56 protein-coding genes and 1 rRNA gene (1 of these 57 cut by a window edge) are annotated in these 56,656 nt (G+C 61.9%); 30 read left to right on the forward strand and 27 right to left on the reverse strand.

Annotated elements, in window-relative coordinates; all coding sequences use genetic code 11:
* The 12 genes from DVK00_RS19775 to DVK00_RS19830 form a co-directional block, all read right to left on the reverse strand.
* Positions 1–125, reverse strand: a 16S ribosomal RNA gene (locus tag DVK00_RS19775); the annotation flags it as partial.
* A 633-nt stretch (positions 126–758) separates the two neighbouring features.
* Complete coding sequence (locus DVK00_RS19780) at positions 759–1,055, reverse strand: translation initiation factor eIF-1A (protein WP_049919665.1); 297 nt, start codon at positions 1,053–1,055, stop codon at positions 759–761.
* A gap of 140 nt (positions 1,056–1,195) precedes the next feature.
* Entirely contained in the window at positions 1,196–1,432 is a 237-nt protein-coding gene (locus DVK00_RS19785) for a UPF0058 family protein (RefSeq protein ID WP_101350317.1), read from the reverse strand.
* Between the two features lie 517 nt (positions 1,433–1,949).
* A complete protein-coding gene (locus DVK00_RS19790) occupies positions 1,950–2,699 on the reverse strand; it encodes a hypothetical protein (RefSeq protein WP_101350318.1) in 750 nt (249 codons plus the stop codon).
* Positions 2,696–3,160 (reverse strand): hypothetical protein, encoded by a 465-nt coding sequence (locus DVK00_RS19795; RefSeq protein ID WP_121538574.1) that lies wholly within the window; start codon positions 3,158–3,160, stop codon positions 2,696–2,698. Before DVK00_RS19795 ends, DVK00_RS19790 begins: the two co-directional genes overlap by 4 nt.
* Positions 3,157–4,047 carry a hypothetical protein gene (locus DVK00_RS19800; RefSeq protein ID WP_101350320.1) on the reverse strand — a complete coding sequence of 297 codons (891 nt, stop codon included), beginning with the start codon at positions 4,045–4,047 and terminating at the stop codon, positions 3,157–3,159. The genes DVK00_RS19795 and DVK00_RS19800 overlap by 4 nt, the downstream gene beginning before the upstream one ends.
* Positions 4,041–4,613, reverse strand: coding sequence for a hypothetical protein (locus tag DVK00_RS19805; RefSeq protein WP_101350321.1), 573 nt, complete (start codon positions 4,611–4,613; stop codon positions 4,041–4,043). The genes DVK00_RS19800 and DVK00_RS19805 overlap by 7 nt, the downstream gene beginning before the upstream one ends.
* A gap of 2 nt (positions 4,614–4,615) precedes the next feature.
* Entirely contained in the window at positions 4,616–5,140 is a 525-nt protein-coding gene (locus tag DVK00_RS19810) for a hypothetical protein (RefSeq protein WP_101350322.1), read from the reverse strand.
* Between the two features lie 56 nt (positions 5,141–5,196).
* Entirely contained in the window at positions 5,197–7,233 is a 2,037-nt protein-coding gene (locus DVK00_RS19815; protein ID WP_101350323.1) for a type II secretion system F family protein, read from the reverse strand.
* A complete protein-coding gene (locus tag DVK00_RS19820; RefSeq protein ID WP_101350324.1) occupies positions 7,230–9,722 on the reverse strand; it encodes a type II/IV secretion system ATPase subunit in 2,493 nt (830 codons plus the stop codon). The genes DVK00_RS19815 and DVK00_RS19820 overlap by 4 nt, the downstream gene beginning before the upstream one ends.
* Positions 9,723–9,859: 137 nt before the next feature.
* Positions 9,860–11,005 carry a pyridoxal phosphate-dependent aminotransferase gene (locus tag DVK00_RS19825; protein ID WP_101350325.1) on the reverse strand — a complete coding sequence of 382 codons (1,146 nt, stop codon included), beginning with the start codon at positions 11,003–11,005 and terminating at the stop codon, positions 9,860–9,862.
* A complete protein-coding gene (locus tag DVK00_RS19830; RefSeq protein ID WP_053969292.1) occupies positions 11,002–11,496 on the reverse strand; it encodes an Lrp/AsnC family transcriptional regulator in 495 nt (164 codons plus the stop codon). The genes DVK00_RS19825 and DVK00_RS19830 overlap by 4 nt, the downstream gene beginning before the upstream one ends.
* Before the next feature lie 117 nt (positions 11,497–11,613).
* On the opposite strand from DVK00_RS19830, the gene DVK00_RS19835 reads away from it, so the two are divergent.
* The 5 genes from DVK00_RS19835 to dhaM all read left to right on the forward strand — a co-directional run bounded on the left by DVK00_RS19835 (position 11,614) and on the right by dhaM (position 14,828).
* Positions 11,614–11,946 (forward strand): hypothetical protein, encoded by a 333-nt coding sequence (locus DVK00_RS19835; protein ID WP_101350326.1) that lies wholly within the window; start codon positions 11,614–11,616, stop codon positions 11,944–11,946.
* A 71-nt stretch (positions 11,947–12,017) separates the two neighbouring features.
* Complete coding sequence (locus DVK00_RS19840; protein WP_121538570.1) at positions 12,018–12,608, forward strand: thioredoxin family protein; 591 nt, start codon at positions 12,018–12,020, stop codon at positions 12,606–12,608.
* 134 nt (positions 12,609–12,742) lie between these two features.
* Entirely contained in the window at positions 12,743–13,741 is a 999-nt protein-coding gene (dhaK, locus tag DVK00_RS19845) for a dihydroxyacetone kinase subunit DhaK (RefSeq protein ID WP_101350328.1), read from the forward strand.
* Positions 13,738–14,448: a dihydroxyacetone kinase subunit DhaL gene (dhaL, locus tag DVK00_RS19850; RefSeq protein ID WP_121578425.1), complete on the forward strand. Its 711-nt coding sequence runs from the start codon at positions 13,738–13,740 to the stop codon at positions 14,446–14,448. Before dhaK ends, dhaL begins: the two co-directional genes overlap by 4 nt.
* Positions 14,448–14,828, forward strand: a complete 381-nt coding sequence (dhaM, locus tag DVK00_RS19855) for a dihydroxyacetone kinase phosphoryl donor subunit DhaM (RefSeq protein ID WP_121578426.1) — start codon at positions 14,448–14,450, stop codon at positions 14,826–14,828. Before dhaL ends, dhaM begins: the two co-directional genes overlap by 1 nt.
* A 109-nt stretch (positions 14,829–14,937) precedes the next feature.
* Here dhaM and DVK00_RS21890 read toward each other — a convergent pair whose 3' ends face one another.
* On the reverse strand, positions 14,938–15,096 hold the full coding sequence (locus DVK00_RS21890) for a hypothetical protein (RefSeq protein ID WP_014040640.1): 159 nt from the start codon (positions 15,094–15,096) through the stop codon (positions 14,938–14,940).
* A gap of 193 nt (positions 15,097–15,289) precedes the next feature.
* On the opposite strand from DVK00_RS21890, the gene DVK00_RS19860 reads away from it, so the two are divergent.
* From DVK00_RS19860 to DVK00_RS19875, 4 genes are all read left to right on the forward strand, one after another.
* Positions 15,290–16,327: a hypothetical protein gene (locus DVK00_RS19860; protein ID WP_101350331.1), complete on the forward strand. Its 1,038-nt coding sequence runs from the start codon at positions 15,290–15,292 to the stop codon at positions 16,325–16,327.
* Positions 16,328–16,377: 50 nt separating this feature from the next.
* Positions 16,378–17,046 (forward strand): O-methyltransferase, encoded by a 669-nt coding sequence (locus DVK00_RS19865; protein WP_121578427.1) that lies wholly within the window; start codon positions 16,378–16,380, stop codon positions 17,044–17,046.
* A gap of 101 nt (positions 17,047–17,147) precedes the next feature.
* Positions 17,148–17,750 carry a chemotaxis protein CheC gene (locus tag DVK00_RS19870; RefSeq protein WP_049944153.1) on the forward strand — a complete coding sequence of 201 codons (603 nt, stop codon included), beginning with the start codon at positions 17,148–17,150 and terminating at the stop codon, positions 17,748–17,750.
* A gap of 102 nt (positions 17,751–17,852) precedes the next feature.
* Complete coding sequence (locus tag DVK00_RS19875; RefSeq protein ID WP_121578428.1) at positions 17,853–19,505, forward strand: long-chain fatty acid--CoA ligase; 1,653 nt, start codon at positions 17,853–17,855, stop codon at positions 19,503–19,505.
* Between the two features lie 15 nt (positions 19,506–19,520).
* On the opposite strand, the gene DVK00_RS19880 is transcribed toward DVK00_RS19875, so the two are convergent.
* Positions 19,521–20,294: a DUF6517 family protein gene (locus DVK00_RS19880; protein ID WP_101350334.1), complete on the reverse strand. Its 774-nt coding sequence runs from the start codon at positions 20,292–20,294 to the stop codon at positions 19,521–19,523.
* A 126-nt stretch (positions 20,295–20,420) separates the two neighbouring features.
* Between DVK00_RS19880 and DVK00_RS19885 the strand changes: the two genes are divergently transcribed.
* Entirely contained in the window at positions 20,421–21,575 is a 1,155-nt protein-coding gene (locus tag DVK00_RS19885; protein WP_101350335.1) for an acyl-CoA dehydrogenase family protein, read from the forward strand.
* 834 nt (positions 21,576–22,409) lie between these two features.
* On the opposite strand, the gene DVK00_RS19890 is transcribed toward DVK00_RS19885, so the two are convergent.
* Positions 22,410–23,738, reverse strand: a complete 1,329-nt coding sequence (locus DVK00_RS19890; RefSeq protein WP_101350336.1) for a Cdc6/Cdc18 family protein — start codon at positions 23,736–23,738, stop codon at positions 22,410–22,412.
* 609 nt (positions 23,739–24,347) lie between these two features.
* Here DVK00_RS19890 and DVK00_RS19895 point away from each other — a divergent pair.
* Entirely contained in the window at positions 24,348–25,145 is a 798-nt protein-coding gene (locus DVK00_RS19895; protein ID WP_101350337.1) for an N-acyl homoserine lactonase family protein, read from the forward strand.
* 18 nt (positions 25,146–25,163) lie between these two features.
* On the opposite strand, the gene DVK00_RS19900 is transcribed toward DVK00_RS19895, so the two are convergent.
* Complete coding sequence (locus tag DVK00_RS19900; protein ID WP_121538563.1) at positions 25,164–25,343, reverse strand: hypothetical protein; 180 nt, start codon at positions 25,341–25,343, stop codon at positions 25,164–25,166.
* A gap of 66 nt (positions 25,344–25,409) precedes the next feature.
* Positions 25,410–26,129 (reverse strand): DICT sensory domain-containing protein, encoded by a 720-nt coding sequence (locus tag DVK00_RS19905; protein WP_053969434.1) that lies wholly within the window; start codon positions 26,127–26,129, stop codon positions 25,410–25,412.
* Positions 26,130–26,395: 266 nt separating this feature from the next.
* On the opposite strand from DVK00_RS19905, the gene DVK00_RS19910 reads away from it, so the two are divergent.
* From DVK00_RS19910 to DVK00_RS19935, 6 genes are all read left to right on the forward strand, one after another.
* Positions 26,396–28,294, forward strand: coding sequence for a 2-oxoacid:acceptor oxidoreductase subunit alpha (locus DVK00_RS19910; protein ID WP_101350339.1), 1,899 nt, complete (start codon positions 26,396–26,398; stop codon positions 28,292–28,294).
* Between the two features lie 3 nt (positions 28,295–28,297).
* Entirely contained in the window at positions 28,298–29,236 is a 939-nt protein-coding gene (locus tag DVK00_RS19915; RefSeq protein WP_101350340.1) for a thiamine pyrophosphate-dependent enzyme, read from the forward strand.
* Between the two features lie 85 nt (positions 29,237–29,321).
* Positions 29,322–29,750: an HTH-type transcriptional regulator LrpA1 gene (gene lrpA1, locus DVK00_RS19920; protein ID WP_004591923.1), complete on the forward strand. Its 429-nt coding sequence runs from the start codon at positions 29,322–29,324 to the stop codon at positions 29,748–29,750.
* Positions 29,751–29,785: 35 nt separating this feature from the next.
* Entirely contained in the window at positions 29,786–31,501 is a 1,716-nt protein-coding gene (locus DVK00_RS19925; RefSeq protein WP_121578429.1) for a DHH family phosphoesterase, read from the forward strand.
* 38 nt (positions 31,502–31,539) lie between these two features.
* The gene (locus DVK00_RS19930) at positions 31,540–32,331 is read left to right on the forward strand and encodes a CBS domain-containing protein (protein ID WP_101350342.1); all 792 of its coding nucleotides are present in this window, start codon (positions 31,540–31,542) and stop codon (positions 32,329–32,331) included.
* A 75-nt stretch (positions 32,332–32,406) separates the two neighbouring features.
* Positions 32,407–34,110, forward strand: coding sequence for a methylmalonyl-CoA mutase family protein (locus DVK00_RS19935; RefSeq protein WP_101350343.1), 1,704 nt, complete (start codon positions 32,407–32,409; stop codon positions 34,108–34,110).
* Between the two features lie 56 nt (positions 34,111–34,166).
* Here DVK00_RS19935 and DVK00_RS19940 read toward each other — a convergent pair whose 3' ends face one another.
* The 5 genes from DVK00_RS19940 to DVK00_RS19960 all read right to left on the reverse strand — a co-directional run bounded on the left by DVK00_RS19940 (position 34,167) and on the right by DVK00_RS19960 (position 38,870).
* The gene (locus tag DVK00_RS19940) at positions 34,167–35,573 is read right to left on the reverse strand and encodes an HTTM domain-containing protein (RefSeq protein ID WP_233560853.1); all 1,407 of its coding nucleotides are present in this window, start codon (positions 35,571–35,573) and stop codon (positions 34,167–34,169) included.
* A 152-nt stretch (positions 35,574–35,725) separates the two neighbouring features.
* Entirely contained in the window at positions 35,726–35,992 is a 267-nt protein-coding gene (locus DVK00_RS19945; RefSeq protein WP_004516272.1) for a hypothetical protein, read from the reverse strand.
* A 213-nt stretch (positions 35,993–36,205) separates the two neighbouring features.
* Complete coding sequence (ctaD, locus tag DVK00_RS19950) at positions 36,206–37,990, reverse strand: cytochrome c oxidase subunit I (protein WP_101350344.1); 1,785 nt, start codon at positions 37,988–37,990, stop codon at positions 36,206–36,208.
* A 169-nt stretch (positions 37,991–38,159) separates the two neighbouring features.
* Positions 38,160–38,411, reverse strand: coding sequence for a DUF6684 family protein (locus DVK00_RS19955; protein ID WP_053969440.1), 252 nt, complete (start codon positions 38,409–38,411; stop codon positions 38,160–38,162).
* A 63-nt stretch (positions 38,412–38,474) separates the two neighbouring features.
* Positions 38,475–38,870: a hypothetical protein gene (locus DVK00_RS19960; RefSeq protein ID WP_101350345.1), complete on the reverse strand. Its 396-nt coding sequence runs from the start codon at positions 38,868–38,870 to the stop codon at positions 38,475–38,477.
* Between the two features lie 89 nt (positions 38,871–38,959).
* Here DVK00_RS19960 and DVK00_RS19965 point away from each other — a divergent pair, with 89 nt between their 5' ends.
* Complete coding sequence (locus tag DVK00_RS19965; protein ID WP_121578430.1) at positions 38,960–41,491, forward strand: hypothetical protein; 2,532 nt, start codon at positions 38,960–38,962, stop codon at positions 41,489–41,491.
* 9 nt (positions 41,492–41,500) lie between these two features.
* Here the strand turns inward: DVK00_RS19965 and DVK00_RS19970 are convergent, their stop codons facing one another.
* On the reverse strand, positions 41,501–41,806 hold the full coding sequence (locus DVK00_RS19970) for a hypothetical protein (protein WP_004516266.1): 306 nt from the start codon (positions 41,804–41,806) through the stop codon (positions 41,501–41,503).
* Positions 41,807–41,984: 178 nt separating this feature from the next.
* Between DVK00_RS19970 and DVK00_RS19975 the strand changes: the two genes are divergently transcribed.
* The 3 genes from DVK00_RS19975 (at position 41,985) to DVK00_RS19985 (ending at position 44,264) form a co-directional block, all read left to right on the forward strand.
* Positions 41,985–43,361 (forward strand): adenylosuccinate synthase, encoded by a 1,377-nt coding sequence (locus DVK00_RS19975; protein WP_101350347.1) that lies wholly within the window; start codon positions 41,985–41,987, stop codon positions 43,359–43,361.
* Between the two features lie 111 nt (positions 43,362–43,472).
* On the forward strand, positions 43,473–43,667 hold the full coding sequence (locus DVK00_RS19980; RefSeq protein ID WP_004516264.1) for a methytransferase partner Trm112: 195 nt from the start codon (positions 43,473–43,475) through the stop codon (positions 43,665–43,667).
* Between the two features lie 51 nt (positions 43,668–43,718).
* Positions 43,719–44,264: a hypothetical protein gene (locus DVK00_RS19985; protein WP_121578440.1), complete on the forward strand. Its 546-nt coding sequence runs from the start codon at positions 43,719–43,721 to the stop codon at positions 44,262–44,264.
* Between the two features lie 7 nt (positions 44,265–44,271).
* Here the strand turns inward: DVK00_RS19985 and DVK00_RS19990 are convergent, their stop codons facing one another.
* The 3 genes from DVK00_RS19990 to DVK00_RS21895 all read right to left on the reverse strand — a co-directional run bounded on the left by DVK00_RS19990 (position 44,272) and on the right by DVK00_RS21895 (position 46,603).
* Positions 44,272–45,348 (reverse strand): DR2241 family protein, encoded by a 1,077-nt coding sequence (locus DVK00_RS19990; RefSeq protein WP_121578431.1) that lies wholly within the window; start codon positions 45,346–45,348, stop codon positions 44,272–44,274.
* A 101-nt stretch (positions 45,349–45,449) separates the two neighbouring features.
* Positions 45,450–46,331 (reverse strand): CbiX/SirB N-terminal domain-containing protein, encoded by an 882-nt coding sequence (locus tag DVK00_RS19995; RefSeq protein ID WP_121578432.1) that lies wholly within the window; start codon positions 46,329–46,331, stop codon positions 45,450–45,452.
* A 113-nt stretch (positions 46,332–46,444) separates the two neighbouring features.
* Positions 46,445–46,603: a hypothetical protein gene (locus DVK00_RS21895; protein WP_198560173.1), complete on the reverse strand. Its 159-nt coding sequence runs from the start codon at positions 46,601–46,603 to the stop codon at positions 46,445–46,447.
* 199 nt (positions 46,604–46,802) lie between these two features.
* Here DVK00_RS21895 and DVK00_RS20000 point away from each other — a divergent pair, with 199 nt between their 5' ends.
* The 6 genes from DVK00_RS20000 to corA all read left to right on the forward strand — a co-directional run bounded on the left by DVK00_RS20000 (position 46,803) and on the right by corA (position 51,347).
* On the forward strand, positions 46,803–47,288 hold the full coding sequence (locus DVK00_RS20000) for a hypothetical protein (RefSeq protein WP_121538553.1): 486 nt from the start codon (positions 46,803–46,805) through the stop codon (positions 47,286–47,288).
* Between the two features lie 47 nt (positions 47,289–47,335).
* Entirely contained in the window at positions 47,336–48,814 is a 1,479-nt protein-coding gene (cysS, locus tag DVK00_RS20005; RefSeq protein ID WP_121578433.1) for a cysteine--tRNA ligase, read from the forward strand.
* A gap of 86 nt (positions 48,815–48,900) precedes the next feature.
* Positions 48,901–49,422 carry a hypothetical protein gene (locus DVK00_RS20010; RefSeq protein WP_121578434.1) on the forward strand — a complete coding sequence of 174 codons (522 nt, stop codon included), beginning with the start codon at positions 48,901–48,903 and terminating at the stop codon, positions 49,420–49,422.
* 60 nt (positions 49,423–49,482) lie between these two features.
* A complete protein-coding gene (locus tag DVK00_RS20015; RefSeq protein WP_121513422.1) occupies positions 49,483–50,118 on the forward strand; it encodes a DUF6517 family protein in 636 nt (211 codons plus the stop codon).
* An 84-nt stretch (positions 50,119–50,202) separates the two neighbouring features.
* Positions 50,203–50,373: a hypothetical protein gene (locus tag DVK00_RS21900; RefSeq protein ID WP_199722503.1), complete on the forward strand. Its 171-nt coding sequence runs from the start codon at positions 50,203–50,205 to the stop codon at positions 50,371–50,373.
* Positions 50,370–51,347: a magnesium/cobalt transporter CorA gene (gene corA, locus DVK00_RS20020; protein WP_121578435.1), complete on the forward strand. Its 978-nt coding sequence runs from the start codon at positions 50,370–50,372 to the stop codon at positions 51,345–51,347. The genes DVK00_RS21900 and corA overlap by 4 nt, the downstream gene beginning before the upstream one ends.
* Here the strand turns inward: corA and DVK00_RS20025 are convergent.
* On the reverse strand, positions 51,342–52,559 hold the full coding sequence (locus DVK00_RS20025) for a tripartite tricarboxylate transporter permease (protein ID WP_199722504.1): 1,218 nt from the start codon (positions 52,557–52,559) through the stop codon (positions 51,342–51,344). The genes corA and DVK00_RS20025 overlap by 6 nt on opposite strands.
* A gap of 288 nt (positions 52,560–52,847) precedes the next feature.
* Between DVK00_RS20025 and glp the strand changes: the two genes are divergently transcribed.
* The 3 genes from glp to DVK00_RS20045 form a co-directional block, all read left to right on the forward strand.
* Positions 52,848–54,068 carry a gephyrin-like molybdotransferase Glp gene (gene glp / locus DVK00_RS20035; RefSeq protein ID WP_121578437.1) on the forward strand — a complete coding sequence of 407 codons (1,221 nt, stop codon included), beginning with the start codon at positions 52,848–52,850 and terminating at the stop codon, positions 54,066–54,068.
* The gene (locus DVK00_RS20040) at positions 54,065–55,945 is read left to right on the forward strand and encodes a molybdopterin biosynthesis protein (RefSeq protein WP_121578438.1); all 1,881 of its coding nucleotides are present in this window, start codon (positions 54,065–54,067) and stop codon (positions 55,943–55,945) included. Before glp ends, DVK00_RS20040 begins: the two co-directional genes overlap by 4 nt.
* A gap of 148 nt (positions 55,946–56,093) precedes the next feature.
* Positions 56,094–56,656 carry the start of an iron-containing alcohol dehydrogenase family protein gene (locus tag DVK00_RS20045; RefSeq protein ID WP_101350359.1) on the forward strand. It continues 661 nt past the right edge of the window, so 563 of the gene's 1,224 nt are visible here — the first part of the coding sequence; the start codon lies at positions 56,094–56,096; its stop codon lies off the right edge, out of view.

A 56,656-nucleotide genomic window follows, 5' to 3' on the forward strand; every position in this document is an offset into this window, starting at 1 on the left:
ATCGCGGTCTGTAGGGTAGTTTGGCCACGTGTTACTGAGCTATATGCCACGAGTCTGAACTCGTGCGACTAGCATGGCTAAATCGGACTCCGATAGCAATGGCCTCCGGCAGGATCAACCGGAATGTGCTGATATACATCAGCGGCGGAAGTGGTTGCACTCCGTCGGAAGCAAACACACTGGTTCCTACGCCAGTGTTGACTACTGCATGGGTCCGTGGGCTCACATCAGATTCCATCTTGACGGCGGACCGCAGGGGTGGAATCCTCATAGTGTGGATCTCGCCGACCCCAGAAGGGAAGACGAGTTCCGCTCGTGGCTCGGGCCGACCCAGGTGGCCGACCGAGCATGTCGACCCGGGCTCGCTGCCCGGTGCGACCTTCGCATTAGTTCAGAAGACGGGGGAACATATAAATGAATCGTCTCGGACCTGCCCTGTGCAGGACACACACGACGCATACGTAACGTGATGCCGTGACACGAATAACCGCAAGACAGCGACAGGATGTCTATGATCCAAGGTGTCTTTATATTTGGACTCTGACACAGGGCCCAGCAGCCAAGGGCCAGCAATCCATTATATATCAATCGGGAGGGTTACGAACCTGACGGTAGACAGTTGTAGTGTACTAAACGGTGTGACAAAACAAGTGTCGGGACGCCGGGGAAGCTATCGCTCAGAACAGGGGCCAGCGCTGATCGCGACAGAGAAATATCTTACCGTCATCGTGAACCAGGACGCGCGTATAGTGGTAAAATCAGGCGGTCAGCGAGTCAATGTGGCCTTCCGAACGGAGCTGGTCAGCGTCTTGTCCCTTGTAGCGCCATTCGATGTTGGCCTTCTCGTCTTGCCAGTCCCACGGTTCAGCGAGAACGATGTCGTCCTCGTTGATCCAGGTCCGGAACTTCATTCGGCCCGGAATCCGACCGAGTCGAGTTTCACCGTCCTCGCAGCGAATACGGACGTGATTCCCGCCAAGGTGCTCTGTTACCACTGCGAACATCTCGTCACTTGTAGGCATGCGGAGATTCCGCCGCCCTGAATCGTCGCTCACAGTATAAATACGGTCGCCGTCCGTATAAGTTGTTTGAGAGGCGAGATAGCGTGTACCATGCCGCCGTGCCATGACAGGAATTGACCAGTGACTATCGGAAACAGTGAAATCCAAAAACGGACTGACGACAAGACGTAGATTCAGTCGGCAGTCAGCGCCTGCGGTTCGTCAGCTTCCTCGGACATCGCATCCGTCAGTCCGGATGCGAGCGCAAACACCGCTTCCTTATGATCTGTCTTTGATTTGTGGATCGATGTCGGTTTCACACCAAGGTCGGCGTACAGATCATGCTGGACGCTTGTGTCCGCCTCGTGCTCGTAGTGGTGTTGTACCTGCGCGAGAAGGCTGTGAAGGTGAATGAGTTCTTGTTTCTTCATTAGTGTCCAATCTTATGGTGTGGAGGGTAATAGTACTACCTTGCCAACGACCCACACGTGGTGCCCATTCAGATACAGTCCTCATCAGTCTCAGGTACAAATATCGGATGGAATACCAGCGCAATAACTCCGACAACCCGGGTTTCGGCTTCAGTTGGTACTATTCATATACTTATTGCCGATGTTAAATGAAGGGTGCAAACGCAATTATGACAGTTCTCTGTCGCTACTGTTCCAAGGGAGTAACGGACTATTGACCTGCGAAGCGCTCTCAATCATGAAAGACCACGAAATATATTAGATATCGAACACTTAATACCTGGTGAGCACGTACCTATGGCCGTGATGAACTGGAAACACCCACGAGACAAAACTGCGGCTATGGCGAAACAAGAAGAAGCAGACAGCGGGACAGAGTGGTCATTCATTGCAGCGCTGGTTGCTGCTGCATAACGACTTTTTCCCGTTCAGGGTCGGGTTCTGTAGCAGCAGGTGTATGTACCGCAGACAGGGATCATCAAGTGACGGTCCTGACACCGACCGACGTATTGTGGACAACAGCGCGGTTGATGCCAGTACACTGGTATGTATGCGGTTCCGAATGGTCCGACCAGTGCGACAGTTCCTCCTCGAACAGCCGGTGCCACGCATCCGGGTACGCAGTCTTCGAGACGTTGACTGAGACGGTTGTCGCGGAAGGTGACTTGCCAGCCCGTGGCGAAACAAGCGTCCTGTTCTGGATAGTGGTCTCGATGGTAATGCGGCTCGACGACGAGAAATCCGTCTGTCCATCAAGCGAAAGGACAGAAAGGTAGACGCTGCCGCTTTCGGGAGTACACCGAAAGCCAGGTTTCCGTGAGACAACCAGTCCCTCCTCCTGAACCCGGTACACTGCACCGCTGGTGTAGACGATATCAGTCCCCGAATCGGTTTCCCGGATGAACGCTCCAGTGGAAATATTCGCGGACCGTCCGTCAACAGTCACGTTCAGGGTTGACGACCGGATGGAGAGTCCGTGGCCCTGTAGTTTCATACTCGTGGTTCGTCGTGGGGCTTCGCTCTGGATGTGGTCGTCCGTCGTCTCTGCGAACCCAATCATCGACGTTTCGGCGACATCAGTTGTCGCTCCCTGTTGAATGGCGTCGAAGGCACCAAGCCCACCAAGCGTTACCAGCGCAATGCCGGTGATGATGATACTGAACGTGAGCGTAAACGCGAGCAGGTCGGACACACCGCGGTCGTGACCGTTTGACAGTTGTGCGATCATCCGCGTGTCACCTCCATACAGTTGGCTGTCGCATTATACGAAACCGCCAGCGGCCCGCTAGAGACGACAGACGAGCAGACACTAGTTTCATTCTCGAATCGGACGACAGCGTACCGATTCAACCCTGATGCGTTCACGTACACGCGCGTTCGTGACGGGTCCCCAGTGACCTCGACATTATACGACTGATCCGCGATCCGTTCCGGGTATGTCGCTCGAAACGACACTGACGAATTGAGGGTCTCGGTATCGAATGCATCCAAGCGAATGAGGTCGCGCGCGATACCATCGCCGATGTTCTCTAGAGCTTCTTCCGTCACTCGCTCACGCTGTGACTCGACCATCTGGCTCCCTCCGATGAGGAGACCGGTCACCAGCAGCGACGTGATGCCGATAGTGAGCGCCTGCGTGACCGCGGGCGAGACGCCGCGACTGTCAGACAGGAAACGGTCGAAGGTCATCCGCCGTCCACCTCCACCAGAACTGTTCGGTTGTAGCTCGCAGATGGTCTGTCGTAGGTCACATCTATAGCAGGGACGACGGGATAGTTGACACGCGAAACTGGAGATGCATAGTTCGAGGACGGGAACGTCCCGACTGCCGCAAACCGGTATTTCCCTTCGGCCTTATTTCCGTTCTTTATTTTCACTGAGTACGGTGGGTCGAGACTGTGGTAGCTATCGAAGGAACTGCTGTTGCTTCCGACAGTGCATGACCCGGCAACCAAGTCGACGGTGACATCACCGCTGCCGTGACATTGCGTCTTGCCGTCGACTGTGACATTGTTCCCACTCCCAACAGTGCTCGGCTCGATTGACAGTGTTAGATCCGTGGAGCTGTTTCGAACACTAACAGTGAAGGTATTCATCGAACCGCCAACGACATCAGCAGTGAGGTTGAACACCGCGATACGAGAGATATCATTGGCAACTAGCCAGTCGTTCTGTGGACCACCCGATGGGTCTGGTCGCTGGAACTTGGAGGACGTGCCCGTCTGGTTTACTTCAGTGCCGAGCGACGCGGACTCGTTCAGCGTCGCGTTGAGATAGGTGCCGCCGCTGCTTGCGACAACCCGGTTGTGTGTCCGCGTGTAGTTCTGGAGCGCGTGTTCATATCGCCCCTCGAATCCGTCGAGATCGTCGCCGCGTGCCTTAATTGCAAGCACACCGAGGTCCCGCTCGACGGAGGCTTCGCGGTCAGCCGAACGCTCAATAGTATCTGCACTTCCGGTGGTCGTGATACCGTCAGTGACAGCGAGACTGTGGGCAAACAGTATCGTGCTGAACACGACAATAGCGATGGCGACGCCACCGATCAACAACAGTTGTCCACGCTCGTTGGCTACCATACGACCAGACGCACCTCCACGACATTGTAGACAATAGAGTCGGGCTCCGCGTCGGGGGCGAAATACCCGTCGACAGCCGAGAGGGACGGGCCGGTACCGCTGCAGTCGCCGATCCGGGCGGGCATATTGTCGGTCAGTGTCACTGTTTCGGTTGCGACGGCTGCATCTGCCGGCCTCTCAACGACGTTCTCGTCTGATTCCTGCGAGACGAGCGCGGTCTGTCGTGCACTCGAATCCGAGTCCCAGTAACTGAAGTAGAGGTTGTACTGTTCTCCCTGCCGGTCAAAGCTCCGATTCAACATCGACTCGAAGGCTGTGGAGCTACCCGTCTGGTTGCCGTTGAGTGTCGGTGTGCCGACGCTGTAACACGCCGTCGCGTTGTGCAGCGCTCCGGTTTCTGCCGCCAGTGATAGCGTGTCGCTCGCGCGTGTTTCCAGTGCCGCCGTCCGCTGCTGAGCGCCTGTCTGGAACGGGCCGGTGTCGACTGCTGACAGGCCGTAGACGGTCGCCGTCACAACGACGATAGCCGCGAGAACGCCTTCCAGCGTGTAGGCTTGGCCGCGCATCGTTACCACACCCTCACGACGAGCCAGCAGACCGGGTCACACTGGCCGGTTGCGTTGGTCAGTTTCACGACACGGGTCGTCGACGCAACGTTGTCTCGACCGGCGGCATCAGGCCCCCAAGCGAGCCGCTGTCCGTGGCTATCGACTGCCGGGTCCCGTGTTCCTGCTTTGAGCGCTGACGCGTTGACCACCGTTACGTTCACGCGTGGATTCACGCGGCGTTCCGTCGCGACATCGAGTCCGGCGTTGGTCTTGAGGTTATCGAGTTCGGAACTGTCCTCGTTGAGGGACTCGTTGATCCCACCGCTCGTGTTGTATCGAATGAAGTTCCGTGTCCCCTCAACCGAGTGGTTTTCAACAAGGTACGTCGCCGCCCTGTCTGCAATTGGTTGGTTACGCTGTACGTCTGGGGATTCGTACACGCCGACCGCACTGCCCTGTACGAATGCCAATACCCCGATGATCGTCACGAGCAGGACACTCACTCCGATGGCGAAGTCCTGCGGTGTTTGTGCTCTTGTATCCATATCCCACACACCCTATTTGTATTTGATACGTCCGCTGTCGACCCGCGAGTTGGATGCTAGCCCACGGCGATCCACACCACCAGTGCAATTGTCGACAGGACGACCGCGAATTTGACGCCTGCGACGAGCTTCACTTCCCGAATGTAACCGGCGATAAACGACGACAGCAACGCCTGCAGCGTCACCGCATGGAAGAACAGCATCGACAGCAGTTCCGTGTCGACGCTGCCACCGAACCCGCCGCCGGGCGCGCTCGGGTTGCTCGCCCCGGACGCCTGCGTCGCCAGCCCAGACATCACGTCGAGGAACTGTGTTTTCAGCAACGCCATCACGCCGAGCAGCGTCAGGTACGTCATCAGAATGATGACCGTCTGCATCCGCGTCCGGGATTTGCGCTCCCGTTCGATATCGTCTTGATTTTCCGAGGCCTGTGCGGCCGTCGAAAGCACGTCCTGAATCTGACTGGAGGCTTCCTGTGCCTCAGCGATGAGCTTGACCGTCCGCGCCAGTCGCGGGACGTTGTACTTGTTGTTGAATTCCCGGAGCGCATCTTTCAGGCTCGTGCCGTAGTTGACCTTCGCGTGAATGGTCTCAAACTCCTCAGAGAGTTTTCCCGAGGACGTTTCGGAGACAACCTTGACCGACTCCAAAAGCGTCATCCCAGTGTCGTTGGCCGACGCCAGCTTCCGGAGGTTCTCGGATAGCTTTCCGATGATCGCCTTCCGCGAGCGTTGGTTCCATTCGTAGAATATCATCAGCGGGACGAAATTGAGGTACATCGGGACGTACACCCAGAAAAACGTCGAACGAACCGGGACAGCGATCATCCCATCCAGCGATAGCGGGGCCCAGCCGATGACGATAGCCGCGACGACAGCGAGAATTGACAGCGGAACCGTCAGCCACAGCACCAACAGCGGATGGTCACGGAAGAACAGGTCAGGCCGTGTAAGGATAGCGAGGAGCTCGTGAGTTCCTTCCCGGCTCTTGATCCGGTCGAAGACGCTGTAGGTCCCTGTGTAGCTCTCGATGAGCCCGAGGTTGAACACGCCGACACCTTCGTCGACGACGAGTTCCTTCTCACCGGGGCTCGAACGCAGATAGCCGTCGCCGATGGAGTCCTGCGTGACAGTCGAGACGAGGACGAGAAAGCCCAGCCCGGTCAAGGGAATCAGCCCGTACACGGTGCCGTAGATGAGCGACTTCTGGGCGTTACCCATCATCGACATAATGACCAGAATGATGATGAGAAGCAGCGGGAACAGCGAGAGCGTCATGTACATCTCGCCGAACAGCTCCAGCGTCTCCAGCATCTTCTCCTGTTCCTGCCGGGCGGTTCGCATGTGTTTTTCCTTCTGATCTTCGAGGAAGGAGGTCATGTCTCCGCCGGAGTTGATGATGGAGAGCATATCCGTCAGGAACTGCGACAGTTCGTCCGAGGGGGTCTGGAGCGCTTGGTTCCGAACAGCAGTCCGGTAGTCGGTATCGAAATACTCCGTCTCCAGCACGATAGACTGGAACTCCTTTGCGACCTCACCGTACGTGTCTTCGGCCTTCCCCATCGATTGCAGAATTTCGAGTTGGTTGAGCCCGCCGACGGACAGCGCATACATGAACGAGATCGAGTCGGACAACAGGACATTGATTTCGCGCTCGCGCGCGCTCGCACGGAAGTACGGTATCGAGACCAGCGACCCGAACCCGATTCCGAACCCGATGGCACCGAATACGAACCCGGTCACGATGACGAGGAATGGGAGTTTCAGCATATCGAGGATCGCTGAGACGCTCTCAGACACCGGAATCCCGATGAGTGTCGGGGCCTCTCCACCGGTAAACAGCAACTGGACCAGCAGATACCCGAGGAACGTGCCGACGAGCCAAAGCGCCAAGCCGGCGATGACACCGACTGCGAGTGCGCGTGCAAGGAACATCTCAACGTTGTCGGCCATCCGGGCCTCTGCGAGTTTGTTCTCGACGCTGTTGACGAAGTCGCCCTCGTCGTCGAACACCATCTGGTACGCCGGGTAGAACGTGTCACCGAGGGCACCGCCGCTGCCCACCTGTTGCTGACTCGGTGTGTCGAGGCTCATTCGCTATCTGCCTCCGCACCGGCCTTCGGAACGAACTGGCCGAAGTCGATGCTGTCTTCGTCATCACTCTCCTCAGAATCGTCCATCAGCGCTGAGACGATATCCGGGGTTTCGCGGCTCTTGTAGGTGTTGAACAGCGGTTGTGCGTTATCAAGTACCTGCTTGGTCTCCTCGACCATCTCCGGCGGCGCGTCCGGCCGGGGCACCATCTCCTCTTTCTCCGGGTCGATGTCGATCTTGACGGATTCCATCTCTCGGAGGTCCTCAAGCGACAGTTCGAGCTGGTCGTTGGCGATGAGCGTGAGGATGGTCTCGGGGTCGTTGATGAACGCCTGTATTGTCGCTGCGACCTGCGTGTAGGTGTTTAGCCCCTTTTCGATGAGGTACGCGAGGACGACTTTCCGCTTGAACAGTTCCTCGTCGAGTTTGTCCTGGGTCCACCCGCGGTCGAACTTGATTTCTTCGAGGGTGTTGGAGTTCCCCATCTGGATGTACTCGTCCGTCTCGGCGCGCCACTCGTAGACGTCCCGGACGTTGATTTCGTCGTTCTCGGCGGAGTACTCGTTGATTTCGGTCAGGGACTTGTTCCGGCGGACCTTGTTCCCGTCGACCCGCGTCTGGGTCTGAATCGAGACGAGGTCGAGCGCCGTAAACAGCGTCTTCGAGACGTTGATTGGCTCGGTGGTGAACCGCTTGATGACCTCGCCCACGGAGTCGGCGTGGAAGGTGGTGTAGGTGGTGTGCCCGGTCGACATGACCTGGAACAGCGTCCGGCCCTCCTCGCCACGAATCTCACCCATGACGATGTAGTCGGGTCGCTGGCGGAGCGCGGCCTCCAGCAGGTCGAACTCGTCGACATCGCCCTTGTCGTCCTCACCGAACGAGGGGCGCGTGACGCTGGCCACCCAGTTACGCTGTGGGAGTTCGACCTCACGCGTGTCCTCGATGGAGACGATCTTGGAGTTTGACGGGATGAACAGCGAGACAGCGTTTAGGCTGGTCGTCTTCCCCGAAGCAGTACCGCCGGCGAAGATGAGGCTCTTGTTGTTCTCGATACAGAGCCAGAGGAACGCCATCTCGTCCAAAGAGAAGGTGTTCCAGTTGATGAGGTCGACCGGGGTAAACGGGACGTCCTTGAACTGCCGGATGGTGTAGTTGGTCCCGTGATCGGACACCTCACGGCCGAGCGTCAACTGCGCACGCGACCCGTCCGGGAGCGTCGCGTCGACCTGTGGCTGGCGCTTCGAGATACCCTTCCCGGAACGCTGTGCGAGTTTGACGACGAAGTCGTCGAGTTCGCCCTTGCCGTGTTCGACGTTCGAGATGATCTGCTCGTAGTCGGTGTGATAGACGAACACCCGGGAGTTGTACCCGTCACAGGAGATGTCCTCCACGTTGATGTCGTGTTTGACGCCGTCAATGCGGGCGTAGCCGACGAAGTCCCGCTTGAGCATGTACAGCAGCTTCTCGACCTGATACTCGTTTAGTTTCGGTTCGTCGTCTTCGAGGATAGCCGGTTCCGGACGTGTCGAGATGCCGGAGAGTTGCCCCGTGGTTTCACTTTGAGTCTCCTCGTCTAGTCCGAACAGCTCTTTGACCTGGCCGAGAACGCTCTCTTCGCCGCTACCGGAGACTGAGCCGTCGTAGAGGTCGTACCGTGAAAGGAGCTGTTCGGCCTCCCGCTGGATGACCTGTGCCCGGTCGGCGTCGGTCCCCTGGACGATCACGTCATCCTCAGAATACTTGATCGCGGTTTTGAGTTTGCCCGACAGGAACTCCCGAAGGTCGATCTCGATGTCGGTGAGATACGGCTCGATGACGTAGTACTTCTTCTCGTTCTCTTTCCGTGAGTGGAAGATGACGACGCAGGCGTAGGGCTTGTTCACCCAGTACCGTTCCAGTTCCCTGAAGTGGGATTTCTTCGACTGGGGAACGGCTTTTTCGAGGTCATAGCGGTTAACGACAGTTGTGTGGCCCTCCCGTGTCGAGAAGAACTCGTCTTCGTCCAGTTCCGGATTCACGTCGACGGTGTTTTCGTCGACGTACTCGTGCAGTTCACTGGCGATGCCTTCGGCGGCGGAGAGCTTGTTTTCCGTGTGTTCAGGGTCGAAGGTTAGATACTCACTGGCATCGAAAGGAATGACCTCGCCGTCACTGTCACGGGGGAGGCTGCCGTCCTCGTAATAATACTCCTGTTTGAAATGCTCCCACGTGTAGATATCTTTCGCGACTGGCGTCGTTGTTGGATCAAGATACTCTTCGAATGGCGCTTGGAGTGTTTTCCCGGCGCTCGCCGCGTTTTCGAGTCGCTGGCTGAGTTCTCTCGGCTCGAAGCCGAGGTACACGCTCCGGTCAAACCGGCCGCCGTCGTGGACCTCCCGCCGGAGATCATCCCACGTGTATTCGCCGACCCGGACAGGCTTGTCAGTCAGGCTCCCCCCACTATTGACCTGCTCTGACTCACCTCCCCCAGTATCATCGATAGCCATTGTTATTCATCTCCCGTTAGGCAGGAAAAAACTTTACCCCCATCAAATGTAACTGAAAAAGAGCTTCCGGTCGTTTGTATCACGGTCTCCTCACGGTAGTAAGTGGACCATACTGAATGTTTCGCCGACCCTTACTGTCAATTAATGAACGACTCTATCCGGGCCATCGCTTCTTTGAGGTCATCAAGGCCCGTCGCGTACGACACTCGCAGATGACCTGATCCACCCTCGCCGAAGGCTGTGCCGGGGACGACCGCGACTCGCTTTTCCTGAAGCAGACTTTCGGCGAACTCACCGGCATCGTCCCAGGGACACTCCGGGAACGCGTAGAACGCCCCAGCCGCCGGGAAGCAATCAAGTCCCATTTCTTCGAAGCGCGTGAGGACGTACTTCCGTCGGCGGTCGTACTGCGCGGCCATTTCCGTGACCTCGTCGCGGCAGTTGTCGAGTGCCTCCATAGCGGCGTGCTGAGCCGTTGTCGGGGCCGAAAGCATCGAGTACTGATGGATTCGGTTCATCGCCTTGATAGCCTCTGGCGGGGCCATCGCGTAGCCCAGTCTGAACCCCGTCATCGCGAACGCCTTGGAAAACCCGTTGAACACGACGGTCCGCTCGCGCATCCCGGGAAGGGTCGCGATAGACGTGTGGTCGTGTTCGTACGTGAGATCGGCGTAGATCTCGTCGGCGAACACGAGGAGGTCGTTTTCGCGGCAAAAGGCTGCAACGGACGCCATCTCCTCGGCCGCCATCGTCGCTCCGGTCGGATTGTTGGGGTAGCAGTACACGAGTGCGTCGGCCTCGGCCGCACCGGACGACTCCAGCACCTCTCGGGTGAGTTTGAACTCGTCTTCCGCGCGTGTTGGAACGTCAATCACGTCGATGCCGGCGAACGTCGCGCCGGGGACGTACGAGACGTAGCAGGGCTGGGCGATAGCGATTGAGTCTCCGGGGTTTAGCAGCGCCCGAAAAGCGAGGTCTAGACCCTCGCTCGCACCCGCGGTGATGAGGATTTCCTCGTCAGGGTCGTACTGCAGGTTGTGTGTCGCCGCTTCGTAGTCTGCAATGCGTTCCCGGAGCTCCCGCTTGCCGCGATTGGCGGTGTAGGAGGTCTGGCCGCGTTCGAGCGACGCGATAGCGGCTTCACGGGCCGCCCATGGGGCAGAGAAGTCCGGCTCACCGACCCCGAGCGAGATGATGTCGTCCATCTCCTCGGCCAGTTCGAAGAATCGACGGATGCCCGAGGGCGGCACGCTGTCGACTCTGTCCGCTGGCTCGAACGTCATGGTGAGACGGACAGCCGGTCATCGTCGTCGTGGTCGTCGAACTCCATCCCCTGCTCCTTGTACGACTCCATGATGTAGTGGGTTACCGTCTGCGTAATCTCGGGGATTGGTGCGATTTTGTCGCTGATGAAGTGCGACACTTCGCGCATCGAATCGCCCTCAACCTCCAGATCGAAGTCGTAGTCCCCGCTGACGAGGCGCAGTGACGTCACTTCCGGGAACTTCGCGATCCGGTCGGAGATGTCGTCGTAGCTGGTCTCACGGTCCAGCGTAACGTTGAGTTCGACAGTGGCACGGACGCGTTCCTCGTCGCTCTCGACCGCGTTCCAGTCGACGACAGCTTGATAGCCGCGAATGATGCCTGCCTCCTCAAATTCGTCGATAAGTTCGGCTACCTCGCTCTCGGAGTAATCGGTCAACCGAGCGATGTCCTCGGTCGTGTAGCGAGCGTTCTCCCGTAGCAGGTCGAGTATCTCGCGGCGACTGCTCATACAGTGCCAGCAGAGTGACGCGGACAAAAGCCTTGCTCAATAGTGGGAGAGGATCACATCATTCGGGTCGAACCACACCAGACGGTTTTAATATCTCTGCCGGTTAGATGTTGATTAATGTTCGAAGAGGGTGGCCAGCGGGCAGATTCCGACACGGGATGGGCACACATCGCGAACCACGATAAGGCGGCAACAGTTATCGACACGCTACTCCGTCTCGATGCGGACGAGACGTACACGAAAACCGCCCTGAGTGAAGCGGCCGGCGTGCCGCTGAAGACGTTGTACCTTGATGGGACGCTCGAAGAGCTAGTGACGGTCGGACTGCTGGAAAAACACGAAGCAGACGGGAAAGAGACGCTGTTCTCCGTCGACAATGGGAGCGAGGCGTTCGAGGCAGCGAAGGCTTTCGATGCCGCAGCAGCGACATCTGGCGAAGTGGACAACTGAGTAAAGCGGCTGTCACAGAAGTCAGCCCAGCGTCCGTGGACTTTTGACGGTGACAGTCGTAGTGAGAGGCGATGGTTTCACTCGATTCGGAGTCCGACGTGCTCGGACGTGGGGACAGAGCACCGACGTTCGAACTCCCGGGAGCGGACGGAAAAACGCACTCACTGTCGGATTTCACGGACAAGGACGCACTACTGGTCGTATTTACGTGCAACCACTGTCCGTACGCGAAAGCGAAGATTGGAGAGCTAAACCGTCTCGCGACAGACTACAACGATCTCGCTGTCATTGGAATCAACGCCAACGACCCTGAAGAGTACCCAGACGACTCGTTCGAGCGGATGCAGGAACTCGTCGACCGTGGAGAGATACAGTACGACGCGTATCTATTCGATGAGCCACAGGATGTCGCGGCCGCGTACGGCGCTCGCTGTACCCCCGATCCGTTCTTGTTCCGAAACGACGATGGAACGTTCAAACTGGCGTACCACGGCCGCCTCGACGACGCACCGAACCCGGACGACGAACCGAGCGAGCGGGAGATGGCTGCACACGTCGAAACGTTGCTCAGTGGCGACCAGATTACGGCAGTCGAGAAACCATCCAGAGGGTGCTCGATAAAGTGGAAGCCCGGTAACGAACCAGCCTACTGGGACGTCTGAATAGAACGGCGGAGCGCGAGCGGAAGCTTCGGGAAGTTGCGTTGCCGGAGCGAGTGACGACCTGTGGAGACCGGTCGAGACATCCCGAGCTACAGTACCTTTATGCGGTGGTGAGACATTCGTCAACATAGATCATGAAGAAGCTCATCAACGATGCGGAGACGGTCGTCGACGAGATGCTCGACGGGATGGTCGCGGCGTACCCCGACACCGTTCGCCGGTTACCTGACACACAAGTGCTGGTCCGGGACAGCGCGCCGGTCGACGACAAGGTGGCGGTCGTCAGCGGCGGCGGGAGCGGTCACGAGCCGACACACGCCGGCTATCTGGGCGAGGGAATGCTCGACGGTGCAGCGGCGGGAGAAGTGTTCACCTCCCCGACAGCGGACGAACTCGAAGCGATGGTCGACGCCTGCGACAGCGGGGCGGGCGTCCTGCTGGTCATCAAAAACTACGAGGGCGACGTGATGAACTTCGAAACGGCCGGGGAGATGGTGGAGATGGAGGGGACGGAAGTCGCCGAAGTCGTGGTCGACGATGACGTGGCCGTCGAGGACTCGCTGTACACGAGCGGTCGCCGCGGCGTCTGTGGGACGATTCTCGTCCACAAAGCCGCCGGCGCGAAGGCCGCTGAAGGCGCGGACCTCGACGAGGTACAGCGCGTGGCACACAAGGTCGTTAACAATGTCGGGACGATGGGCATGGCCCTCACCTCCTGTGTCACCCCTGAAAAGGGGGAACCGACGTTCGACCTTGGCGAAGACGAAATCGAACTCGGCATCGGCATCCACGGCGAGCCGGGGGTCGAGCGGACAGAGGCGATGTCCGCCGACGAGATTACCGAGGAACTCACCGAGGCCGTCCTCGACGACCTCGAACTGGACGCCGGCCAAGAGGTCGTCACCATCGTCAACGGGATGGGCGGGACGCCACAGATGGAACTGTTCGTCGTCAACCGTCGCCTGCAGGAACTCCTCGGTGAACGGGACATCGAGACGTGGGACGCGTGGGTGGGAGATTACATGACCTCGCTGGACATGGCAGGGTGTTCAATTACGGTCTGTGCGGTGGACGAGGAACTGAAAGCGCTGCTGGGCGCGCCAGCCGAAACACCGGCTCTGACGGTCCGATGAGCCCGGAGAGCGACGCCGCGGCCGCTGCCGTCGCGGCCGTCGAGAACGTCGCGGACAGAATCGAGACCGAACGGGAGCACCTCACCGATCTTGACTCCGCAATCGGCGACGCCGACCACGGCGGTAACATGGCCCGGGGGTGGCAGGCAGCAGCCGAAGCGGTTACCGACCTCGACAGCCCAACGGTCGAGGCGGTCGTCAAAACTGCCGGAAAGACCCTGTTGTCGGAGGTCGGTGGGGCGTCGGGGCCGCTGTACGGCGGTTCGCTCGTGTTCGCCAGTGCGGAGCTGAGCGACGGCCTCACCGCCGAATCGGCCGTCGCCTTCGCGGAGACGTACCTGGAGAAGGTGCAGGACCGCGGCGACGCGAAGGTCGGCGACAAGACGATGATCGACGCGCTCGTCCCAGCGGTTCACACGTTCAAGAAGTCCGTCGAGACGGACGACCTGCCCCCGCTCGACGCGCTCGCGAAAGCCGTCGCGGCAGCGGAGCACGGCGTCGCATTCACCGTCCCCATCCGGGCCGCAAAGGGTCGGGCGTCGTATCTGGGCTGGCGGTCAGTCGGGCATCAAGACCCGGGAGCGACAAGCACGCTGTACATCCTGGAAGAGCTGCTGGCGACGGCCGCAGATCACCTCGACCAGGTAGTCCCGTCGGTCGATGCCACCTCTCCGACGATTCCCGATGGGGAGGCGACCGAGGAATAATGGTAGGACTCGTTGTCGTTTCCCATAGTTACACTGCCGCACAGGGAATCTCGGAAATAGCCGCGGAGATGGCCGGTGAGACACCCATCGAACCGGTCGGTGGCGACAGTGACGGTGGTATCGGGACGGTCCCCGACGACATCGAAGCTGCGCTTGCTGCCGCCGACGACGGCGACGGTGTCGTTGTCCTCGTGGACCTCGGTAGCGCCGTTATGAACACCGAGGTCGCCATCGAACTGAGCGAGACTGAGGCCGCGATAGCGGACGCGCCAGTGCTGGAGGGCGCAGTCAACGCGGCGGTAGCCGCCACCGGCCCGGACGCGACGCTCGGTTCCGTCCGGGAACAGGCAGAAGCGGCTCGGGATGTCGACAAGCTCTGAAAGAAGTCATGCTGGCGGTGCGTGTTGACCGACGAGAGTTCCGGCAAGCACACACCTGACAGCCGTCGACCGAAGGCCCAGCGATGAAACGCAGGCTGTTGTGCTCCTGTTAGATTTCGTCCAGCGATTCGAACCCACTCCAGCACTCGCAATCGAGGTCGTCGATGGACGTGACTTCGTCCGGAAGCGAACTTATCGGCATCCCATCGTCAAACTCGTCACACTCCTCGATGTGGATAGAAAAGTCGCTACTCGACATGATTGGCATAGTCAATACTACCGCCTAGCACTGCAAAAATCCTCGGAATCGAGACGCACTGGCACACAGTACGAACTGATTACACAGCGAGAGCCGAGACGGATGCCGCTCGTATTAGAACATGGTCGTTACCCGGTATCGTCTGTCTAGAGAACGCTTATTTGTTGATGCCTTTATGGTTCCTGATACGATACAGTACGCAATGAACTCCGGGAGTGGGACAGTGGACCAACCTCTGAAAGAGGCGTCGTCCGTATTGGTGCTGGCACGCGATTCGAGCGACGCCGAACGAGAGGGCTGTGCAGGATTCCTGGCTGAGCAAGGGGCCAGTGAGTCGAAAGCAATCTGTGTCACAGTGACTGAGTCCCCCGATTCCCGCCTCTCGCTGTGGCAACAGCACCTCGACGACGAGATGCCCGAGGAGGCGATCATCGTCGACGCCGGCAGCGAGTTACCGGCGAACTCACAGGCAGCGGCCTCTGGCGCATTTCCCTCATTGACGCTCGATACCCTCCCCGGGACAGTGGCCCCGATAGATATCGGCGCGACCGTCTCCCGACATCTCGGTCGACTGAAACAGTCGGATGCGCCGCTACTGCTCTGTCTCCATTCAATAACTGGACTGCTCGAGTCCTGGGAGCGTGACCGCGTCATCGCGCTGGTGACCGCATTGAACCGCCAGTGTGCCGAGATGAACGTCTCAAGCCACCACCACATGGACCCGGAGGCTCATACGGAAGAGACAGTTGAGATGTTTCGGCCGCTGTATGATGTCGTCTACGAGTATCTCCCGGGCCACGGCTGGACCGTCACGGCGTCGAAAGACGCAGAGGAGTCGCCGACGTTTCGGAATACCGTCACCCCACCCGGCGGCGTCAAGAAGGGCGACCCGGAGGAACCCGAAACGATTCCGATACCGTACTCGTTTGATCAGGTGCTGGAGCTGATCTCCGCCCCGCGGCGACGGAGTCTCCTGTATCACCTGAAAGACCGGTCTGAAACCGAGATCCCACTTGACGACCTCGTCGACCGCGTCTACGAACGCGAAAAGGCGATTCCAGCCAGGGAGACGCCAAAATCGCGCGACGAAGTGGGCGTATCGCTGGCACACAACCACCTGCCGCGGCTGGACGATCTCGGGATTCTCTCATACGAGACGGCGGCCAACACTGTCGAGTACTATCACAATCCCGCGCTGGAGTCGGTCATCCGGTACGTCGAACGCCTCGAACTCGGTTAGTCCCGGCCTGGACCCACTCATTTATGTCACCGCTCCCGACATAGCCCGACATGGATGAAACCCCGCTCCCGGAAGTGACAGCGCAGTTCGCCCGGACACTGGCACCGGCCAGCGATGCAGTCATCGAGGAGATGGACGCCAAAGCCAACCGGGAAGGATTCCCGACGGTCGGCCCCGCAGTCGGCGGGTGGCTCCGCCTCGTCGCCCGGATGGTCGACGCCGACCGCGTCTTCGAGTTCGGCTCCGGCTTCGGCTACTCGGCCTACTGGATGGCTCCAGCCGTGCCCGACAGTGGGCAGATCGTTCTGACGGAGATTGACGCCGACGAACTCGAAGACGCCCGTGAGTTCCTCGACCGCGGCGGGTTCAGCGACCGGGCAGCCTTCGAGCACGGGGACGCAATCGAAATTGTCGAGGGGTACGACGGCCCGTTCGACGTTGTGCTCATCGACAACGAGAAACACCGATATACAGAGGCCTTCGAGGCTGTCCGGGAGAAAGTGCCGGTCGGCGGGGCCGTAGTCGCCGATAACATGATCGAGGCCGGGCCGCTGGAGTTCGAGGCAGTCCGGGCACTGCTGGACGGCGATGACATCGATGCGAACGAAACGAGTCGCGGTATCGCCGCGTATCTCGAATGCGTCGGCGACGACCCGGAGTTCGAGACAGGGCTGTTGCCGCTAGGCGAGGGCGTTGCCGTGAGCGTCCGTATGGAGTGAGCGGCACAGGACCAACACGCTCTGATTCTCGCCGACGAAAATGCGGGTGCATAGCTTATGTATGAGGCCACACAACTCAGCGGCAACGCTGGTCCTAACGAATGAGTCTGATGATAGATATTCGGAAGCTCGGGTTGTTCAATCAGATGGCTAAAGAGGGCGGCAACACCGTTGCGAACCACCTCAGCCAGATGACAGGGATGGAGACGGAGATGGAGATCACGAAGATCAACTTCATCGATATCCCGGATATCAAAACACACGTCGGCGACGAGAAGCAGATCGGTATCAGTATCGAAATGGTCGAAAAGCCCCATGGGCATATCCTGTTCCTGTTCAACGCCGCCAGTGCGAAGGACCTCGCTACTGGGATGATCGGCGATATGGGTGAGACAGACCCCAACGCGAGCGGTTTCACCGATATGGAGCGATCAGCGATTCAGGAAATCGGCAACATAATGACCAGCGGCTTCATCGACGGCTGGGCGAACGTGCTCGATACCACCATCGACATCTCCACGCCGAACTTCACGTTCGGCCCGGGGAGTGGAATGGTGGACCAGCTCGTCGGCGATCGGGACAACGAGATGGCGCTGATGTTCGACTCCCGCGTCCACGCACTGGAGTCCGATATCAACGTAAAGGTGTACACGTTTCCGGAACTCGAAGAACTGGTCGACCTGATGCAGGAAATCGAAGTGTAAGCAGGCCGTAATGATGGAGACGGCGGGCGCGACGGATGAACTCCTTGTCCTTCATAAAAGATTTAGCAGTGTTTCTTGTATCGTGGGCCCTTGCGTCATGATATGCCAGGAGGTAGCCCACAAACTCTCCGACCGTTCCTGTGGCGTGCAGAAACACTATATCCGGACACAGAGGTCGTCTCTCGTACCCACGAGGGCATCGTCCGTCACGACTACGCCGAATATGCCGAGCGGACGGCGCAGTTAGCGAACGCAATCGAGGCAGCCGGCTATGGCGACGGCGAACGACTCGGGACGTTCTGCTGGAACCACAGCCGTCACTTCGAGACGTACTTCGGGGTGCCGGGGACCGGTGCGCAGCTACACACGATCAACCCGCTCCTGCCCGACAAACACATCCAGTATATCGTCAGCGATGCACAGGACGAACTCATCTTCGTCGACGAATCGCTCCTGCCGAAACTCGAGGGTGCCGCCGCCGATGATCCCGACTCCTTCGAAACGGTTGAGCAGTTCGTCGTGATGAGTGAGTCCGTCCCGGACACTGACCTCGATGCCGTTGCCTACGAGTCGTTCATCGCCGACCAGCCGACGGAGTACGACTGGCCCGAACTGGAGGAGGAGCGTCCTGCCGGCCTTTGTTACACATCCGGCACGACCGGGCGGCCGAAAGGCGTTGAGTACACCCAGCAGATGCTGTGGAGCCACACGATGGCGATTCAGTCGCCACAGGGGATTCCGCTCGACGACGACGACGTCGTGATGCCGGTCGTCCCGATGTTCCACGTCAACGCGTGGGGCCTCCCGTTTTCGGCAACTGCTGGCGGGGCCAAGCACGTCTACCCCGGGCCACAGCCGGAGCCGGCGGACCTCGCAAAGCTCATCGAGGAAGAGGATATCACCGTCACGGCTGGTGTCCCGACTGTCTGGCTGGGGCTGATGGAGTACATCAAAGAGAACGATGTCGACCTCTCATCGCTTGAGCGGCTCATTGTCGGCGGAAGCGCCGCGCCGGAAGCAATGATTCGGTTCTTCGACGACCATGACGTGGAACTGGTCCACGCCTGGGGGATGACCGAGACGGCTCCGGTGGGTGCGGTAGCGTCCCTGCGGAGTGACTTGGCGGACGCTGACTACCAGACGCAGCTAGATAAGCGGGCAAAGCAGGGGCTCGTCACGCCCGGGCTGGAGTTCCGTGTCATCGACGACGACGGCAACGAGGTCCCGCACAACGGCGAGGACTTCGGCGAACTCCACATCCGCGGCCCGTGGGTGACCACGGAGTACTTCAAGCGGCCGGAGGCAAACGAACAGGAGTTCGAGGACGGCTATCTGAAGACCGGCGACGTGGTGTCCGTCGACGAGGACGGCTACATCAAAATTGTCGACCGGGCGAAAGACGTCATCAAGAGCGGCGGGGAATGGATCTCCTCGCTCGAACTGGAGAACGAACTGATAGCCCACGACGACGTGAACGAAGCGGCAGTCATCGGTGTCCCACACGAGCGCTGGCAGGAGCGCCCCCTCGCGATGATCGTTCCGACAGCCGACGCCGACGAGGAGACGCTCGGTGATGAACTCCGGGCGCACATCCTCGACTCCTACCCCAAGTGGTGGGTCCCGGACAACTTCATCACCATCGACGAGGTACCGAAGACAGCAACCGGGAAGTTCGACAAGAAGTCGCTCCGTGACGAGTACGCCGACGAATCGCTCGTTGAGGGCCGCGTTCCTGACGATGCCGCACCTGAGTGAGAGAGTACGGTACAGTTACTGGACGCCTGCGACGAGATCCCGAACTTCGGTCCGGTAGGTGGCTGGCTGGAGGCCGAGGTCGACGTCGACGGAGACCGTGATGCCGTCGCTCAGGTCGGTTTCGACGGTCTGTGCGAAGTTCTGCGCCGGGTACGCACCCCCGGAGATGATGACAAAATCACCGTGGTGCCAGACGGCGAACATCGCCGAGATGTCGATATTGCTGGCCGGTATCTCGACCGCCTCATTTTCCGTCACCGCAAAAGAGATTCCCTCGAACGGGTACACAGCGGACAGTTCGACCGTTTCGGCCGTCTCACCGGTGGCGATATCGATTGTTCCCTCGCCGGATTGCTCGATGTCTGTCAGCCCCTGCGCTTCCATCTGTTGTTCGAAACTGTCGCGAGCGTTTGTTCTGACTTCCGAAAGTAGTTCCTCGCGGCCCGCGCCAGCCGGGAGATTGTCGAGGTTCGGGCTGAAATCCACTCGCGTGGCGAAAAACACGGAGAGCGCAGTCTGGACCTGGTCGAGGGTACGGCTGGCGACGCGCTCCTGTAGCTGTTCGTCGACATACTGGACCGTGCTGGAGACGGCCTCGACCGAAACCGGACCGTAGCTTCGGTCGAACACTGTGTCCGAGGACTGGTCCGTTCGCGTCCAGCCACCGTCTTTCAGTTGTGCTGTCGGAACGTTCGGTGGCGGTGCCTCGGCTGCAGCCAGAAACGAACACCCCGCAAGCCCGGCGGTTCCGAGGGTTGCTCCGGCGAGCAGGTAGTCTCGACGATTCATGTTCGAGGAAGGCCACAGCCATGCAAAAGCGTGCTGGCCGATTATCAGGAGTTTCCGGGAAACAACTACGACGGTGTTTGGCAGAGTTCCACGGAGTATATGAGTACACAAACCATGATATTTGCCATGGACCTACTATCCGAGAAACTCGTTCCGGAGCACGCACACGAGGTCAAGGAAGAGGCTCGGGAGTTCGCCACGGAGCACATCGAACCAGTTGCAGGGGAATACTACGCGTCCGGAGAGTACCCCTGGGAAGTGCTCGAAGCGGCGACGGAGGCCGGACTCGTCGCTCAGGATATCGGCGAAGAGTGGGGTGGGAGCGGCTACGACCTCCAGCAGATGCTTGCGATGGCGGAGGAACTGTACAAAGCCGACGCAGGGATCGCGCTGACGATTCAGCTCGCTAGCTTCGGCGCAGAGATTGTCGAAGACCACGGCGCGGACTGGCAGAAAGAAGAGTTCCTCAAGCCCGTCGCCGGCGGTGACCAGCTTACTGGCCTCGCTGTCTCCGAGCCGGAGACGGGGAGCGACCTCGCCGGGATGACGACGGCCGCCGAGAAGGATGGCGACGAGTGGGTGATCAACGGCGAGAAGTACTGGATCGGCAACGGGGTCGAGGCGGACTGGGTGACGCTGTACGCCAAGACCGGCGACGACCCGAACGACCGCTATGGGAACTACTCGATGTTTATTGTCCCGACGGATGCCGACGGCTACCACGCCGAACACATCCCCGAGAAGATGGGCTTCCGGGCGTCCAAGCAGGCCCACATCGTGCTTGACGACTGCCGGATTCCGGAAGAGAACCTGATCGGCGTCGAAGGGGCTGGCTTCTATATGCTTGCCGAATTCTTCAATCACGGTCGCGTTGTCGTCGGCGGCCACGGCATCGGTCTCGCTGCGGCGGCCATCGAAGAAGCCTGGGAGTTCGTCCACGACCGCGAGGCCTTCGGCAAAACCGTCGACGAGTTCCAGGCTGTCCAGCACAAACTGGCCGATATGCAACTCGGCCTCCAGTCCGCCCGAGCCCTCACCTGGCACGCGGCCGAGCGCGTCGCCAATCAGGAGAACGCCGGCTACTGGGCCGCGCTGGCAAAGACCAAGGCGACCGAGGCTGCGATGGACTGTGCGGAGAAGGGGATGCAACTCCACGGCGGCCGGTCCGTGCTAACGGAGAACCGGATCTCCCGCGTGTACCGCGACGTTCGGATTCCGGTCATCTACGAAGGAGCCAACGACATCCAGCGGAACCTCATCTACAACCAAGCCCCGATGTAACCGGTCGGTATCAGCCGACAGACACCGGTTGATTGATTGGGTCACGGACAGCGTGTTTTTCCCGGGAACACCACCCTTCGAGTGTTCTTTGGGGAATCTGACTGGCCAGCTGTCGCTACGACGGCAGTTCACCCCTGACAGTCTCCACAGCCCGAATGTACCAACTAGACTGGTCAGTACGCTACTGTACGCGGTCTGTGTGGGTCATACTGAGCTGGTACACCACCCTACAAGTGTTCTGACATCACCACCCAGCTGACCCGACACCACTATACAAGTGTTCTATCACCACCCTGCGAGTGTTTTTAGTTCGGTTGCAACCAGACTAGAACAGTGAACACGCGTTCACACACCACCCTGCAAGTGTTCACACGGCGGTGTACAGACATCTGAAATTCCCGAAGACACCACGCTGCAAGTGTTTTATTGCGTTGTTCGGAGTCTCAACGCGTCCCCTCACACCACCGTGCAAGTGTTTCACGTACTAAGCGAGAAGACTGTATCGGAACACCACCCTGCAAGTGTTTCAAAAAGACCGTTTTGGGCGGTTTTGCCGTCGGATCGAGGGTTCACACCACCCTGCAAGTGTTTTCGAAGCGGAATACCGTGGGGCTGTGGTAGCGAAAGAGGACACACCGGTCTGCAAGTGTTCTACACACCGCAACGGGGACCAGATGCCTGCATAGTCGCATCCAGCTTATTATTGATTGTGGGTACACACACCACCGTGCAACTGTTCTTGTCGTCACGATATGGAGACTGCCGCTGAACACACACACACCACCGTGCAAGTGTTCTGCCGCGTGAGCCGGAAGGGGTGTGCAAAAACGTGGGCTACGTGAACTGCCAGAGGTTCTGTTGCTCATCGTCAGTGGTGTCCGGTGCCTCGAATTCAGTCGCCTCGTCTTCCAGATAGTGTTCGAGAATTCCGTTGACGTTACTCGGTACGGCATCACTGTAGGATGACTGGAGGGCGGCGTTGATGATATCGGTCGGGTCGTCGGTGACTTCGTAGATGTACTTGCGCCCGCCCTTGCGACCAAGGTTGCGCTCGGCTGAGCGGACCAGCCCCTGCATCGAAAGCTGGTCAAGGAACTCGTAGATTTTCCGCTCAGACTTCACACGGCGGCCGCTCGACTCCGCGATAGAGGAGTAGAGGTTGTAGATCCGTTTCGTCGACGCTTCGTGTTTTGGTTCGATAAGTGCAAGCGTCGTCGCGAGATACGTTAGCGCCTGCTGTGAACTCAGGTCGTGCTCGAAGTAATCCAGCAGTTCGTCAGTCTCGATGGTGTCTGTCGCCCGCCGTGTATGGGCTTCCGTCACACCGTCTGCGCCTTCCATCCGCGCGTACTCCCCGGCTTTTTCCAGAATTCGAAGCCCCTGTCGAACGTCGCCCCGTTCCTGTGCCGAGAAGGCCGCCGCAAGCGGGACGACATCTTCGCCGAGTACGTCTTCCCGGAACGCGATGTTGGCGTAGTAGCCCAGAATGTCGCGAAGTTCGGTCGCGTCGTACGGGCCAAACTTGATCTCTCGCTCGCCCAGCGTCGATTTTACCTTGGGTTCCAGCACGTCGACGAACTTGAGGTCGTTCGAGATACCGATGAGTCCGACCTTCGCATCGGTGATCGGCGTGTTCTCGTTCGCTTCAGCCCGTGGCAGTTCGTAGAGGAAATCGTTCCGCGCGTCCGCTGGGATGTTGTCAATCTCGTCCAGAATGATGAGGACGTTCCCACCAACAGCTTCAATCTCTTCGTAGAGAAATTCGAAGACGCTGTCAGTGCTGTAACCGCTCTCCGGGAGTTGGTTCTCAGGATCCCGGAACTCGTTGACGAGCGTGTTCACCAGTGCATACGCTGACCGGTAGTTCCGGCAGTTTATCGGCCCGACAACGGTGAGCGGGATGTCCTCGGCCTCGGCCTTCTCCTCGAGTTTGTCCCGTACCCACTTCGTAACCGCCGTCTTTCCGACTCCTGTTGGGCCGTAGACGAAGACGTTGTTGGGGTCGTGGCCGACAATGACATCCTGAAGCGCGTTGATGTAGAACTCGATCTCCTCGTCGCGGTGAAATATCGTATCCGGCGTGAACGTGTCTTTTTTCAGCGGTTGCTTTCGTTCGAAGATTGCATCAGTCCCATCGAACGGGTTCTCGTTCACGTCGACCATGTATGCCACCTTTCGAGTGACTCTATATAAAACCAGTGACCACCGTTCAAGTGTTTCAAGTGTTCCTACGTCGAGCAGTCACACACCACCCTGCAAGTGTTTCTCCACTCCATCTCGAAAACAGGCACGAACGGTCCGCTACGTCGAGAGCTGAGCTAACACACTTGAGTCCTGCGATTCTTGCTTCTTCGATTCAGAGTAGATATAGAACTAGAATATAATTCTTATATCTTGTTGTACATGCAATTTATACCGGTACATGTTGAATAGCGTGTTCTACAGATTTCCCACCAATAAGCCTCTCATCGCACCTAAATCACCGCATTGAGCTACTGGCCAGATCACATAATCTCAACAGACCAGAGCAATCTTGCGTCCGCTTAAATAAGAAAAAAGGGGCTCCACCCCTCCCCACCCCCACCCCTGCAAATGCCAAGAACACTTGCACGGTGGTGTGTGTGGGTCCCAATCTGTGAGCGAGATTTGGTATAAAAACGCCCCGGCGTCTGTCTGGCATACAGTTACATTCCACAGTGAACCGCAGACAGAACCGATCCTACCCACGACACGCGGCATCGTCTTTACTTTGTGACAGCCCGTAGACGCCGTATGGACGATCTCACAGTAACGTTCGTCGACCGGGGCCGCGTACAGGCTGACCGAAACTTTGTCGTCGATGGACACAGCGTTGCGACGGCCTCGAACCGCGACCCGGAACACGAGTACGAAACGTACGTCGTGTGGAACCTTGTCATCGAAACGCCCGAGTTGACCGTCCTCTGGGACACCGGCTCGCACCCGGAGGCTGGAGCCGGGTACTGGCCGACACCGCTGTATGAGGCGTTCGCGCACGTCGATGCCGCCGAGCACACTCTGCCAGCCGACCTAGAAGATGCAGGCTACAGCGTCGACGGCATCGACGCCGTCGTGATGAGCCACCTGCACCTGGACCACGCCGGCGGCCTGCACAACTTCGCGGGAACAGACGTGCCGATCTACGTCCACCGTGACGAACTCCCATTCGCGTACTACAGTGCTAACACCGACGAGGGTTCTATCGCCTACCTCGCCAGCGACTTCGACCGCGAGTTGAACTGGGAGGTCGTCCACGGCGACAGCCATCATCTCACCGACGGTGTCGAACTGCTGCACCTCCCCGGACACACGCCGGGACTCATGGGCGCGTTCATCGACCGGCCGGAACAGCCGCTGCTGGTCGTCGGCGACGAAGCGTACGTCGAGGCCAACTACGCCGGCCAGCCCATGGCGACGAGCCTCCTGTGGAACAACGGCGCGTGGAAGGAGAGCCTCGAACGGTGCCGCGACCGCCAGCGTGCCACAGGGGCCGAAGTGCTGCTCGGCCACGATCTCGCGGTGTTTGAGGACGCATCCGGGACGATGGACTGAGACACGGTTCGCGTCAAGTCAGTCCGAGACAGCGACGAGAGTTCGGCGTTCGCCGCCTTCAGTCGCTACGACCCACCGGTCATCGTGGCGCTCGACGACTGCCCACACGCCGAAAAACAAGTGTAACTCCAGTTCGAGACCGTTGACGCGTTCACCGGTCTCCTCGATACGGAACTCGCGTGTGTCGTCAGGTGACATGTTACCGCAAGGCTGCCGACGGGTCGGCCGTCGTGCGGACCGCGGTGGCCAGGTCGGGGGGAGCCGTCACTGTTCGAGGTAACCGTACGTTTCCTCCAGATAATCGATAATCCAGTCGACTGTCGACTCGTCGTACGTCCAGAAGCCGTAGAACTCGCGTGGTTCGCGCTCCTCGGCCAGCAGGGCGCACTTCTGGGTCGGGTCACCGCCGCCGTCGAACACGACGAACCACGAGTCGGCGATTTCGTCGGACCGCTCCAGATGCAGCGTGAACGTGCTGTACTCGGGCGGGTCAACGTCAGGGACGGCATAGGCATGAACGTCCACGTCGGTCTCGCCCAGCCGCTCGTAGAGGTCGAGTTCGCCCTGCAGGGTCGAGAGCGTCTGGAAGCCGGCGTGGAGAGTCCCCTGTCCCACCCGCCACGCGCGGTCCTCAATTTCGCGGGACGCGGCAGTCATCCGCTGGATAGACCACGAGGTGAACATCGTCTCGTCGAGGTGGTCGAGAATCGACGCGTACGGACTGTTGTCCCGCGTGATGTACTGACGGCCTTGTTCGAGCGAGTCGGTGAACGAAGTGAGACTCGCAGCTGCGATGACCTCCTCGTCTTCGCTGAGGGTAATAAACTCGCCCGGTCGCCCGCTCTCAGTCTGCTCGGTCTGAACCTGAACGTTGCGGTCTGCGAAGCGCTCGCGCAGGTCTTCGGCCGCTGTCGGCCCGGCGTTGAAGATAGTCAGCGTCTTCTGGTGGTCTTCGACGCCGGCGATGAGTTCCGTTAACGACATCCTCGACTGTACAACGGTATTCACTGTGTTAGTCGTTGCGGGAGGAGGAACGCGCATCGGTAATCACAGGCAAAAAGTGTCACAGAGATGTATAAAATGGGTGAAAGGATACGCAAAAACACCGACGAATCCGCATTTCGAAAACGGCAATCTGAGGTCCTGTGGCGAAAGATAACGATTAATGAGTGGTGATGTAGTGGAAAATCTTTAGTCATGGCCCCCCAACGGAATGGTACGGCACCAGAGCTGGGGCCGAGGATTTCACAATGACAGACAACGAACTAATCTGGCGAATCGCCGGTGGTTCCGGTGACGGAATCGACTCGACAAGCCAGAACTTCGCGAAGGCCTTGATGTGGTCGGGGCTGAACGTGTTCACACATCGTCATTACCCGTCGCGTATCCGCGGCGGCCACACGTACGTGGAAGTACGTGCGAAAGACGAACCGGTACAGTCCCGCGGGGACGGCTACAACTTCCTGCTGGCACTGGGTGACTCTTTCGCCCGCAACCCACAGGAAGAGGCCTACTACGGCAAAGAGGAGCTGAAACCGCTGTACGAGAACTTCGACGACCTCCGAGAAGGGGGCGTGCTCCTCTACGACGAGGGACTGCTCGACGACGAGGACGTCGACGAGATCGGTCTCGAAGAGGCCGCCGAGGAGAACAACTGGCACGTCGTCCCGATGGACCTGCGCGGTATCGCCAAGGAACACGGCCGCGAGATCATGCGGAACACGGCCGGTATCGGCGCGACCGCGGCCATCCTCGACATCAGCACCGACGAGTTCGAGAAGCTCATCAAACAGAACATGAGCGGCGACATGCAGGAAGCGAACCTCAACGTCCTGCACGACGCCTACGAAGCCGCGAGCGAACTCGACGTCGACCACGACATCGAGGTCCCCGAGGGCTCCCACGACGAGGAGCAGGTCATCCTCTCGGGGTCGAACGCCATCTCCTACGGCGCAATCGACGAGGGCTGTCGCTTCATCTCGGGGTACCCCATGACGCCGTGGACCGACGTGTTCACCATCATGTCCCAACACCTGCCCGAGTTCGGCGGCATCTCCGAGCAGGTCGAGGACGAAATCGCGGCCGCCGCGCTCGCCCTCGGTGCGTCCCACGCCGGCGTGAAGGCCATGTCCGGGTCCTCCGGCGGCGGCTTCGCGCTGATGTCCGAGCCCCTCGGACTGGCGGAGATGACCGAGACGCCCATCGTGCTCGTCGAAGCGATGCGGGCCGGCCCCTCGACGGGGATGCCGACCAAGCCCGAGCAGGCGGACCTCGAACACGTCCTGTACACCTCACAGGGCGACTCCGCCCGCGTCGTGTTCGCGCCGGCGAACATCCGCGAGTGCTATACGCAGACCCGCTCGGCGTTCCGCATCGCCTACGAGTACCAGATTCCGGCTATCGTCATCTACGACCAGAAGATACAGGGCGAACTCCGGAATCTCCCTGCCAGCCACTTCGACGAGGAGCCGAACGCCGACCCCGGGTCCGTCCTCACCGAGGAGGAGATTCAGGACGCCGCACACCACTCTTCCGGGAAGTTCCAGCGGTTCCTCCACGAACCCGAAGACGGTTCGAACGTCAGCCCGCGCTCCGTGCCGGGCCAGAAAGACGGCCGCTTCCTCGCGACAGGCAACGAGCACAACCCGTCGGGCCACATCAGCGAGGACCCCGAGAACCGCGTTGCCCAGATGAACCGTCGGCTCAACAAGCTCGACGACATCCGTGCTGATCTGGACGAAAACACGTCCCACCAGACCTACCACGGACCCGACGAGGCCGACTACGGCATCCTCGTGTGGGGCAGCCAGCAGGGGACCGTCTTCGAGGCTGTCGACCGGCTCAACGAGAACGGCCACTCCGTGAAGGCGCTCGGCGTCTCGGATATGGCTCCGTACCCGAAGGAGGAAGTCTCCGAGTGGCTCGAATCGGTCGACGAGGCGCTCGTCGTCGAGATGAACGCCACGGCCCAGTTCCGCGGCCTGACCCAGAAGGAACTCGGCAAGTACGGCGACAAGATGTCGAGCTTGCTCAAGTACAACGGCAACCCCTTCGAGCCCGCCGAAATCGTCGACGGGTTCGAGTCCAGCATCGACGGCGAGGAACTCGCCGCGAGCAACATGAAGTACCTACCCGCGGCAGGTGACTAACCTATGAGTGCATTCTCAGCAATCAACGAAGAACGCGAAATCGAGCGCGACGAGTTTACACCCGGCATCGAACCGCAGGCGACCTGGTGTCCGGGCTGTGGCGACTTCGGCGTCCTCAAGGCGCTCAAGCAGGCCATGCCGGAAGTCGGCAAGAATCCCGACGAGGTCGCGCTGTTTACCGGCATCGGCTGTTCGGGCAAGCTCAACAGCTACTTCAACAGCTACGGGTTCCACACCATCCACGGCCGCTCGCTGCCCGTCGCCCGGGCCGCGAAGCTCGCCAACCCCAACCTCGAAGTCATCGCGGCCGGCGGGGACGGCGACGGCTACGGTATCGGTGGGAACCACACCATCCACACGGCCCGTGAAAACCACGATATGACCTATATCGTGTTCAACAACGAGATCTTCGGGCTGACCAAGGGCCAGACATCGCCGACATCGCCGAAGGGCCACAAGTCCAAGACACAGCCCCACGGGTCGGCGAAGTCGCCGATTCGCCCCCTGTCCCAGCAGCTCAACGCCGGCGCGACCTACATCGCCCGGACTGCCGCCGTGAACCCGAACCAGGCCAAGGAAATCATCGCCGAGGCCATCGAACACGACGGCTTCGCGCACATCGACTTCCTGACCCAGTGTCCGACCTGGAACAAGGACGCGAAACACTACGTCCCGTACACGGACGTGCAGCAGTCCGATGAGTTCGACTTCGACGTCTCGGACCGCGCGGAAGCCGCGGAGATGATGCGAAAGACCGAGGAACGCCTCTACGAGGGTGAAGTGCTGACCGGACGGATGTACGTCGATGACAGTCGCCCATCCTACGGCGAGGAGAAGCGCCAGATCGGCGAGATGCCCGAGGAACCGCTCGCAGAGCGGTACTTCGACGAGGACGCGGAGTGGGAGCGGACCTACGACAACCTCCTCGAACACCACAAATAGGACTCGCTGCCGGACTGCGAATACCATCTCGAACGACGGTTTCCGGTTCGGAAGATATTTTTTCATGCACCGAAAAGATTAGTCCATGAGTGCCGAGTCTACGGAGCGTCGAATCCTGTCGGTCCTCGAAGAGGACGCACAGGCCTCGTACGCAGAAATCGCGGAGCGAGCCGACGTATCGAAACCGACAGTCCGGAAATACATCCAGAAGCTCGAAGAGGAGGGCGTCATCGTCGGGTACTCCGCCGATGTTGACCCGAAGAAGCTAGCAGGCCAGTCGATTGCCCTGGTCGGCATCGATATCGCGAGCGATTGCTACGTTGAGGCTACGCGGAACCTCAAAGAGATTCCGGAGATGGAAGAACTGTACACGTCAAGCGGTGACCACATGCTGATGGCGGAGGTCCGAGCGATGGACGGCGACTCGCTGGCGGATGTCATCGAAGACAAGATTCTCGCCCTCGACGGCGTTACCGCCGCACATCCGTCGTTTCTCCAGGAACGGCTGAAGTAACGGGTTTTTAGACGCTCCAGCGCTGACTGCACGGTATGCCTTCTCGGCTGGTGCTCGGCCTCGGGCCAACGGCCGCGGACATTCTCGACGCGATTAGCGGCGACCGCGGTGATCTGGCAGTCGTGACACAGGACGAGCACCGTGCTGAAACGCTTCGAGCGGATGGAATCGATGTCCACGAAGCCGACCAGGCCGATCCGTCTGTTCTCGCCGGTCTCGACATCCAGCCCGAAAGCGTCATCGTCGCCAGCGAGGACCCAGAACAGAACGTCAGCGCGGCGATGACCGCGCGTGACCGCTTTCCGGACGCGTTCCTCCTCGCTTACGCCGGGCACGGCGCGACGGTCGACCAGCGCGACCGACTCGACAGCGTGGCGGACCGGCTGGTCACGCCGGAGACAGTCATCACTGACTACGTTACCCAATCGGTCGGCGACGAAGGAACACGAGCCAGACAGCTCCATCAGGTGCTCCGGGACATCGACGACCATCTCGCCGTCGTCACGCACGACAATCCCGATCCTGACGCGATTGCTAGCGCTGTCGCCCTCGGCGCGCTTGCTGAACGGGCCGACTGCGAGGTGACAATCTGTTACTACGGGGAGATTTCGCATCAGGAAAACCGGGCGTTCGTTAACCTCCTCGAATTCGACCTCCGGAACCTCGATGCTGAGTCGCCGGACGAGCTGGAAGCGTTCGACGGCTTCGCCCTCGTCGATCACTCCAGAGCCGGTGTCAACGACCAGCTCCCGCCGGAGACACCTATCGACATCGTCATCGATCACCACCCGCCGCGTGTCCCAGTCGAAGCCCGCTTCGTTGACCTCCGCAGCGGCGTCGGGGCGACGAGCACCCTGCTGGTCGACTATCTCCAGCGGTTCAACGTCGACATTCCGACACCTATCGCAACGGGCCTGCTATTCGGCATTCAGGTCGACACGAAGGACTTTCGTCGGGAAGTCGCTGCCGCGGACTTCGAGGCCGCCGCGCATCTCGTGACAAACGCTGACATGGCGACGCTCCAGCGTATCGAAGACCCGAGTGTGAGTCCGGAGACGCTGTCAGTCATCGGCCGCGCGATTTCGAACCGCGAACAGGAGGGGTCAGTGCTCCTGACCGGCGTCGGCGAGATCAGTGACCGTGACGCGCTCGCACAGGCGGCCGACAGGCTACTTGATCTGGAAGGCGTCCATGCGACAATGGTGTACGGCGTCGTCGACGGGACGATTTACGCGTCCGCTCGGGCACGCGGCGCGGATATCGACCTCGGCGAGGCGCTCCGGGACGCCTTCGGGCAGATCGGGTCCGCAGGCGGTCACGCCGATATGGCGGGCGCACAGATCGACCTCGGGATGATTACCGTCGACGACCGCGAAGAGTCGCTGGCGGAAATCGTCCGATCGATTGTCTCCGACCGGTTTCTCGACGCCATCCAGTCGCGGTCCCACCGGCTGCTCGGCCGTGTCTATGCCCGCGCCGACTATGACGTGGCCGCGTTCACGGAGTCGACGGCGCTCAGACAGGACAGCGAAGATACCCCCGCGACGGCTGAAGACGCATCTGGGGAGGCCGGCGACGAGAGCACAACGGACTGGAACTCCGATGTGATGTTTCTGGAAAACGGTGACGAAGGCGGCAATGACGAGACAGAACAGGCAGCCGACGCGGCTGAACCGACAGACGACGAGTCAGAGCAGGAGGCGGACAGCCCGGAGACACTCATCGAACCAGATGACAACGACCGGTCGTAGGCGAGCCTTTTTTATTGCCGGTCGAGAACTCTGTGCCGATGGAGGACTCGAATCGGCCGACGGTCGGAGACTACATGACACGCGAGGTTGCCACCGTCGAGCTCGACGATACCGTCGGGGAAGTCGCCCGACGAATCGCCGATAACGACCACTTCAGCGGGTTTCCGGTGACTGACGGCCGCCGCGTCGAGGGGTTTGTCAGCGCACGTGACCTGCTGCTCGCGGAGGACCACGAGCCGATGTTCCGCGTGATGACCGACGATATCCTCGTGGCGCACCCGGACATGGCCGTCCAGGACGCCGCGCGCGTCATCCTGCGGTCGGGGATCCAGAAACTCCCAGTTGTCGACGACGCCGGCCACCTCGTCGGCATCATCTCGAACGCTGACGTGATTCGCTCTCAGATCGAGCGGGCGACACCGGGCAAGGTGGACAAGCTTGGCCGGACGCTCGAGAACATCCACGGCATCACGACACACGAAGGCCGCCGTGAGGTAGAGCTTGCCGACCTGACGCCGACACAGACGACAGTGTACGCCGACGAACTCGAAGGACGGGTGTACGAACTGGAGCGCGGACTGGCGGAACCGCTCGTCGTTATCGACAACGGCGGCGACCTCTTGCTGGCGGACGGCCACCACCGCGTGAAAGCCGCCGCACGGCTCGACATCGATGAGATGGACGCCTATGTCATTGTCCTCGATGAGACGGTCGAGCTTGGGATGGCCGAGACGGCCGCGGACTCCGACTTGGAGTCAATCGACGATATTGAAGTCGTCGACTACGCCCACCACCCGCTCGTGCAGACGACGGAGCGACTCCAGGACTAGTCCGGAGCGATGTGATTGACGCTAGCACCCCGCTTTCCCCGAACCTTCTTACTAAATCATGACATACACCGGAGTATGTTCGACGAGTCGGACCTCCAGCGCATCCGCGAGCGGAAAGACGAGTGGGAAGCCGAGACACTGGACCCCGTACTGGACGCCTACGGCGAGCGCAAAGAGCAGTTCGCAACGGTCTCAAACCTCGATGTAGACCGGCTGTACACGCCACTCGACGTGGATGACATCGATTATGAGGACGACATCGGCTTCCCCGGTGAGGAGCCGTTCACACGCGGCGTCTATCCAACGATGTACCGCGGCCGACAGTGGACCATGCGACAGTTCGCGGGCTTCGGGACCGCTGACGAGACCAACGAGCGCTTTCACTACCTCATCGATGAGGGCCAGACCGGGCTGTCGACGGCCTTTGACATGCCGACGCTGATGGGGATCGACTCCGACGACGTGATGGCCGATGGCGAGGTGGGCAAGGAAGGCGTCGCCGTCGACACGCTGGCGGATATGGAGCGGCTGTTCGACGGCATCGACCTCGGTGAGGTGTCGACCTCATTCACGATCAACCCTAGCGCTCCCGTTATCTATGCGATGTACATCGCGCTGGCCGACCAGCAGGGCGTCCCGCGTGAGGAGATCCGTGGGACGCTCCAGAACGATATGTTCAAAGAGTTTATCGCTCAGAAAGAGTGGGTTATCCCACCGGAGCCGTCGCTGAAACTCGTTACCGACACCATCGAGTTCGCCAGTCAGGAGACCCCGAAGTTCAAGCCCATCTCGGTGTCAGGATATCACATCCGCGAGGCGGGTTCGACGGCGGTACAGGAACTCGCGTTCACGCTCGCGGACGGCTTCGCCTACGTCGAGGACTGCCTGAGCCGGGGTATGGACGTCGACGAGTTCGCCCCACAACTCTCCTTCTTCTTCAACTCACACAACTCCATCTTCGAGGAGATAGCGAAGTTCCGCGCGGCCCGGCGCATCTACGCCCGCGTGATGGACGACTGGTACGGCGCGGAGGCCGACGCCAGCAAGCAACTGAAGTTCCACACTCAGACCGCCGGTCAGTCACTGACCGCTCAGCAACCGCTGAACAATATCGTCCGTGTGACGATTCAGGCCCTCGCAGGTGTACTGGGCGGCACTCAGAGCCTGCACACCAACAGCTTCGACGAGGCCCTGGCCCTCCCGTCCGAGCAGGCCGTTCGAGTCGCCCTCCGGACACAACAGATCATCGCGGAGGAGTCGGGGGCCGCCGACATCGTCGACCCGATGGGCGGCAGTTTCGCCATCGAGTCGCTGACCGACGAGGTCGAAGAGAAGGCGATGGCCTACATCAATCACATCAGGGACGAACTCGGCGACGGATCGGTCCGCGACGGCGTTATTCAGGGGATTCAGGACGGCTACTTCCAGCGTGAGATTCAGGACGCCGCCTACGAGTACCAGCAGCGCGTCGAGAACGAGGACGAGGTCATGGTCGGCGTCAACAAGTACACGGTCGAGGAAGACACCGAACCCGAGATTCTCACCGTCGACGAGGACGTACAGGAACGCCAGCGGGACAAGCTCGCGACAGTCAAGGCAGACCGCGACGACGCGGCCGTGGAGGCGGCGCTCGACGAACTGCAACAGGTAATCACTGACGGCGGGAACGTCATGCCAGTCATCATCGACGCGGTGAAAGCCTACGCGACGATGGGCGAGATTATGGCCGTCTTCGAGGCAGAGTACGGGAGCTATCAGGAGACAGCAAGCATTGCCTGACCGCTAGACTGTCCGCTCCATTGTTTCCAAGGCACAAAATCCCCTCATCACCCGCATCAGGCACACTGATACGACCCGAGTCCCTCCCGGTCGACAGATTCGGACCCGTTCAGGTTGGTCGACTCGGTCAGGACAATCAACTCCACGCGTTTCATCGCGTCGCCGTGGCTTCGGTTCCACCGCGAACACAGATACGTTGCGAGCGACCGTCGGAGGCTGGGTTCGTGACGCGCTGTCCCGAGGAACTTCTTCCAGCGCTGGTTCGGGAACCGGTCGGACACCTCCGGTGGCCGTGAGAGATTGACCGGCTCCCCGGCAAGCGCGTCGACCCGGTTCCCGGACTCCAGAGTTGCCGGGGCCGCGTACCACCACGTTTCCTGTGGCGGGTCTGGCGCGAACATGTTCCAGCTCCGGTCCTCGATTCTATCCGGCGTGCCCGTTGGTGCGGTGACAAAGCCGACCGCGACGGCGTTGAGAATCACAATCGCGACGATACCGAGCGTCGCTACCGAGCGCGTCGTCGTAGGGAACCAGATCTGTGACGGACCTGTCGTTGAATCCGGCCACCGCGGGCGCAACGCTTCGATTGCGTCGGGCCAGCGGTCTGCGAGCGGGTCCCAGAACGGCGTCGGCAAAAATAGTACCAATCCGAGAATCGAAACGAGCGGAAACACACCCAGGAGAAACGAGAGTGCCATGCAGATGTGGGCGGTGACGAACGCCGCGACCAGTCCAGTCCGATATCTTCCGGTCCAGATAAGCAACAACGGGGACCCCACGAGCAAGGCAAGCCAGAGCCAGTTTCCCAGGACCAGCACCGGGTCCCAGCCCGCAACCACGTCACCAAGCCGGATAGTGAGGTGGTCGAGCTGGAACGCGTACTGCACCGCAGTCCCTTGGTGCCAGTACGTACCACGAAGCTTCATGAGGCCGTTCGTCACGTACACGGCAAGCACTTGGAGGAGGATTCCTGCAGTGCCGGCGGTGGCGACCCGTGTCGAGGCGGACTCCGCCGACCCGTTTTCCCAGCCACAGCCGAGCGGGAGCAGGAGGCTCCAGAACAGTAGTCGCCGAAACAGCGTATCGCCGGCATTGAGGACGATGGGGTTCCGAAGCTGTATCGATACGAGCAGGACGAACGCGACGCCCGCACTCAGACGGGGTCGGTAGCCGACCACCAGCGCGAGGGCTGTGAGTGCTGTCAGTCCGAAGACTACTACCGGCAGCCAGACGGTCCCCCAGACAGCGAGCGGCGACATGGGCCCCAGAACTGGATACAGTTCAGTCAGTGTCGAGCGTGGGAGCGCGCCACTATCGGTATAAAACGCACCGATGTCCGACAACCGCAGCGCGATGTCGGTGAGGAGACACAGCCCGAGCACCACTCTGAACGCTGCAAGCGCACGTCGGTCGATAGCGATACGGCGGACCAGCCGCCGACGGAAGGCAATCTCGGAGAGCATCTGTGGGGAGGGCGACGAGACACTGACTTAGTGTCACGTATGCGACTAGAATCCGCTTTTTAGCCGGGCTGAATTAAACTAACGGAATGTAGGGCTCAGGCAACAAGAGACCGGACAGTCGCTATACACAGCGTGTGATGCCACACCGCCTCTCAGGACCCGGCCGCGTCGTCGATTCGCTCAGAGACGTATATGACGAGACCGAGCAACACGCCAAGTACGATACCGATGGTGACGAATCCGTAGATAGCGACGCCAAACGGCGTCGGCGGCAGTGCGATCACACCGAACAGTTCCGGTTCGAGGTCCTCCGGCCGGATGCTGCCGAGAACGAACCCCATCACTCCGGCAAGAACAACGATAGCAACGTACAGGCGAAGGACGATCTGTCGTCCAGACCTGGCCTCAACTTCGCTCATGTGGAATCAACGGCGCGAAGACGATTAGCCTTTTTCACTTCCACGCCGTAGCTATCCTATGTCACAGAAGGAGCTACTGTTTCTCGTCCTGACCGGAATTGCACTCATGATGTTCGTGACGGCTATGGTGCTCGTTTCCGGCGCAAGCTAACGGGCACTGTCAGTTCGGTCGTGGCTACGGATGAAACAAAAGCAGCGAAAACAGCGGGACGCTTACGAGTCGTCTTGTTCTTCCTGCCCGCCGTCGGCGAGTAGCGATGGGTCCTTTTCCGGACTGTCAGCTTCGAGCTGCTCGTCGAACCACTGGAACTCGCGGTCCAGCATGCCGTCGCGCTCGAGGTTCCACGGGTCGCCGTCCTCGACCTTCGGGCCTTCGAGCCAGGACTGGACGATGTTCCAGACGAAGAACAGCTGGCCGATAAACAGGATGACTGCGCCCACCGTCGCTGCTTGGTGGAACGTCGACACCTGCGTCAGTGGCGCGATAGCGCCGTCGAACTGGTAGGTGGCGTAGCGCCGGGGCATCCCCAGATAGCCCAGCGCGAGCATCGCGAAGAACGTGATGTTGGTCCCGACCATCGAGAGCCAGAAGTGCGCTTTGCCGAGGGTGCGCTGGTACATCCGGCCGGTGAATATCGGGAACCAGTAGTAGATGCCGGCGAAGGCCGCGAAGCCGATGGCCCCCATCACGATGTAGTGGAAGTGACCCACGACGTAGTAGGTGTCGTGGAGGATCAGGTCGACGGGGATGGAGGCGAGGAACACGCCGGTGACGCCCCCGATGATGAAGTTCGAGACGAAGCCGATACAGAACAGCATCGGCGTCGTCAGACGTAGGCGGCCGTTCCACATCGTCGTGATCCAGTTGAACGTCTTGACAGCGCTCGGTATCGCAATCGCAAGCGAGACGGCCATGAACGACGCCCGGAGCCGCGGGTCCATGCCCGTCGAGAACATGTGGTGGGCCCAGACGCCGAAGGAGAGGACCCCGATGGCGAGCGTCGAGTAGACGACGAACTTGAAGCCGAACAGCTTTCGGCCGGAGAACTTCGGCAGGATGAGGCTGACCAGTCCCATCGGCGGCAGGACAAGGATGTACACCTCAGGGTGGCCGAAGAACCAGAACAGGTGCTGCCACAGCAGCGGGCCGCCACCTTCGACGGCGAAGAACGTCGTCTGAAGGTTCCGGTCGAGTAGCAGCATCACGATAGCGCTCCCCAGCAGCGGGAAGGCGAACAGGATGAGCGCTGACTGGGTGAGGATCGTCCACGAGAAGATGTCGAGGTTCGCCCAGTTGACCTCCTCGTTGCGCTCCGTGAAGATGGTCGCGATGAAGTTGATCGCTCCCATCGTCGCCGCAACACCCGAGAGGTGCAGGCCCAGCAGCATCAGGTCGACGCCGGGGTTCGCCTGCTCGACCGATAGCGGCGTGTACATCGTCCAGGCCGTGCGGGCCGGCTCGATCATGTTGTCGGTCACCGGCGCGAGGAAGAATCCCGCCCAGATCAGCAGTGCCGCCGGCGGGAGGAGCCAGAACGCGATGGCGTTGATACGTGGGAACGCCATGTCGTCAGCCCCGATGAGCAGCGGGATGAAGTAATTCGCGAACGCCGCGATGATGGGCGTCCCGAACAGGAACAGCATCGTAATGCCGTGACTCGTCAGGATGGAGTTGTAGGCGTTGTTGCCAAGGATGGCTCCGGCGGGCGTGACGAGCTGGATGCGAATGAGCATCGCCATGATCCCACCGACGGCCAGGGCGATGACCGCGTACACCCCGTACAACAGTCCGATGTCCTTGTGGTCGACGGTTGTTAGCCAGCGAATGATACCTGCGGGCTTCTCACGGTTGATGACGGTCGTCTCGTCACCCGTGACGGCCCCACCACCCGCGAGCGGCGTATACGAACGCCAGTTCTCGACACGGGTGAGAAGCGCGGCGACGCCGACGAGGAGGACGGCCATCAGCCCCGTCAGCACAATATCTCCTGCTACCATAGTCGTCCTTCAGGACTGGGACATTATCAAAGGGTCGATTCCTGCAGCAACGACCATAAAATACGGCTTCCATCCCACATTGAAACCGCAAAAACAAGCGGCCACCGCACACGGTCACCCAGTGGCAAGCGCGGTCGGTCTTCGAAGCAGTCTGTCCGACGCCCTCCGCTCAGTCTTCGTGGCCCAGTTCGCCGTTCTCTTTCTCAGCGTTCTCGACGGCCTTCCCCGCGTAGTAGGTCAGGACGGCGAGCAACAGGAACATCGAGATAATCAGTGCGAACTGCATCCCGGAGAAGACGGGGTCGGTTCCGAACGCCGGGAACGCGGCGAACGCGACGATGAAGAAGAAGAGAATCCCGAGCGGGATGACGTTCACGGTGAGGTCGAGCAGGGTATCTTTTTCGAACCCGAACAGTGCCATGCCTTCTCGTTAGGGCAGGCCAGTAAATAGAGTGTTGGTTTCCGAATCGCGCTGGTGCCTGTCTCAGGCTGCGGTCTGTTCCATAACCGAAGCGACGCCGCCCATCCCGATCATCACCGCGCCCGCCACGGCGACGGCCACCAGCCGAGTGAACAGCGGCCCGGTCCCGACGTTCGAGAGCGCGATGTCGGCGGCCGGGACCTGCCAGACGGTAAACGCAGCGGCGAGGACGATAAGAACGACTCCGACTCCGAGCAGGGTCGGCCACGGCCGCTCCACGTACCCGGACTCGGTGAGGATACCGGCGATACTACCGCCGAACAGTATCAGGCCGAAAACAGCCACTGGAAAGAGTCCGACAAACACGCCAATTTCTGACAGTGCTAATCCCAGTGCGACAAACAGCGGCCACGGACTTGCGGTCGGATACTGGTCGCTTAGTCCCGGCTCCTCTACCATACCAGTTCTTGAGGCCGACTCGTCATATGTCCATCGGACCGCGCCCGTGGGCACAAACTATTTGTTCACCATCCGGCTTGGTGGGAGTAATGAGTACACGCACGGTCGAACGGGTCGACGGCTGGGAGTCGGTTCCGTTCGACGGCGGGTTCGCGGGCCTGCAGGACCTCGCCGGACAGGAGTTCTCCGGCGCGGTCATCGCGGGTCCGACGCGCCTGTTCATGTTGAACGGGACCGTCGTCGGCGTCCTCGACGGCACCATCGAGGATTTCGAGGACGCGTCGGGAACAGCCAAACGGTCACCGCACGAGGCGCTGCCACTGCTTGCAGTGATGCAGGAACGCGCCGACGAGGTGAAAGCACAGTACTACACTGAAGATACAGCGCTTGCAGAAGTCGACCAGACACTGTCGAGCGGGAACTTTACTGGCTTTATCGAACTCTCCGAAAACGTCCTCTCGGGCGACTACTACACCGTGTATCATCAGGGCCGTTCGATGAGCGTCGCGTGGGTCGGTAACTCGGATAAGCTGCTCACCGATGACGAGGCCTTCGAGACAGCCAACGATGAGGTCGGCATCTACGAGGTCATGCCGGTCGATATCGAGCCAATTGACATTCCAGAACCGCCGGACGACGGGGCGGACGAGCAGTCAGCAGACTCGGCGGCCGCCGGCGTCGACCCGCTTGACGCTGATGATAAGGCGGCTGTCGCCGACGAACCGGCCGACGCCGGTGCGGCGGACGCCGCGCCGGCAGGCGGGGCAGAGCCGGGCGGAACAACGCAACACGACCACAGCAGCGACGACCCGGTGGAGCCGTCCACAGACTCGGCCGGAGATACTGTAGCCGATGGAACCGACGATGCTGGACAGGCCCAGGCCGAGACAGAGTCGACACCGGACCGCGGCCCCGCAAGCGGCGGCCCGCCCGGATCGAAAGCTGCCGGTGCGAATCCGGGCCGGTCCCGCGGTCGGTCCGGGTCAGATGCGCAACCGAATGCGGACGAGAGGCCGAAAGCGGATAGCCGGCCAGACAGCAGCGCAACCGAGCGAGCGACGACGGAGACTGACACCGCGACACGGAGAGAACCCGACCACGACGCCACCGAACGGGAGACCGGAGTGCGTGAGACTGCCGGGGAGACCGAGCAGCAGCGACCGGCGACCGAGCCGTCACAGACACAGGAAACCCAGCACGCCAGCGCACGGAGCGCCCCGGCACAGAGTGACCAGGCGGCTTCGACAGACCGCCGCGAAGAGCCGGCAGAATCGAAACCGACCCAGCGCTCCGAGTCACAGCCGTCCCGGTCCGGGGCTGATACGGCAACTCCGACGCCCGAAGCCGGTTCTGGCGGGGCGAGTGGGGATCTAGAGACGCGCTCGGTCCCGTCGCTGGACCCGAACAAGTCCGGCGGTGCGCAGGAAAGCACAGCCACCAGCGTGTCACCCACGCAGACGCCACCGACGGGTGGGCAACAGGCGTCGGCACCACGACGTGACCAGCCGGCACAGGACGACTCGAAACCGTCGACCGACTCCAGCGTTCAGGGACCGGCACCGGCACAGGACAGCCGCGGCCCAGCCGAAAACGACCCACAGCAGGCCGAGGCACCGCAGCCACAGCCGTCGGCAGGGGACCAGCGACAGTCGCCTGCCAGCGAGGAGCCGTCACCACGCGAGCGAGAGCGTGTCGCGGAGCTCGAATCCGAACTCGAACAGCAAGCCGAGACGGTGTCGGAACTCGAATCTGAACTCACCGATCTGGAGGCAACGAACCGAGAGCTTCGAGACGAGCGCGACCGTCTGGAGTCGGAGCTAGCCGACGCACGGGCCGAAATCGACCGGCTGGAGGAACAACTCGACGAGCAGAACGACGCCGCCGCAGGTGGTGCCCGGCTCAGCGCCGGCGAGGCGATAAACGGGACGAACCTCTTCGTCAGGTACGATTCGAAGGGCAAGGCGACGCTTGAGGAGGCCAAGGATGGCGAGGCGAGCCGCGAGGAGGTCGAGGCGAACCTCAGGCTGGAGTATCACACGCAGTTCGAGGCCGAGGGCGCAACGGTCAACGGGACGCCTTTCGAGGAGTACCTCGAAGACAGCATCCAGTACCGCTTTGTTAACTGGCTCATCCGGAACCTCCTCTATGAGATTCGAGATACTGGCCATGCAGGGGCCATGAAGGACCTCTATGAGGGGCTTCCGGCCATCGACCGCGCCGAACTGAACGGCAACGTCACAGTGACCTACACAGAAGACGGGCAGGAGAACCGCTCGCAGGAACGGTTCGATGTGGTCGTCCGCGACCGGATGGGGAACCCGCTGGTCGTCGCAAACATCAACGACTCGCGCGAACCGGCCTCCGAGGGCCAGATGTCGGACCTCATCCGAAACGCCGAGCGGGTCGGTAACGCCTCCGGGTCGCTTGCGTCGGCGTTTCTCGTCACGAGCAGTTTCTTCGAGCCGGGCGCGCTCGAAACCGCCGAAGAAGCGACCTCCAGTGGACTGTTCAACCGCGATAAGCGAAAGAGCTTCGTGAACATCTCACGGAAAAAGGGCTTTCACCTCTGTCTGTTAGAAGCGAGAAACCAGGAGTTCCACCTGGCGGTCCCGGAACTCTGAGAAAGAAGCTTAGCCTTCGATTTCGGCCGCGTCTTCGATCTTCATACCTTCGAGCTTGTCGATGATCTCGTCGACCTTCTCGTCGAGGTCGTCGACGAACTCACCGGTCTGTTCGGTCGTGATCGCACCCTGGCTGGAGGGCTCGATGAGGTTCTCCTCTTCGAGAACGCGCAGGGAGTACCGCACCTTGTGGTGCGGGTAGCCGGTTTCGTTGGACATCTTCACGATACCGATAGGCTCGTTCTCGATAACCATGCGAAGCACCTGCAAGTGGCGCTCTAGCATGTCAACTTCCTTTTCAAGCCTGTCTATCATGGCAATTGTTAACTTGTGTTTGCGGTATTTAAAGGTTCTCCCTCGGATAATCGCTACAACGTTGATACGTTCGAACAGGGGTGTCTTAAAACCGTCGTAACGATTCACATGGGTACTGCTCACGAGCGTGATTTCCGGACCGTAATCTGTTTATCACGGTGGCTGGAAGGTGCGTGCGATGACCGTAACCATCGTCGGCTCACAGCTCGGCGACGAAGGAAAGGGCGGCATCGTCGACCTGTACGGCGACGACGTAGACGTCGTCGCGCGCTATCAGGGCGGCGACAACGCCGGCCATACCGTCGTCCACGAGGGCGAGGAGTACAAGCTCTCGCTGGTTCCGAGCGGAGCCATCCGCGGCAAGGTCGGCGTACTCGGCAACGGGTGTGTCGTCAATCCGCGAACGCTGTTCGACGAGATAGACACGCTTCAGGAACGCGGCCTCGACCCGGACGTTCGCATCGCTGAACGAGCACACGTCATTCTCCCCTTCCACCGCGTGCTCGACGGCATCGAGGAGGAAGTAAAGAGCGAAACGGATCAGGAAGTCGGAACGACAGGTCGGGGTATCGGTCCGACCTACGAGGACAAGGCCGGTCGGCGCGGTGTCCGCGTCGGCGACCTGCTTGACCCGGACGTACTCAGGGAGCGCCTCGAATACGTCGTCCCCCAGAAGCGGGCCGTCGTCGAGGACGTGTACGACCTCGACGTCGACGAGCTTGACGACCCGGACGCCTTCGACGTGGACGCCATCTTCGAGGAGTTCCGCGAGTTCGGCCGCCGCTTCGAGGCCGAGGACATGACTGTCAACGCTGGCGCGTTCCTCAGCGCGACCATCGACGAGGGCCAGAACGTCATGCTTGAGGGCGCACAGGGAACCATTATCGACATCGACCACGGGAACTATCCCTACGTCACCTCTTCGAACCCGACGGCCGGTGGCGCGGCGACCGGGACCGGACTCAGCCCCGGCGTCGTCGGCGACGGCGAGGTTATCGGTATCGTGAAGGCGTACCTCACCCGGGTCGGAAGCGGCCCGCTCCCGACCGAACTCGGGGGCGTCGCCGGCGATACGCCCGGCTACGACGAGCAGGGCGAAGGCGAAAACGAGGAGCTGGCGAACTACATCCGCGAGGAGGGGGGCGAGTACGGCACCGTTACCGGCCGTCCGCGACGCGTCGGCTGGCTCGACCTGCCGATGCTCCGCCACTCCACGCGGGTCTCCGGCTTCACCGGCCTCGCCATCAACCACCTCGACGTGCTCGCCGGCCTCGACGAAGTGAAGGTCGGCCACAGCTACACGCTCGACGGCGAGCAGTTGGCGTCGATGCCCGCGACCACCGAGCAGTGGAAGCGCTGTGAAGCCAATTTCAAGTCCTTCGACGGGTGGCCCGAGGTCGACTGGGCGGACGCCGCCGACGAGGGGTACGACGCGCTGCCGGAGAACGCGAAGGCCTACGTCGAGTACATCGAGGACGAACTCGACACCCCGGCCTACGCCATCGGCGTCGGCCCCGGCCGCGGTGAAACTATCGTCCGCGAGCATCCGTTCTAGCAGGCGCTCCGTTCTGACTCGGCGGTCGAGTTCACACACGAGTACCCGGCGACGGGGCGATACCGCTGGGAGAGCGGCAGACTTTTGCGACCGCCGGTCTTGGTCGAATGTATGAAAGAGGACCTGATGGAAATTATCTGCTGCCCTCTGGACAAGCACGACCTCGACCTCGAAGTGACGGAGCGCGACGACGGCGAGATCCTGTCGGGCGAACTCGTTTGCACCGAGTGCAGTGAGACGTTCCCCATCGAGGACGGCATCCCGAACCTGCTCCCCCCGGACATGCGCGACGAGGCACCGGCCTGAACCTTTTTTTCCTCGCCACGCGGAGTCACGTCCGTGCCTGACTCCCTGCCCGTGCACCTCAACCGGACGGACATCCACAGTCTGGAAGTTCCAAACGAGTTCGACGCGACAGGGAGTTTCGACGTTCGATTAGTCAACCACGGCGAGGCCCTGCACGTCCACCTTCATCTCGACGACTCGCTCTCTTCTGTCGCGTCGCTCGACGCCACAAACCACCACGTACGGGCCGAAACCGATCGGTTAGTCAGAGTGACCGTTGACGGTGACGGGCCAGTCCGTGGCAAGCTAAAGGTCGTGACCGGATATGGCGCCGAGACCCGGTACATCGACATCTATATTCCGGAAGGTGGGACCGAGAACGAACCGGTCATCGTCGACGACGAGCTGTCGAAGCCACAGCCGAAACCGGCGGCAGAATCAGCGTCCGACCTCGAAGACCTGTCTGCGGGACCGATACTGGCGGCTGGCGGTTTCACCGTCCTGATTGCGGGACTCATCACGCTGGTGCTCACCGAGAGCGTGCTATTGACAGTCGTCGCTGTACTCGCGGTCACAATCGTCATAGGACTCCTCTCCGTCGCCGTTCGCCCGACCTGACGCGCCGCTACTGTTCCGTCTCGACGCCGCCGAGGTTCCCCTCGTCGTCGAACAGCTTTGCTCGCAGGAACCGTGTCCGGTACCGGTTGGCTCCCTCGTAGATATCGGCTTCACGGATGTCGTCTGCCTCGCCGTCTGCGACGGCATCGATGATATCCTCGATCTGTTCTTTCTCGCTGGGCGTGAGTTCGAACTCGTAGGTCTGGGCTTGCTCGCCTTCGAGCTTTGTCCACTTGCGCGCGCCGGCGATGACAAGCGAGCAGGGCTCCCGGCAGGGAAACTCACCTGACCCGCCGTCGACATCGAGTTCTGTCTCCTCGTCGTACTGCCACTCCCGGCGTTTGAGACACTGGGAATCGTCACAGCAGGCCTCGGCGACCCAGTTGACGTGTTCGTAGCCGTCACCGCGGTCCCAGGTCTTGACAACGCCGTAAATCCCGGTCTGGCGGTCGACGGTGTCCCGCCAGTGGGTCACGTCGAGGTCCCCCTCCTGTTCCCGGTGCCAGTTCGCGATGGTCGCCGGGTAGAACGCGTCGACCGTCGTGACGAACTCGCTCGCCGATAGCTCGGGGAACGCCCACCCGGTCTGGAGCGACGGCGCGGTCTTGAGCGGGCGGTAGCCGCCGTCGTCGTCGTGTTTCGCAATTTCGCGTGCGTCGAGGGGGTCGTCGTACTCGTCGAGCGCGCTGGTTCCGACATCGGCGTCGGCGCGGTGCCGGATGCTGTATGTCCGCGTTCCGTCGGAGAGCGTAACGGTCAGGTGCAGTTCCCCCCAGGTCGCGGACACCCCGTCGGCGAGCGCGTCGTAGCGCTCGGCCACGTCTCGCTGCTCTGCCCCTTCGAGCCAGCGGAGGAACGCCCAGCGGTCCGCCTTCTGGGGCGCGGTGGCGTGCCAGAAGTACCAGTTTCGGACGTACGGTGACTCCGCCGCTACCGTCCGAAGCGTCTCCTCGTCGATGCCGCTGTGGTCCACATCCGGTGTTCGGAACGTGTACCCGTCACTCTCGTGGGTCACGTGGAGGTCGTCGAAGGCGATGCCATCGGGGGCAGTTGCCACCAGCGCGTCCACGTACTCGCCGTCCATACTGGAAAACGGTACTCGGTCGGCAAAAGTCGGCTGGTTCCGGCCAGCAAGCGGCGTAATCAGTTCCGGTCTCTGACCTGATAGCGGCAGTCGGCGACCTGTCAGTCGCCGGTCGCGGGCGTCGCGCCGCCAGTCTCCTCGCGCACCTGCTCAATGGCGCTGCTCACGTCGGCTCCTGCGTCAGCGGCCCGTTCAAGTACCACGTCAGCCATCAGTGGTTCCGTGCCGACCGCGCCGGCGTACCAGATGTCGTGGCCCTCGACGGTGGTCGGCACGTCGTAGCCGGTCCGGTAGTCGTCGGTCAGCCCCATGTCCTCGGGGATGTCCTCCTGTGTGTGGAAGCCGTCGGCGATAAACAGCGGCACGACGACGATGTCGTCGCTCTCGAAGTAGTCCGCAACGTCGTCGACTTCAGGGTCCTCGTCCATGAACAGCGACTGCACCTCGTCGAAGCGGTCCCGCGCGCGGATGCGGTCGGCATGGTACTGGATGGCCTTCGCGGAGTTTTCGTTGCGCTCCGTCCCGTGGCCGACGACTGCCAGACCGAACCCTTCGCCAACATCGGGATCGCCGGTGACAGACTCCGCTCGCTGGACGATGACATCGCTCATCGAATCATGCGTTCCGACCGGGCCACAGTAGTGGACCGTCTGGGCCGTGTCCTCGGCGGCCAGCGTCGCGTTGGTCGCGCTCGTCCCGTCGGAGTCCCACAGCTCGGGGTCCCAGTCTTCGAGTCGGAACTCCCGTGGGATGACCTGCTCGGTGAAGTAGCCCTCCGAAATGAACAGCGGGACCAGATACACCTCCTCGGCGTCGACGGTCCGCAGGGCCTCCCGGAACGACGGTTCCTCCTTCCAGAAGGACTCACGGACCTCGGAGAACGCGCCCGTCGCCCGAATCGTGTCGGCGTGGTCGTAGGTGGGCGTACTCGACTCGGCGTTCAGATGGGAGCCGTGGGCCGCGATAACGAGTGCTTCGTCCATGCACTTCGGTTGGGGCGAGTCGTCCTTAGGGCCTTCGTTGCCCTGTACAGATAGCCGGCGAGCTGTGCAACATTGCGCGCCGAAATGTGTCTTTGCCGCCCGATTCCGCCCGATCACAGCCCGAACAGGAGGACGTAGAACAACAGTCCAGCGGCCGCAAGCAGTGCCGCGTGTCCCAGCGCGCCGGCAGCGACGACGATGCCGCCGATGATTCGCTCCGCTGCTCCCAGGGGCTGTCCGAACGCCTTCCGCTCTCGTTGTGCAATCGCCATTGTCTTTCCCTCGTGTAGAGAGCGGACGCCGAGGGGGACAAACCCCCCGGCCTGTTCTCACTCGCTGGGAGTGGGGCCGCAGTTCTGAGGGGATAGCGCGCCCGTGTGTCGGTTATGGCCCGACACGGCCTGTCCCGTACCCGTGGTCGCCCGCCGGCGATAGAACGACTTTTGCCCGCGCCGGGCGTGGCCGACGCCAATGTCACTCGCCGCCGCGACCAGGGACGCCGTCCGCGAGCGCCCGTTTCTCTACGACGCACTTCGAGCGGGCGTCGTCAACTACACGGCCGCCGCGCGCACGCTCGAAATTGACGGCGATGCGGAAGCCGTCGCGACCGCCCTCCGACGGTTCGCCGAGGAACTGGACGACAGCCCGGCCCACGACAGCGACGCCCGCGTCTCGATGCAGAGCGGGCTGGGTCGGGTCGAATCGCCCGACGCTGTGTCGGCTATCGTCTTCCGAGTCGGGGACGCCGCCTTCGCCGAGGGCGCTGGCTCGCTAACGGGCATCGTCGCTACCGGCGACCTCTCGCCGCCGGCGCTGGCCGAGGTGCTGGGCCGCCTGCGGGCGGCGGACGTCGCGGTCGAGGCCGCCGGCGTCACCGACGACGCGCTCGTCGTGGTAGTGGGTCGCCGTGCGGGACCGGACGCGCTCCGGATGGTTGAGGCGGTGGTGCAGGGATGAGTCGCCTTCCGACGGCTTAAAGCGGGCGGACGCAGTTCCTCCCGGTAATGACGCTTCGCGTGACGAACACGTTGACCGGTGAGAAAGAGGCCTTCGAGCCGCGCGACCCCGATTCTGTGTTGCTGTACTACTGCGGGCTGACGACCTCCGACCCGCCCCACCTCGGCCACGCGCGCGGCTGGGTTCATGTCGACGTGATGGCCCGCTGGCTCGACTATCTGGGCTATGACGTCCACCACGTCGAGAACTTCACCGACGTCAACGAGAAAATCGTCGCCCGCGTCGGCGAGGACGGCGATAGCGAGGCCGACGTGGCCCGCCACTACGTCCGGCAGGTCATCGACGACATGCGCTCGCTCAACCTCGGCCGCGCGGAAGTGTACCCCCGCGTCTCAGAGCACGTCCCCGAAATCATCGACCTCGTCGAGCGCCTCGTCGAGAGCGGCCACGCCTACGAGGCCAACGGCTCCGTCTACTTCGACGTGACAAGCTTCGAGGACTACGGCAAACTCTCGAACCAGTCCGTCGAGGACATCGAATCACAGGGCGCGGACACCGAAGGCGAGAAGCGACACCCGGCCGACTTTGCGCTCTGGAAGGCCGGCGGCGTCGACCCCGAGGACATCGCCGAACATCAGCACCCAGAGGCCGCCCCGGCCGAGGAGGCCTGCCAGACCGCACAGACCTGGGACTCTCCGTGGGGTGAAGGCCGACCCGGCTGGCACATCGAGTGCTCGGCGATGTCGATGACACACTTAGACGAATCCATCGACATCCACGTCGGCGGGCAGGACCTTGTCTTTCCCCACCACGAGAACGAGGTGGCCCAGAGCGAGGCCGCGACCGGCGAGCAGTTCGCGAAGTACTGGCTCCACGTCCGCCTGCTGGAGACCGAGGAGGAGAAAATGTCCTCCTCGCTTGGCAACTACTTCAGCGTCGCCGACGCAGTCGAGGAGTTCGGTCCCGACGTGCTCCGGACCTTCCTGCTGTCGACGGCATATACTTCGCGGGCGACCTACAGCGACGAGACTGTCTCGGAGGCCGAGGAGCGCTGGGACCGCCTCTCCCGGGGCTACGAGCGAGCGGCTGAAGCCTGCGACGATGTGGACGCCCACGCGAAAGTGACCGACGAGACGCTTCGGGATGCTGTCGACGACGCCCGCTCGACGTTCGAGGCCGCGATGAACGACGACTTCAACACGCGGGAGGCGATGACCGCACTGCTGAACCTGACCGCTGCGGTCAACACGCACGTCGACGGCCGCGACGAGTACGACTACCGGGGGCTCCGGCGCGCCGTCGAGACGTTCGAGGAACTGGGCGGCGACATTCTGGGGCTGTCCTTCGGCGAGGACGGCGGCGGCGACGTGTCGCTGGCCGGCGACGTGGTCGACCTGGTCCTGACAGTCCGTGAGCAGGAGCGGGACGCCGGCAACTACGAGCGGGCCGACGAACTCCGCGACGAACTCGAAGCCCTCGGCGTCGAGGTCCAAGATACTGATCACGGGCCGACATATCGAATCTGATATTTCATATCCAGATTGCGTATTTAGGACATTCTAACACGCCTCACTACGATTTTATATACTATTAGTTCGTTTATATAATTGTTATGAAATACGTACCAACTACTGTCGGTTTCACCCGGATGATCGTCTCTCTCATGCTCGTTGTTGCCGCGGTCGGCGCGGTCGCATCCCCCGTCGCCGCACAGAGCGACCAGCCCGACTGGGCCGTCCAGATGTTCGAGGACATGGGACCGATGGTCGAGACGTACAACGCGAACGTCGACCCGGAGGACTTTGGCTTCATAGCTGGTGAGCTACAAGGTGAGAAGGTGAACCTCGTGGTGGACGACCCCGCGAACGGAACCGAAGCGTCGGTGTCGTTCAGCATGAACAACGCCCTTCAGATGCAGGAACTGGCGCTTGGCACCCGTGACGACGCTACTATCCAGATGAACACGGACAAGGCGACGATGGACCGAGTCATCGCGTCGAACAACCCCACTGTGGAATTCAAGAATGCCGTCACCGCGGGCGAAATCAGCGTCTCCGGTATCGGCCTCTTGGGCGGCGTCAAGTGGTACGCGATTAACGTGGTCGCCGACGTCCTCCGGGGCATCTTCGGCTGACGCGGCCGACGCCCAGCGGCCACAAAACGTTTTCCCGTACCGGACAGTGCTTGGAAGTAGATGGTACGCCGCTTGCTCCCCGTCGCCGTGGCGCTCCTTCTCGTGACCTCCGGCTGTGTCGGGCTCATCACCGGCGAGACGGTCACCTTCGAGGCCTCGCCCGCGACCGTTTCTGACAGCACGCTCGACTCGACCGGATACGAACTTAACAACGCGACACAGGCGAACGTCACCCGCGACGTGACCGTCGCCGGGCAGGACCGGACGGTGCGGCTCGTGACCGAGCGCAGACAGTACACCCGGAGCGGCTCCCTGCTCGGCGTCGAGGTCGTGGAGCTGTCGCGGTTCGTCGTCGTCTCCGTTCCGAGCGCGACCGTCGCCGGCCAGACGCTCAACCCCGCCGCCGACTGGGCGAACCGGCGGGTCCTCGAAGCGGTCCAGGGCCAGACCGGCAGCATCGACGACGTCGAGTCGGCCGGGAACCGGACGGTCCGGGCGCTGGGCGCGGACCGCCAGGTCAGCGAGTACACCGGCACGACCGAGGTGGCGGGCCAGTCCATCGACGTCCGCCTTCACCTCGTCAGCTTCCAGCACGAGGGCGACATCGTCATCGGCGTCGCCGTCCACCCCGAGAACGTCGACGAGACCGACGCCGTCGACGACCTGCTGTCCGGCCTCCAGCACGGCGGCGACTGATGGGCTTCGGGATGCAATGGGGCGGCTTCGGACGCCGGCGGCCTCGGGCATACCCTTTTTATCGGGCGCGGTGATGGCTGGGCCATGAACACCGTCCTGGCGCTGGGCCTGGGGCTCACCGCCGCCGGCCTGGCGGGCTACGTCGCGGGCGTCGCGGTGCCGTACCCCGGCCGCGCGTTCTCGGTGACCGCCTTGCTCGCCGGGATGACGCTGCTGGCCGTCGGCCGCTCGGACGAGACGGAGGGCAGGGCGTGATATCCGCGCTCGTCTACGCCGGCGAGGCGGCCGAGCCCTACGACGACCTCGGGGCCGCCCGCGCGGCCGCGGGGACGACGTGGGTCCACGCCGCCGAAGCAACCGACGAGGAGATACGCGCCGTCCAGTCGGCCTTTGACCTCCATTCGCTCGCCATTGACGACCTCCGTGGCGATGTCCGAGCCAAGACCGAGGAGTACCGCGACTACACCTTCGTCCTGCTGAAGACGATGCGGCTCACTCCCGGTGAAACAACCTTCGAGAAGGAGGTGGCAACCAGTCCGGTCGGCGTGTTCGTCGGTCGCGACTGGGTCGTCTCGCTGGGGCTGGACGAGGCCCGTCCGGTCCAGCGCGTGATGGACGCTGCCCGGAGAGGGGACGAGCGACTCCTCCAGCACGGCCCGGACTTCACCGCCTACCGTGTTGTCGATGTCATCGTCGACGCCTACTTCGACCTGCTCGATGGCATCGAGACGGACATCGAGGAGATAGAGGAGGAGGTCACCGTTTCCACTGACAGTGAGACTATCGAGAAAATAAACGATGTCCGCCGGGATCTGCTGTCGTTCCGCAAGCAGGCCTGGCCCGCGCGCGAGGCCGTCGGCAGCCTCGCCCGTGGCGACCCAAAGCAGATACAGCCACAGACGGAGAAGTACTTCCGGGACGTCTACGACCACCTCGTCCAGATTGTGGACCTGACCGAGACCTACCGCGACCTCGTCTCGGGTGCGCGGGACATCTACCTCAACACCGTCTCGCAGTCGACAAACGAGGTGATGAAAGTGCTGACTGTCGTCGCAACTATTTTCATCCCGCTAACATTCGTCGTCGGCGTCTACGGCATGAACTTCGCCGATAGCCCGTACAACATGCCGGAACTGGGCTGGACGTTCGGCTATCCCGCGGTGATGGTCGGCATGGGGCTCATCGTCGCAATATTGCTCGGCCACTTCCGCCAGCGGGGCTACCTATAGCGCAAGCGGGACGAGCAACACCCCCATCAGCGTCGCCCGTCGGGACCCGAACCGCGGCGGGAGATGTCCGACCAGCGTGGCCGCCCCGAACGCGCCGACGCCCACGAGGCCGGCAAACAGCGCCGAGAGGCCGACAAGGACCGCGACCACCGAAAGCGAGAGGGCCGTCTGGTCCACCCGACCGACGGCACGGAGATAGCGGTCACCCAGTGTCGGGACGAGTATCGCGCCAGCGACGGCGGCGACGGCGACCGCCGCGAGCAGCGCCGGGAGCACGAGCGGCACCTCGGCCCGGTCGAGCGCGACGAGGACACCGGTTCGGGGCGTCCCGAGCGAGATGAGCGCGAACAGCGCGAAGACTGCCGTCGCCGTGTTGACCCCGCTCGTCGTGACGACGAACGCCCGCGGGCCCCGGTCGGCGACGAGGCCCAGCGCCAGCGTGGCCGCGATGGCGCTGGAAACCCCGGGGATGTAGCCCACGGCGCCGCCACAGAGCGTCCCGACGCCCGCGAGGACGCCGACGGTTCGGGGCGGCGTCGTCACCGCCGCGTCGGCCTGTGGCGGGACCCCCTCCCCCTCGATGGCGGCCAGGAGCACCGGCGCGCCGAACAGCCCCGAAAACAGCGGGACCAGTACGTCGGAGACTGGCAGCACTCCGGTCACCGGCGCGTCGAGGAGGGCGATTCCAAGCAGGCCGCTGGCTGCCAGTGAACACGCCGCGCCGATTTGCCGACGGCGGCCCTGTTCCGTGACCACAAGCAGGACAGCGACTCCCGCGAGAAGTACCGACAGCCACGGCTGGAGCAGCGGATACGCTCGCTCCATCAGGAGGGTGAGTGGAACCGCCAGCGGGACGGCAAACACTACGGCCAACCCGCTCCCCAGCGCTGACAGGCGCAGCGCCTCCCGACCGCGACCCTCGATGACCAGCTGGTGGCTCGGCAGCGCACTGGCCGCCAGTGCCGGGTCCGGCACGCCCAGCGCCAGCGCCGGAATCACGTCGAGAAAGGTGTGTGTCACCCCGGCCGCCAGCATTGCCACGCCGACGTAGAGTCGTGGCCCCGGTAGACTGCTCGCCGCCGCGGCGAGCAAAAGTGCGAAGGTGTTGGCGTGCAACCCCGGAACGAGCCCGCTAAGCGTTCCCAGTCCAACTCCCGCCCCAACCGCAGCGAGGAGCGCGAGCGTCGCTGTCGGGTCGACGGCGGGAGCCATGGACTGCATAGCGGGGCGTGGCCCCGTTCCCGTACTTGAACCTCTGCGACGTTCGGCCCGGCTACCACTCTACAGCGTAGTGCGGGCCGACCGGACCGTGTTCGGCGTGAGTCCCGGCGCTAGGAGGGGTGGTGAGACAGCAGTGCCGACTGTCGGTCGCGACCAGTCCTTTCGAGAGGGCGCTCCCGAAGAGGCGACAGCGCAGGTCCGACTCAGCCAGACGTTCTCTTCCGACCGAAGCCCCCTGAACCTGGCGAGCTTTTTGGTGTGCCGGCCATTCGTACACACATGAGCAACGAGTCCCGAAAGTCGGCCGGGTTCAAGGACCGGACGCCGGTAACGACAGCCAGGGAGGCGCTGCTGGACGCAGTGTTCCCACACGGGCGGACGGAGCGCGTCTCGCTACGCGACGCCGACGAGCGCGTCGTCGCGGGGGAAATCACCGCCGAGCGAGCGGTGCCCCACTACCGGCGCGCGGCGATGGACGGCTTCGCCGTCAGCGCGGAAGACACGTTCGGCGCGAGCCAGCGGTCGCCGGAATCGCTCCAGGTCGGAGAGACAGTGACCACCGGCACGGCGACCCGCGTACACACGGGCAGCGAACTCCCAGCGGGTGCCGACGCCGTCGTGATGATCGAGGAGACCGAGGTCGCCGGTGACACCGTCACCGTGTTCGATGCGGTTGCTGGCGGGGAGAACGTCGCTCCTGTCGGCGAGGACGTAGAGCAAGGGCAGACGCTGTATGCAGACGGCCACCTGCTCCGCCCGTCGGACCTCGGGCTGTTGAAATCGGTCGGGAACGACGCTGTCGAGGTGTACGAGCGGCCGACTGTCAGCGTGATTCCGACCGGTGAGGAGTTAGTCCAAGATGACCCGGAACCGGGCCAAGTAGTCGAGACGAACGGCCAGACCGTCACGCAGTACGTCGAGCGCTGGGGGGGTGACGCGACCTACCGCGACATCGTTACCGACGACGTGGACGCGCTCCGGGCGGCCATCAGCGACGACTTGGACCACGACCTCGTGGTGACGACCGGCGGCTCTTCCGTCGGCGAGCGGGACCTGCTCCCGGAAGTCGTCGACGACCTCGGCGAGGTGCTGGTCCACGGCGTCGCGCTGAAGCCGGGTCACCCGGTCGCGCTGGGCGTGGTCGAAGAGACGCCGATTCTGATGCTCCCGGGTTATCCGGTCGCCTGCATCGTCAACGCCGTCCAGTTCCTCCGGCCGGCGCTCCGCCGTGCCGGCCACCTCCCGGCGACCGACCCGCCGACGACCGAGGCCGAACTCACGCGGAAGATAGCCAGCGAGCCGGGGACCCGGACCTACGCTCGGGTACAACTGCGCGAGGAGGACGACGACGGACCGACCGCGACGCCGACGCGGGCCAGCGGGTCGGGCGTCCTCTCCAGCGTCGCGCTCGCCGACGGCTGGGTCGTCGTGCCGGAGTCCGTGGAGGGCTACGACGCCGGTGACACTGTGCCCGTCGAGGACTGGGAGTGGTCCCAATGAGCGACCGCCGCGAGTTCCGCGACCTCGCATCACCGGAGGAGGCCCACGAGGTCGTCGCAAACCTCGACATCGACCCAGACCCGGAAACGGTCCCGCTCGCCGACGCCCGCGACCGCGTCCTCACCGAGCGGATCGACGCCGACATCGACGTGCCAGGGTTCGACCGCGCGAGTATGGACGGCTACGCCGTCCACGCCAGAGACACCTTCGGCGCTGACGAGGCCGACCCGGTGACGCTGTCGGTCGCCGGGGAAGTCCACGCGGGTGAGAAGCCCGACGTAACGGTCGAACCGGGTTCGGTCGCCGAGATTTCGACCGGCGCGGTGATGCCGCCCGGTGCCGACGCCGTCGTGATGGTCGAGCGAACGACTGAAACCGACGCCGGCGTCGAGATACGCACATCCGTCGCGCCCGGTGATAACGTGATGCTCGCCGGCGCAGATATCGCGGCCGGCGCGCGCGCCCTCGGTCCAGGAACGCGAATCACGCCCCGTGAAATCGGACTCCTGTCTGCCCTTGGCGTCGACGAGGTTCCGGTGCGTGGCCGGCCACAGGTCGGCATTCTCTCGACGGGCGATGAACTTGTCCGGCCCGGGGACCCCCTCGACAGCGCCGCCGGCCAGATTTACGACGTGAACAGCTACACGCTGGCGGGCGCGGTCGCGGAGGCCGGCGGTGAGCCGGTGATGTACCCCCACGCTGGCGACGACTACGAGGAAATGGAGCGATTGCTCCACCAAGCGGCTGACGAATGCGACCTCGTCCTCTCGTCAGGGTCGACCAGCGCCAGCGCGGTCGACGTCATCTACCGCGTCATCGAGGAACGCGGCGAACTCAGGCTCCACGGTGTGGCCGTCAAACCCGGCAAGCCGATGCTCGTGGGGACTATCGGCGACTCGGCGTACGTCGGGCTGCCTGGCTACCCAGTTTCGGCGCTGACTATCTTCCAGACGTTCGTCGCGCCAGCAGTACGGAACGCTGCTGGACGGGAGCAGCCACAGACAGCTACGGCCTCCGGCACAATGGCAGTCCAGGAACGCTACGGCGAAGGGCGACGACGCCTCATGCCAGCCGGGCTGGTCGAAGACGACTCCGGGTCGCTGCTGGTCTACCCGGTCGACAAGGGCAGCGGCGCGACGACGAGCCTCGTCGACGCCGATGGCTTCGTCGACGTGCCGCCGGGGACCGACTACCTCGCCGAGGGGGAGACGGTCGATGTGACGCTGTTTTCCCCCGCCGTCAGGCCGCCGACGCTGCTGGGCATGGGCGAGGACGACCCGCTCCTCTCGCGCCTGCTCGATACAATCGACCGCCCGCGGTACCTCCCGCTGGGATCGACCGAGGGAGTCCGCCGCCTCGGCAACGGCGTGCCCGACGTCGCCGTCGTCGCGGGTCCGACCGACGCCGACCACGAGGCAACCGATATCGGCGGCTGGCAGCGCGAGTGGGGGCTGGTCGTCGGGCCTGATACCGACGTGTCCGACTTGGGCAACCTTGTCGACGGCGACTGCCGATTCGTCAACCGCGACACCGCGTCCGGCCTGCGTCGGAGCTTCGACGACGCGCTCGACGCGCTCCGCGAGGACCGGGACGTCGGCCGCGACGAGGTTATCGATGCTATCGACGGCTACGAACTCACGACAAAAGCCCACGAAAGTCCCGCCCGGAAGGTCTTGGCGGGCGACGCGGACGCGGGCCTCGGTCTCCGCGCCACGGCGGCGAAACTCGGCCTCGGCTTCGTCTCGCTCGGAACCCAGCCCGTTCGGGTGCTCGCTAATCCGAATCGGCGGGAGAAAGACAGCGTCGACGCGCTCGCCGCGACCCTCGAAGACCTCGACTCGCTGGCCGACGGACTGGCTGGCATAGAAGTGCAGTGACGGCGTCGACCTGAGCACCGTGACACCCGCCAGGATTACGCTATGACCCGCAAGCGACTGCGACGTACCTGCGCTTGCAGGTACCACTGGAAGACGGCACTGGCGACCTGAAGTGATAAACACGAGCAGGGCTGAATGGGTCACAGCGATGCCCGACACATCGGTTGCCGCTGACCTCGATTCCCCGTTCCGGTTCGAGTACGAGCCTGCGACACTCCGATACGCCCCTGACGCCGTGCAGTCGCTGGGTGCGGAGTTAGACGCGCAAGGCTACAACAGTGCGCTGGTCGTCTGTGGCGCGACCGTTGGTGACACGCCGGCTGTGATGGACCCCGTTCGGGAGGGTCTCGGCGACCGACTGGCCGGCACCTTCGCCGAAACGACGCCAGCCAAGCGGCTCGGCACCGCCTGCGACGGACTCGAACGCCTCCGAGAAGTCGATGCCGATTGTCTCGTGGCCGTCGGCGGTGGGAGCAGTCTCGACGTTGCGAAAATCATCAGTATCCTCGCAGCGACTGACCGCGACCCGGCGGCTGTCGGCCAAGCGTTTGTCGACTCCGGAACGATAGCTGTCCCCGAGGCGGAGCTGCCGCCGATTATCGCCGCCCCGACGACGCTGGCCGGCGCTGACCTGTCTCTCGTCGCCGGGGTCACAGCCGCGCCAGACACCTGCCCTGTGAACGAGCCTGCCAGTGGTGGTGTCAGCGATCC

The organism is Haloarcula sp. Atlit-47R, from assembly GCF_003665985.1.
GTDB classification, from domain to species: domain Archaea; phylum Halobacteriota; class Halobacteria; order Halobacteriales; family Haloarculaceae; genus Haloarcula; species Haloarcula taiwanensis.

Bases quoted from the DNA above. Each gene is read 5' to 3' on its own strand.
- DVK00_RS19785 (WP_101350317.1), bottom strand. From the start codon at position 1,432: ATGAAGAAACAAGAACTCATTCACCTTCACAGCCTTCTCGCGCAGGTA.
- DVK00_RS19790 (WP_101350318.1), bottom strand. From the start codon at position 2,699: ATGATCGCACAACTGTCAAACGGTCACGACCGCGGTGTGTCCGACCTG.
- DVK00_RS19795 (WP_121538574.1), bottom strand. From the start codon at position 3,160: ATGACCTTCGACCGTTTCCTGTCTGACAGTCGCGGCGTCTCGCCCGCG.
- DVK00_RS19800 (WP_101350320.1), bottom strand. From the start codon at position 4,047: ATGGTAGCCAACGAGCGTGGACAACTGTTGTTGATCGGTGGCGTCGCC.
- DVK00_RS19805 (WP_101350321.1), bottom strand. From the start codon at position 4,613: ATGCGCGGCCAAGCCTACACGCTGGAAGGCGTTCTCGCGGCTATCGTC.
- DVK00_RS19810 (WP_101350322.1), bottom strand. From the start codon at position 5,140: ATGGATACAAGAGCACAAACACCGCAGGACTTCGCCATCGGAGTGAGT.
- DVK00_RS19815 (WP_101350323.1), bottom strand. From the start codon at position 7,233: ATGAGCCTCGACACACCGAGTCAGCAACAGGTGGGCAGCGGCGGTGCC.
- DVK00_RS19820 (WP_101350324.1), bottom strand. From the start codon at position 9,722: ATGGCTATCGATGATACTGGGGGAGGTGAGTCAGAGCAGGTCAATAGT.
- DVK00_RS19825 (WP_101350325.1), bottom strand. From the start codon at position 11,005: ATGACGTTCGAGCCAGCGGACAGAGTCGACAGCGTGCCGCCCTCGGGC.
- DVK00_RS19830 (WP_053969292.1), bottom strand. From the start codon at position 11,496: ATGAGCAGTCGCCGCGAGATACTCGACCTGCTACGGGAGAACGCTCGC.
- DVK00_RS19835 (WP_101350326.1), top strand. From the start codon at position 11,614: ATGTTCGAAGAGGGTGGCCAGCGGGCAGATTCCGACACGGGATGGGCA.
- DVK00_RS19840 (WP_121538570.1), top strand. From the start codon at position 12,018: ATGGTTTCACTCGATTCGGAGTCCGACGTGCTCGGACGTGGGGACAGA.
- dhaK (WP_101350328.1), top strand. From the start codon at position 12,743: ATGAAGAAGCTCATCAACGATGCGGAGACGGTCGTCGACGAGATGCTC.
- dhaL (WP_121578425.1), top strand. From the start codon at position 13,738: ATGAGCCCGGAGAGCGACGCCGCGGCCGCTGCCGTCGCGGCCGTCGAG.
- dhaM (WP_121578426.1), top strand. From the start codon at position 14,448: ATGGTAGGACTCGTTGTCGTTTCCCATAGTTACACTGCCGCACAGGGA.
- DVK00_RS21890 (WP_014040640.1), bottom strand. From the start codon at position 15,096: ATGCCAATCATGTCGAGTAGCGACTTTTCTATCCACATCGAGGAGTGT.
- DVK00_RS19860 (WP_101350331.1), top strand. From the start codon at position 15,290: ATGAACTCCGGGAGTGGGACAGTGGACCAACCTCTGAAAGAGGCGTCG.
- DVK00_RS19865 (WP_121578427.1), top strand. From the start codon at position 16,378: ATGGATGAAACCCCGCTCCCGGAAGTGACAGCGCAGTTCGCCCGGACA.
- DVK00_RS19870 (WP_049944153.1), top strand. From the start codon at position 17,148: ATGAGTCTGATGATAGATATTCGGAAGCTCGGGTTGTTCAATCAGATG.
- DVK00_RS19875 (WP_121578428.1), top strand. From the start codon at position 17,853: ATGCCAGGAGGTAGCCCACAAACTCTCCGACCGTTCCTGTGGCGTGCA.
- DVK00_RS19880 (WP_101350334.1), bottom strand. From the start codon at position 20,294: ATGAATCGTCGAGACTACCTGCTCGCCGGAGCAACCCTCGGAACCGCC.
- DVK00_RS19885 (WP_101350335.1), top strand. From the start codon at position 20,421: ATGGACCTACTATCCGAGAAACTCGTTCCGGAGCACGCACACGAGGTC.
- DVK00_RS19890 (WP_101350336.1), bottom strand. From the start codon at position 23,738: ATGGTCGACGTGAACGAGAACCCGTTCGATGGGACTGATGCAATCTTC.
- DVK00_RS19895 (WP_101350337.1), top strand. From the start codon at position 24,348: ATGGACGATCTCACAGTAACGTTCGTCGACCGGGGCCGCGTACAGGCT.
- DVK00_RS19900 (WP_121538563.1), bottom strand. From the start codon at position 25,343: ATGTCACCTGACGACACACGCGAGTTCCGTATCGAGGAGACCGGTGAA.
- DVK00_RS19905 (WP_053969434.1), bottom strand. From the start codon at position 26,129: ATGTCGTTAACGGAACTCATCGCCGGCGTCGAAGACCACCAGAAGACG.
- DVK00_RS19910 (WP_101350339.1), top strand. From the start codon at position 26,396: ATGACAGACAACGAACTAATCTGGCGAATCGCCGGTGGTTCCGGTGAC.
- DVK00_RS19915 (WP_101350340.1), top strand. From the start codon at position 28,298: ATGAGTGCATTCTCAGCAATCAACGAAGAACGCGAAATCGAGCGCGAC.
- lrpA1 (WP_004591923.1), top strand. From the start codon at position 29,322: ATGAGTGCCGAGTCTACGGAGCGTCGAATCCTGTCGGTCCTCGAAGAG.
- DVK00_RS19925 (WP_121578429.1), top strand. From the start codon at position 29,786: ATGCCTTCTCGGCTGGTGCTCGGCCTCGGGCCAACGGCCGCGGACATT.
- DVK00_RS19930 (WP_101350342.1), top strand. From the start codon at position 31,540: ATGGAGGACTCGAATCGGCCGACGGTCGGAGACTACATGACACGCGAG.
- DVK00_RS19935 (WP_101350343.1), top strand. From the start codon at position 32,407: ATGTTCGACGAGTCGGACCTCCAGCGCATCCGCGAGCGGAAAGACGAG.
- DVK00_RS19940 (WP_233560853.1), bottom strand. From the start codon at position 35,573: ATGCTCTCCGAGATTGCCTTCCGTCGGCGGCTGGTCCGCCGTATCGCT.
- DVK00_RS19945 (WP_004516272.1), bottom strand. From the start codon at position 35,992: ATGAGCGAAGTTGAGGCCAGGTCTGGACGACAGATCGTCCTTCGCCTG.
- ctaD (WP_101350344.1), bottom strand. From the start codon at position 37,990: ATGGTAGCAGGAGATATTGTGCTGACGGGGCTGATGGCCGTCCTCCTC.
- DVK00_RS19955 (WP_053969440.1), bottom strand. From the start codon at position 38,411: ATGGCACTGTTCGGGTTCGAAAAAGATACCCTGCTCGACCTCACCGTG.
- DVK00_RS19960 (WP_101350345.1), bottom strand. From the start codon at position 38,870: ATGGTAGAGGAGCCGGGACTAAGCGACCAGTATCCGACCGCAAGTCCG.
- DVK00_RS19965 (WP_121578430.1), top strand. From the start codon at position 38,960: ATGAGTACACGCACGGTCGAACGGGTCGACGGCTGGGAGTCGGTTCCG.
- DVK00_RS19970 (WP_004516266.1), bottom strand. From the start codon at position 41,806: ATGATAGACAGGCTTGAAAAGGAAGTTGACATGCTAGAGCGCCACTTG.
- DVK00_RS19975 (WP_101350347.1), top strand. From the start codon at position 41,985: ATGACCGTAACCATCGTCGGCTCACAGCTCGGCGACGAAGGAAAGGGC.
- DVK00_RS19980 (WP_004516264.1), top strand. From the start codon at position 43,473: ATGAAAGAGGACCTGATGGAAATTATCTGCTGCCCTCTGGACAAGCAC.
- DVK00_RS19990 (WP_121578431.1), bottom strand. From the start codon at position 45,348: ATGGACGGCGAGTACGTGGACGCGCTGGTGGCAACTGCCCCCGATGGC.
- DVK00_RS19995 (WP_121578432.1), bottom strand. From the start codon at position 46,331: ATGGACGAAGCACTCGTTATCGCGGCCCACGGCTCCCATCTGAACGCC.
- DVK00_RS21895 (WP_198560173.1), bottom strand. From the start codon at position 46,603: ATGGCGATTGCACAACGAGAGCGGAAGGCGTTCGGACAGCCCCTGGGA.
- DVK00_RS20000 (WP_121538553.1), top strand. From the start codon at position 46,803: ATGTCACTCGCCGCCGCGACCAGGGACGCCGTCCGCGAGCGCCCGTTT.
- cysS (WP_121578433.1), top strand. From the start codon at position 47,336: ATGACGCTTCGCGTGACGAACACGTTGACCGGTGAGAAAGAGGCCTTC.
- DVK00_RS20010 (WP_121578434.1), top strand. From the start codon at position 48,901: ATGAAATACGTACCAACTACTGTCGGTTTCACCCGGATGATCGTCTCT.
- DVK00_RS20015 (WP_121513422.1), top strand. From the start codon at position 49,483: ATGGTACGCCGCTTGCTCCCCGTCGCCGTGGCGCTCCTTCTCGTGACC.
- DVK00_RS21900 (WP_199722503.1), top strand. From the start codon at position 50,203: ATGAACACCGTCCTGGCGCTGGGCCTGGGGCTCACCGCCGCCGGCCTG.
- DVK00_RS20025 (WP_199722504.1), bottom strand. From the start codon at position 52,559: ATGGCTCCCGCCGTCGACCCGACAGCGACGCTCGCGCTCCTCGCTGCG.
- glp (WP_121578437.1), top strand. From the start codon at position 52,848: ATGAGCAACGAGTCCCGAAAGTCGGCCGGGTTCAAGGACCGGACGCCG.
- DVK00_RS20040 (WP_121578438.1), top strand. From the start codon at position 54,065: ATGAGCGACCGCCGCGAGTTCCGCGACCTCGCATCACCGGAGGAGGCC.